The organism is Sedimentibacter acidaminivorans (genome assembly GCF_017873955.1).
Lineage (GTDB): Bacteria > Bacillota > Clostridia > Tissierellales > Sedimentibacteraceae > Sedimentibacter > Sedimentibacter acidaminivorans.
The window spans coordinates 173,014-230,684 of record NZ_JAGGKS010000007.1 but is presented as its reverse complement, the minus strand read 5'-3'; the positions used below and the strand labels follow the sequence as shown (position 1 = coordinate 230,684).

The window sequence follows — 57,671 nt, the reverse complement described above, 5'->3', positions numbered from 1 at the left end:
AATGCCTTTGAAGCGTATGCTGCTCTTGTTTTTTTATATTTTTGTAAAAATGAATTCCTTATTTCTCTACATTTTTCTACTATTGCTGTTTCAGACATAACATACAGTGGCGTACCATATTTTTCTGCTAATTCCAAAGTATTGCATCCGTCAAAATACAATATACCATCTTTAACTTGTTTAATCATTATCTTACCTCACATCTAGAAATTTTATTTTATTATTGTCAATTTAAAACTATTAAAGTTATTATAAATTCTTAATAACATGCTTAGCAAATTCTATGCCAATATCCAAATTTTCAATTTTTTCGAATAATTTATTATTTAGAAGATTCCTTGACTTATTTTTCAAAAAGAATTACCATTATAACAATTATAATTGGAAAGGGTGAGTTCCATAAAGAAAAAAATTGCTGTAGTTACATTAGATTGTGCGGCTTCAAAATTTTACGCAAATCAGATTAAGGAACTCTTTGGCGAGCTAGTTATAACTAGCTCTTACAGTGTACTAGATGGTTCTGTTAAAAATATGGATGAACAAGACTTATTTGTAGTTACAACTGATGCTTTTGAAAACATCACTGATCTTAAAGAATTTATTCCTATAGATGTTCCTAAAGTAGAAATCGAAGTAGCGTTTACTAATAGTTCAATTGAAACTTTAATGAGCATTCCAAAGGGAAGCAAAGCTTTATTTGTCAATTTAAGCGAAATAATGGTTCGTGAAGCTATAACTTATCTCAGTCAATTAGGCATAAATCACATAAGCTTTACTCCATATTATCCTGGTGCTATGCCAGTTAACGGCTTTGATTTAGCTGTGACAGTGGGCGAAGCCCGCTACGTGCCAAATGATGTAAAAACCATTATCGACCTTGGTCAACGTGTGTTAGATACCACAACTGTAGTTGAAATTGCACTTAGACTAAAATTTGATTACTTGTTAGAAAGAGAAAAGTTTAAAGAATATTTCCGTTCTTTAGCCGTTAACAATTATAGCTTTGACCAACTTTTCGGAAGGGCACTCAGAATGGAAAGTCAATTTGAAATTTTAATGGAAATTATGGATGAAGGAATTATTGGAGTGAATGAAAATGATATTATTTTTGCTTGTAATTCAAAAGCGGTAGAAATTACTGGTATTACTAAAGAGCAAGCAATTGATCATCCTGCTGATTCAATATTTTCATTTTTGCCTTTTGAAGAGTGTAGAAAAACTCAAAAAAAGATAAATAATCTATTAATTAAAGTAGGTGGTGTGGATATTAATGTGACCGTTACTCCTGTAATACGTGGTAATGAATACATCGGTTCTTTTGCAACAATACAAAGATTTACTGAAGAAGAATATAAGCAACATAAATTGCGTATTCAATTGCTTAATAAAGGCCATAAAGCAAAATATACTTTTAATGATATTATAGGAGATAGTGAAGCAATTAAAAGATCCTGTGCCATTGCTAAAAAGATGGCAAAAACTAATTCTACCGTTCTAATTACTGGTGAAAGTGGTACAGGGAAGGAACTTTTTGCACATGCTATACATAATGAATCAAAACGTAGAGATTATCCTTTCATTGCAATAAATTGTGCTGCAATGCCAGATAATTTGCTAGAAAGTGAATTGTTTGGTCATGATGAAGGATCTTTCACCGGCGCAAAAAAAGGTGGAAAGTTGGGACTTTTTGAATATGCTCACAAAGGAACAATGTTTTTAGATGAAGTGGAAGGAATGAGCACAGCTCTACAAGTAAAATTGCTTCGTGTTATCCAGGAAAGGGAGATTATGCGTGTGGGAGGAAATAAAATCATTAGTATTGATGTACGAATCATTGCCGCATCCAATGAAAGTCTTGAAGAGCTAGTGTATAATGGAAGTTTTCGAAAAGACCTATATTTTCGCTTAAACACCTTACCTATACAGATACCGCCATTAAGGGATAGAGGTAGTGATATTATGCTCTTATTTAATTACTTTAAATCTAAATTAAATGGGAACTTTACTCTGTCACCAGAGGTAACTCGTGCATTACTTTCTCATAATTGGAGTGGAAATATTCGTGAATTGCACAACTACGTCGAATACCTCACATATATAGAGAAGGACATGATTTATTATGATGATTTGCCGCCTGGTTTTTATAACGAAGCTATGTCAACATCAAAATGCAATTCCGATACAAAAACTAATCTAGAGGCAAAACTTTTAGAGCAATTAGCAGGAAATAGATTAGATGATTACTTATTTGTTCTAAACACATTACATATAGGATTTATTCATAAAATATCTAAAGGTAGGCTCTCCATTTCAGATGACGCAGAAGCTGCCGGTCGTTTCCTTACTCAACAGGAAATTCGCGGAATTTTAATGGATTTAAATAATCTATGTTTAATTAAAATGTCAAGAGGTAGAGGTGGTAGTAAAATAAATGATAGAGGTATAAAAGTTCTTAATGAATTCAGATCTCACATATTTTAAAAGAATTTTTATAATTAAATGGTTGAAGTCATACAACTTCAACCATTTAATTATATGAAATAAAAGATATCTTATATAACTCACTATAAAATGCGATTGTACTTCTTCTGAAAAATTGGCATGATTTTTGCCTTGATATAACATATCAAAATATTATTCATATAAATAAAATAGGAAGGTAAAACATGAAATATAATTTTAATGAAATAGTTGACCGCAGTAATAACTTTGCTGCTAAATTTGATGAAAGAGAAAAGAAATTTGGAACTTCTGATGTAATACCATTGTGGATAGCAGATATGGATTTCAAAGTAGCAAAGCCTATTAAAGATGCCATTATGAAAAGAGCTGAACAAGAAATCTTTGGTTACACTTCTCGTCCAAATTCTTATTATGAAGCTTTTTGTGATTGGCAAAAAACTCGCAATAATTGGATAGTTAATAAAGATTTAATTAGTTTTAGCCTCGGAGTTGTTCCATCTTTATCGGTTATTATTAGAGAATTTTCAGACGAAAACGATAAAATACTTATACAAACCCCAGTATACCCTGAGTTTTATGATGTAATAGAATCATGGGATAGAGTTGTAATTGAAAATCAACTATCCGAAAGTGATGGTATATATTCTATAGATTTTCAAGATTTTGAAGAAAAATTAAAACAACATCCAAAATTATTTATTTTCTGTAGCCCTCACAATCCCGTAGGTAGAGTGTGGAATCAAAAAGAACTCCAACGTATTACTGATCTATGCTTACAGTACAATGTTATGATTATTTCAGACGAGATACATTCAGATTTAGTATTGTGGAATAATAAGCATATTCCTACTGCAAGCATATCAAAAGAGGCTTCCCAGAAAACTATAACTTGTACATCTTGTACAAAAACATTCAACTTGGCAGGACTTCAGGCTTCTTTTGTAATATTCCCTAATGATGAAGTCAAAGAGGTTTTCGATACTTTTTGGAAGAGCTTGGATATTCATCGCAATAATTGTTTTAGTCTCGTTGCTGTTGAAGCAGCATACAGACAAGGTCAAGAATGGTTGGAACAATTAATTTCATACATCGAAGATAATATTGATTTTATAGGTACTTACTGTCGTAAATATATACCAAAAATTAAGCCTAGTAGACCCGAAAGCACATATCTTGTTTGGTTGGACTGTCGGGAGTTAGAATTAGAAAATGATGAATTAAGCAAATTTATGATTAAGCAAGCAGGTCTAGGTCTTAATTCTGGAAATGACTTCTGTCGTAGCCTTTCTGGCTTTATGCGCTTAAATGTTGCGTGCCCACGCACAATTCTAGAAAAATCCATGATTCAACTAGAAAAAGCTGTAAATTCTTTAAAGCTATAATAATAATATTTCTTGCATTATTTTTATAAATATGTTAAATTAATATCAAATCTAAGCTTAAGGATTTTTCTAAGGGCAAGGAAGGAGAGTATTCTAATATGTTCTAAAATTACATTCCTTGTTTGCATTTGCTTACAAGGATTTTTATTTGCCATAATAGTAAGGAGGTTAAAATGGATAAAAGAATCGGTGTCATCGGCATAGTAATTGAAGATGTATCCCATATTAATGAAGTTAATGATATTTTACATCAATATGGTAATATTATCATTGGTAGAATGGGAGTTCCTTATAAGGAAAAAGGAATAAATGTAATCTCAATAATTGTTGATGGAACTAATGATGAAATTGGTGCTCTTACTGGAAAGCTCGGTAAAATTCATGGGTTAAGTGTAAAAAGTGCTTTATCAAAAAAAAATTATTAAATGGAGGGTAAAAAATTGAAAAAAATTAGTTTATTATTAGTAATTGTATTAATATTAAGTGTACTTGTTGGTTGTACTCAAACAGAAGAAAAAGCTCCTGAAGAAAATACACCAACTGAAACTGTTCAACCAGAAGAACCAACACAACCTAATGAACCAATCAATGTTACTATTGCAGGATTGAATGGTCCTACATCAATAGGAATGATAAAAATGATTGATGAAAAAGCATTAAATAGTGATGAATATAAGGTAGAATATATAGCAGAAAGTGCTCCTGATGCATTGACAGGGAAAATAATAAGTGGAGAAATTCAAATTTCTTCTGTACCTATTAATCTTGCTTCTGTTTTATACAACAAAACAGGTGGCGCTGTTCAAATAATGGCACTAAATACTGTAGGCAATATATTCATAGTAGGTACTGATGAAGTTTCTTCTATGAAAGACCTTGAAGGTAAAACTCTTGGTATGAGTGCAAAAGGTTCGACTCCTGATTTTATAATGAATTATTTGTTAAAACAAAATGAACTTGATGGAAAAGTTGAACTTGATTATTCATTAGACCACCCTACTTTAGCTCAAAGTGTAATAGCTACTGACACAAAAATTGCCCTTTTACCACAACCTTTCGTTACACAAGTTATGATGAAAAATGCTGATGTCAATATGTTAATTGATTTAAATAAAGAATGGGAAGATGCTACAAATGGAGAAAGTGAAATTTATACTGGTTGTATAATAGTTAACAAAGAATTTGCAGCAAATAACAAAGAATTCGTAGCAGAGTTTTTAAAGCAATATGAAACTTCAGTGAACTGGGTAAATGAAAATCCATCCGATGCATCAGTTTTAGTTGAAAAAAATGAAATCATGCCAAGTGCAGCCCTTGTTGAAAAGGCAATACCTTATTGTGGCATAACTTATAAATTTGCAAATGATGCAAAAGAAAGCATAAACAGTTTTTATAAAATATTATTTGATTCAAATCCAGCTTCTGTGGGAGGTAATTTACCGGATGAGGGTTTCTACTATTCAGAGTAAATTAAAAAAAATCTTTATAATACTATTTTGGATTTCAATTTGGGGGATAATTTCGCTTATTATTAATAGGGAAATTTATCTCCCTTCTCCCTATTCAACCTTAAAGGCCCTTTACAAGTTATTATTCTTACAGGAAACTTATACAACTATATTATTTAGCTCCTATAGAACTGTTTTCGGGTTTATTCTATCATGTTTTTTAGGTATTTTATTTGGATATTTTTGCGGAATAAGCCGATTTCTATATGATTTATTTAACCCTTTAATAAATATTATGAGAACTGTTCCTGTAATGTCTATAATTATTATCGCTTTAATGTGGTTTAAAGATACAAATGTTCCTATTTTTGTAGCATTTTTAATGTGTTTCCCTATAGTATGGACTAATACTGTCATGGGAATTAAAAATGCTGATACAAAACTTCTTGAGATGTGTAAATTGTATAATATTAATAAATTTAGAATTATAAAATCTGTTTACTTTTATTCAGCTCTTCCTTATATTAAAGCAGGTATGATTTCAGCTCTAGGAATAGGTTGGAAAGTTACTTCTGCTGCTGAAGTACTTAGTTTACCTAAATATTCTATTGGAAGATTTCTATATGACTCTAAAGTATATTTAGAAATACCTGATTTATTTGCATGGACTATAATAATAGTTATGTTAAGTTTTATGTTTGAAAAATTTTTAAAAACAATTTTTAAATTGGGTGGTTATGATGATTGAGTTAAAAAACATATCAAAAAATTTTGATGATTTGCAATTATTAAAGGATTTTAATATAGGTTTTAAAAAAAATGAGATATCATGTTTATTTGGTCCTTCAGGTGTAGGCAAAACTACAATTGCAAACATTGTTGCAAAATTAGTATCTGTAGAATCAGGAAGTATATCAGGTATAGAAAATTCTTTATACTCTTATGTATTTCAAGAACCTAGACTTCTGGAATGGTATAGTGTGTATGATAATATTGACTTTGTTTTAAAAGATTTATATGATTTAAAAGAAAGAAAAAAGATTATTAGCAGTTATATTGACATGGTAGAACTTAGAGAATATAAAGATTATAAACCTAAAACGCTTAGTGGTGGTATGGCTCAAAGAGTTTCCCTTGCAAGAGCATTTGCATATCCATCTGATATTTTAATAATGGATGAACCCTTTAAAGGCCTTGACATGAAGTTAAAGCAGGAAATGATACTATCTTTCCAAAAATTGTGGCAGGAAAGCAATCGTACTGTTATTTTTATAACTCATGATATTGATGAAGCCATATTATTGTCTGACACCATATTTATTATAAAAAACCGTCCTGCCGAAATTATTAAAACAATAAATAAACAAACTTATTCAAATTTTGATGATATTAAAAAAATCCTATTAACATATTAATATGAAAACTTTAATAATTAAAATGTTATTGACTGAAGCTTCTTTTTATTTTTCAAAATGATGCTTCCTCTTTCTGTTTTTACATAACCTTCATTTTGAAAATATTTGAGCATTCGGCTAACAACCTCTCTAGCACTACCCATATGTTTTGCTATATCTTCATGTGTCATATATATAGTATCCGATTTCTCTATTGATGATTGATCTAGCAAAAACATAGCTAATCTTTTATCAAAACTCATAAATAATATTTGCTCCATAATCCACATGACATCAGAAAATCTTGTTAGTGTTACCTTATTGGTGAATTTTTGCACCTCAATATTATTCTTACTAATTTCAGAATAAATATCTGTTGGTATAAGTATGATTTCGCTATCCTTTTCTGCTTCTATATATAAATCAAAATTCATATTATTTAAAGCACATGACGCAGACATTATACATATTTCATCATGAAACAACCTATATAACGTAACCTCCTTACCATTATCTGATAAAATATAAGTTCTCAACTGTCCATTTTTTACAATTATTAGTCCTCTGCAATCATCTAGGCCATCATATACACTTTTTCCTTTAGTATAAGAAATTAATTGAGACTTACTGATTATTTGTTTTTTTTCTGTAATAGTCAAACTATTCCAAAATTCTAATTTATTACTAATAAAATCTATATCCTTATTATTAATCATGTAGTCCTCCATAAAAAAATGTTTATTATAAACATATGTTATGATATCATATATAATTATAACATAAAACTATATTTTTTTAAAAATACAAAATATTATTTTGGTGACAATGTCACTGAATGGTATGTATTTATTTTATATAATAAGCCTACAATAATAAGAGAAAAAAAGGAGGAAAGAAAAATGAATTTCAATTTAACTGAACTAGCAAAAGAGAAATTAATGGAATACAAAGAAAAAAATATGCCTATAAAACTAAAGATAACTGGTTATTCATGATGTGGTGCCACTCTTGGTATTGTTTCGGAGAAACAAAATGAAAATGAAAAAATTTACAATGTAGAAGGTATGGACATAATTGTTTCAGAAGATTTAGAAGGTGCTATAAAAGGTGCTAAAATAGATTATTCTAATAGTTTCTTTAAAAAAGGATTTGAAGTTGTACCAGCTTTTTCATAGAGATTAATGGAGATTAGGGGACGGTTCTTTTTGTTTGAGATTTATCTCAAACAAAAAGAACCGTCCCCTAATCTCTGAAAAATAATTATTGACTTTTATGCCTTATTTGATTATTATAGATGATAATTATATATTGAGGCAATGAAAGAGAGTATTTATATATACCTTGTAGAGAGCAAAATTATCGCTGAAATATTTTGCTTTTGAGCTTTTGACTTGAAGTTGTAGTAGAGTTAAACGGATAAACCGTTATTTATTAAGAGCCTATATGGAATTAAGGTGGTACCGCGGGTATTCTCGTTTTTTGTAACGAGAACATCTGCTTTTTTTTATTTAATTATATTTTATACGAAAGAGAGGTTTTTATATGAGAATAAAAGCAGCAGAAGCAATTATTAAATGCTTAGAAGCAGAAAATACAAATGTGATATTTGGGTACCCTGGTGGAGCCGTCCTTCCTCTATATGAAGCCCTCCGCAGTTCAAATATCAAGCATGTGTTAGTTAGGCAAGAGCAGTCGGCCGCACATATGGCAAGTGGATATGGTAGAGCTTTGAACAACGTAGGTGTTTGCTTAGCTACTTCCGGTCCAGGTTCAACGAACTTAATAACCGGTATAGCAACAGCATATATGGATTCCATTCCACTTATAGCAATAACAGGACAGGTTGATTCAACAAGCATAGGTAGAGATATGTTTCAAGAAGCTGATATAATTGGGGCCACTGAATCATTTACTAAAAATAGCTATTTGGTAAAAAATGCAAAAGAAATTCCTCGAATTTTTAAGGAAGCTTTTTATATTGCTTCAACCGGAAGAAAAGGTCCTGTTTTAATTGATATACCTAGAGATATACAGGATACATACATAGATTTTGAATACCCTTCCGAAATCAACATAAGAGGTTATAAACCTACATTAAGCGGAAACACCAGACAAGTGAAAAGAGCTGTTGATTTAATAAACAAATCACAAAGACCAGTTATATGTGCTGGCGGTGGAATAAGAGCTGCAGAAGCTAATGATGCTCTAATAAAGTTTGTAGAAAAATCTAAAATTCCCGTTGTATGTTCATTGATGGGTGTAGATGCATTTCCAAATGACAATCCTTATTTTGCAGGCTTACTTGGTTCCCATGGATATAACTTTGTTAACAAGTCTATGAATGAATCAGATTTATTAATAGTTATCGGTGCTAGATTTGCTGATAGGTCAACTTCAATGATACACAAAAGCAGTCTAACTAGAAATGTAATACATATAGATATTGACCCTGCTGAAATTGGAAAAAATATTGAAACTAAAATTCCTATAGTAGGCAATGCCAAGGATATCTTAAACGATTTGTTAGATTATGACTATGAACTAAATACAAAATCGTGGTTATCAGAATTACAGCAAAAAAGAAAAAACTATATGGAAAAATTATTTGCTCATGATACACCTCTTAATCCAAAGAAATTAATAAATAAAATATCTCAGTTTATGGGTAATGATGGAATATGGGTTAGTGATGTAGGGATAAATCAAATATGGGCAGCTCATAGTTTCACTGTAAGTGGTAGTAAAAGATTTTTCACTTCTGGAGGCCTTGGAACAATGGGTTATAGCTTACCAGCCTCTATAGGTGCTAAAATAGCACTTCCCAACACTAAAGTTGTAGCATCAATGGGTGATGGTGGATTCCAAATGCTAATGAGTGATTTAGCTATTGCAAGAGAACAAAATGCAGGAGTTAAATTTATAATCTTTAATAATGGTTATTTAGGAATGGTTAGAGAATTACAAAAAAATACTTATAATGAAAATTCCTATTTTGGAATAACACTTGGTTTCAGCCCTGATTTTATGAAACTTGCAGATGCATATAATATAAAGGGAATTAAAATATCAACTGATGAAGAGGTAGATGATGCTATAACTGAAATGTTTAAGGATAATGAACCTTTTATTCTTGAATGTATAATTGACCCAGAAATATCATCAGTTCCTCGTTTAGGAGGTAGAAAACATGAGTAAAGATAAAAAGTTAATATTATCCATACTAGTAGAAAACTATTCAGGTACACTAAGCAAGGTATCAGGGTTATTCACTAGACGTGGTTACAATATTGATAGTCTAAATGTTGCAGAAACCCAAGACCCAAATATATCCAGAATAACAGTTGCTGTAACAGGAGACAGTTATATTATAGAACAAATAACAAAACAACTTCACAAATTAATAAATGTAATAAAAATAAATATTTTAACAGAAAATACTTCTGTACAATTTGAACTTATGATGATCAAGGTAAATTCTGTAGGTGCAAAAAGATCTGAAATTATACAAATAGTTGATATATTTGATGCAAATATAGTTGATGTCAGTTCAAAAAATATGATTATTGTAGTTACAGGATCTGAAGATAAAAACAATAGTTTCTTGCATCTTCTTACTCCATATGGTATTGTTGAAATGACACGCACTGGTCCTACTGCATTAGAAAGAGGATAATAAAAGGAGAAATAAATGTATAAACTTTGGGCTAAAAAAATAAAACATAACAAAATAATTTCATCTATAACAGTAAAAAACAATGAGGATATTTCTTTTTCCGAAAAAAGAGACAAATGCTTAAAAGAAATCTGCCAAAAGTTTGACTTAAGTGTTCCTCTATGGCTTGAAAAACATCGTATTGAATTTTCAGAATTTAAATATGTTACATTCTATGAAGATGATTTCATAGATGATATTGACTTTGACAAATTGGAAATAGAATTAATCGACAATGAAAAAAACAAAAAATAAAAAACAGAGATAGCTGATATTTTATGTCAACTATCTCTGTTTTTCATTACTATAAATAATACTGGTACAATACTACTAATAGTAGGAAGAACCAAAGCAATGTATCCATTTCTATGCCAATATCACATTGACATACAATACAAACTAAAATTAAAAAGAAAAATAGTAGTGAAGAATCTATTCCACCTATTCCTGCCACATCCCCACAACCATGACGCCTACATTGCGATTTAACTGCTCCCTTAGTAGATTGTTCATTTATTTCATTTTTTACATCAACCATTTCAGATTCAATAGGTTGACAATTACAATTGTTATCCATAATTACCTCCTCTAATAATAATAAAGCATTTTTTATTCATTATATTCAAATTAACTATATATGTTAATGAGAAATGATTTAATTTAACATTAATCCAACCGCAAAGATTGACCATAAACAAGGGCGACGATTAATTCAAGCTATTTAATAAATTTTTTTTTAATAAATGTATACTATAACAAATTAATGAAATAATAAGATTGTACTTAAATTTAAGGAGGATAATTAATTATGGATAAATTTGCTTTAGTATTGGTTATTATAGGAGCCTTAAACTGGGGTTTAATCGCATTATTTCAGTTTGACTTAGTTGCTTCTATATTCGGAGGTCAAACTGCAATTTTCAGTCGAATAGTTTATGGACTTGTTGGTTTAGCAGGTTTATACTGCATAACTTTATTGTTTAACGAACATGAAAGAGTAGACTAGTAGACTGATACTATAATAATTAATTGTAAAAAAAAGATAATCTCTATGTGGATTATCTTTTTTTATATTATTTAATATTATTCTCCCGATATAGAAAGCTTTTTAATTTTAAGTGATGGTGAACCTATATATGCATCCCCTGGGAGACCGAATTTCAAGTCAGTTCCCACTTCTTCTATATCTTTAATCATATCAAAATAATTTCCTGCTACAGTTATTTGTTCAACAGGTCTTTTAATTTTACCATTTTCTATTTCAAATCCAAGGGCAGCTAAAGAAAAATCTCCTGAAATAGTGTTCAATCCAGAGTGTAACCCTTGAAGTTCTGTAATTAATATTCCCCTGTCTATTGACGAAATAATTTCATCAAATGATTTATTACCTTTATCTATATAAAAGTTCGTAGGTGATATATCTATAGGAGATTTGTAAGAAGATTTACTTGCATTACCTGTTGTTTCAACTCCATCTTTTTTAGCTGTTTTCAAATTATGAAGATAAGTTTTCAATGTACCTTTGTCAATAACTTTTTTAAATTTACATGCGACACCTTCGCCATCAAATGATTTAGAAGAAAGTCCTCCCTCCATAAAAGGATCATCAATTAAAGTAAATTTATCACTACCTATTTTTTCATTTAACTTTCCTTTTAATAATGATAAATCTTTTTGAACATTTTCTGCAGAAAATATACCTGCAAATGATTCTAACATATCAGCTGATGCATTGTTTCTAAGTACTATAGAATAATCTCCAGATTTTATAGAAGATGCTCCAAGATGTGACAATGCTTCTTTTACTGCCTCTTCTGCTATTTCTTTTGCATTAAATTTACTGAAATCATTTCCAGTTCTATAAGAAAATCCTGTTTTTATATGTTCTGACTCTTTTGCAATAACTACGACATATGTATATGCTATATTGCTTTTTTCCTGTAGATATAGTCCCTTTGTATTAGACATTACTGTTTCACCGTATCCATCCCCATATACACAGGTTTCAACAGAAACAATTCTTTTATCTATTTTTAAACATTCAGACTCTAATTCCTTTACAAATTTTATTTTATCTTCTTCTTTGACATCTTTCAAAGCTTCATTAAAATTGTTAACTTCATTATATTCCTTAGAGCCTTCATATATTAATTCTTCATCATCAGAATCAATTACCTTTGCATTTTCTATAGCCCCTTTAACTAACAGCTCGATTGAAGTTTCGTCTACCTTTTCAGTATATGAGTACCCCATTTTTCCGTTATATATTCCCCTAAATGACAAACCTTCTACTTCAGACAAGCTATAACCATCAAGCTCTTTTTCAAATACTTTTAAAGTTAAGCTATTTCCACCGCCATAGTAAACTTCCATCTCTTCCATCCCATGCTTTTTACCCTCTGCAAATAGCTTATCTACCATACTTTTCATATCCACTACTTCTCACCTTCCCTTCCACCTACTGTTATTTCAGAAACTCTAATCATAGGCTGACCTACATTAGTTGGTATACTACCACTTACAGAACCACACATCCCCTGTCCATATGATAAATTATTTCCAACCATATCTATTTTATTTAATACATCCATTCCCTTACCAATTAAAGTTCCACCTCTTACTGGCTCTTTAATTTTACCATTTTCCACTATATATCCTTCCATTACAGCAAAGTTAAATTCACCTGTGCTTGGATTAACAGAACCTCCACCCATATATTTAGCATAAAGTCCTTTTTCCGTATTTGCTATAATTTCTTCAGGAGTGGACATACCCTTATCAATAAATGTATTTGTCATACGAGAAGTTGGAGCATATCTATATGACTGTCTTCTTCCTGAGCCAGTTATATCCATTTTCATTCTTCTAGAATTTAATTTATCTATCATATACCCTTTTAGAATACCATTCTCAATTAATACATTTCTTTGAGATTTTGTTCCCTCATCATCTATGTTTATAGTTCCCCATTCATTAGGAATAGTTCCATCATCAATCGCAGTTACAAGTTTTGATGCAACTTGATGACCAATTTTACCTGAATAAACTGATAATCCTTTTGCTACAGATGTTGCTTCTAATCCGTGACCACATGCTTCATGGAATATTACACCACCAAAACCATTGTCTATAATAACAGGCATTTTCCCACTAGGGCTATATTTTGCATTAACCATAGTTACAGCAATACGAGATGCTTCTTTAGCATATTTATCTATATCTAAATTTTCAAAGAACTCATATCCCATACTAGCACCTGGACCAAAAAATCCAGATTGCATTTCTCCATCTTTTGATGCAATAGATGAAATTCCTAGACGAGAACGTACACGTCTGTCTTGTTTCCATAATCCCTCTGAATTAGCTACCATTATATCTTGAACATAATCTGTATAATTTACTGTAACTTGAGTTATTAATTTATCATAGTTTGATGCTGTGTTATAGGCTTGACGCATCAATAGAACCTTTCTTGTTTTTTCTACTGAATTAGGATCAATTTGTACTGAACTTATATTTCTTACGTCAGATTTCGTCAGATTTATTGAAATATCACCATTATTCCCTTCTACAGCAGCAGCTGCTCTCCTTGCTGTAGAAATTAATGTTTCCCTATCTGATTTATTTGTATAAGCATAAATACTGTTAAAACCTTTAAATATTCTTATACCAACACCATAATCCCTACCTGACATAGTGCTCTCAACTTTGCCACCAATCATTACAATACCATTATTTGTTCTGTCTTCAACATATATCTCAGCAAAATCACCACCAGTAGACAAAGCAGCGGTAAGTGTATCTTCTATTAATTGCTTGTTTAACATTTAATCACACTCCTTTATTTGTTATATATATTTTACCATAAATTTCTTAAAGTATTAACAATTTTTTATTTATTTTAAAAATTGTATTTATAATATTACAAAACTTTCTAATTAACATCTTCATAAAACCAGAGATGCAAAAAGACAGCCAAATTAATTGACTGTCCATAAATAAATTATACTAATTTAACTCTATGATAAACCTTCTTACCTTTTTTAATCATTAATTTATTATCCGTAAAATCTTTTTCTAATACTATCGCACCAATATCACTTACAATACTATCATTAACACTTACCCCTGATTGCTCTATAAGCCTTCTACCTTCACTTTTAGACTTTATTAATTTAGCTTTAACCATTAAATCAATAACTGTCATTCCTTCACCTAGCTCTTCTTTTGTGAGTTCTGAGGTAGGAATATTTTCAGAATCTGCTCCACCACTGAACAACGCTCTTGCCGCATTTTGCGCATTTATAGCATCTTCTTCTGAATGAATTAGCTTTGTAACTTCAAATGCAAGTATTTCTTTGGCTTTATTTATTTCAGAGCCTTCTAATGCTCCTAATCGTCTAACTTCGTCCATTGGAATAAAGGTTAGAAGTGCTAAGCATTTTTCCACATCTGCATCATCAATATTTCTCCAATACTGATAAAAGTCATATGGTGTTGTTTTGTTTCTATCAAGCCACAAAGCACCCTTTTCAGTTTTTCCCATTTTCTTTCCCTCACTATTAGTAAGCAATGAAAATGTCATTCCATACACTTGTTCACCATCTTTTCTTCTTGTTAATTCAATTCCGCCTATTATATTTGACCATTGGTCATTGCCACCAAACTGCATCTTACAACCATATTTTTGATGTAAAACATAAAAATCGTAAGATTGCATAAGCATGTATCCAAATTCAAAAAATGTAAGTCCTTTTTCCATTCTATTTTTATAGCAATCTGCAGTAAGCATTTTATTTACTGAAAAATGAACTCCAACATCTCTCATGAAATCTAAAAAATTAAGAGGCAAGAGCCAGTCTGCATTGTTTGCCATAATAGCCTTGTCATCTGAAAAATCCAAGAATTTTTGAAATACCTTTTTAAAGTTTTCTCCATTTTGTGAAATAATTTCTTGTGTCATAATAGAACGCATACCTGTTCTATCACTTGGATCACCTATCATAGTTGTTCCGCCACCTATGAGTGCTATAGGTCTATGCCCATACTGTTGCATAATAGACATAACCATTATTTGTATATAATGTCCTATATGAAGGCTATCTGCAGTAGGATCAAAACCTATATAGAATGTTACCGATTCCTTCCCTAATAGCTCACGTACTTCATCATCATGAGTACATTGCTGTAAATATCCTCTTTCTTTTAATACATCATAAACATTTTCTTTTTCCATTATAATTCGCTCCTTTAGTTCTAATACATAATAAACAAAAAAAGGCTATCTCTCCTAAAAGGACGAGAAAACCCGTGGTACCACCTCAATTTACACCTTAAAAGTGCCTCTATCTGATTTAACGTTCAGACATACCGCTATGGTTTCCCATAGTAACTCCAGAATCGTATTTCACATTGCCTGTTCTATAAGTCTTGCACCTACCGACTCACTCTCTATATTGTAACCAGGTATGCTACTAGTTTCTTTCTCTGTTAGCTAATTATATACAATTATTACATTTATTAATGGAATGATAATACATATTTCAATAGTTGTCAAGGATTTATTAAATAAAACCCTCAAATATTAACCTGTTGTATATAAATTTTTAAGTTAATGTTAAGAATATTGTAAACCGTTTATTTTTTTACAATAATATGTAATATTATTGACACATTTGTCATTTTAAGAAGTAATTGATGGTTTCTCTAGGGGTATGTTAGTGCTATAATACCTTATGACGAAAAAACTCAATAACAAGTTCAATAATTTTAATGGTATTTTAAGGAAATAATACCTCTAAAACTACAAACTATATAGGAGTGATTTTATGAAAAAGAAAGCAATGGCATTAGCATTATCAGCAGTACTAGCCTTATCATCTACATCAGCATTTGCTTCGGAACAAGCAAATACAACAAAAGCATGTTTTGATTTCAATAGTATGGCTAAAAATTACTACAGCAATTTCTACACTAATAGCGATAGTACAAAAGTATTAAGCAAATTAAAGGTAAATGGAAAGTCAATAGACTTAAATTCAATAAACTTAAAGTCATTAGACTGCAATACAAAAAACTGGAAGTCTGTAAACTGGAAATCGATATTACAAAAAAATAAAGATACAGTTACAACAGCACCTGAAGTTAAAGAACCAAAAGTTACAAAACCGGAAGTTACTAAGCCAGAAGTAACTAAACCAGAGGTAACTACACCAGTTAAAAATGAAAATACAAATACCACAACAGAAAAAGATACAACAAGCAATACAACAGTTTCTTCGTCAAATTTAAACTATGAGCAAAAAGTTGTTGAACTTGTTAATATTGAAAGACAAAAAGCTGGTTTATCCGCTCTTACACTAGATACATCAATTTCTAATGTAGCTAGAACAAAATCACAGGATATGGCTGATAATAATTATTTTGCACACCAATCCCCTACATATGGTAGTGCAGGAGACATGCTTAAACAATTTGGAATTAAATGGTCAGCATGGGGAGAAAATATAGCATCAGGTCAAAGATCTCCCGAATCAGTAGTAACTGCTTGGATGAATTCAGAAGGACATAGAGCAAATATTCTTTCATCTAATTTTTCTAAAATTGGAGTAGGATATGCTGTTAATTCAAAAGGAACACCTTACTGGACACAAATGTTTACAAAATAATATGTATTTAAAAAACAGATTGCTTATTTTATTAAGCAGTCTGTTTTTTAATATTTTATCATTTCAATTTTATCTAGTTAAATTTATAATACTATTTTTTTACTTCTAAAATAGCACCTCTGTTACCTGATGTAACCATAGCTGCATATCTAGCCAAATACCCTGTTGTAATTTTAGGCTGTCTTGGTTTCCAGTTTTCTCTTCTTTTGTTTAATTCTTCATCAGATACAACAAAATCTATTTTATTTGCCATAATATCTATTTTGATTATATCGCCTTCTTCTACTAAAGCAATATTTCCACCAACTGCTGCTTCTGGTGAAACATGTCCTATAGATGCACCTCTTGTAGCACCTGAAAATCTTCCGTCTGTTATAAGAGCAACGCTGTTACCAAGACCCATACCCATTATAGCTGATGTTGGATTTAACATTTCTCTCATTCCCGGTCCGCCTTTTGGTCCTTCATATCTTATAACTACAACATCTCCAGAAACTATTTTACCAGAATTTATTGCATTAATAGCATCTTCTTCACAATCAAACACTCTTGCTGGTCCTTCATGTATCATCATTTCAGGTGAAACCGCTGAACGTTTAACTACGCATGAATCAGGTGCAAGATTTCCTTTTAATACTGCTATACCACCTGTTTGACTATACGGATTTTCAATTGGTCTTATTACTTCTGCATCCTTATTTACACATCCACTGATATTTTCTCCAACTGTAAGCCCTGTACATGTAATTAAGTCTGTTTTAATTAAACCTTTTTTGTTTAATTCACTCATAACTGCATATACACCACCTGCATCATCTAAATCTTCCATAAATGTGTTTCCTGCGGGCGCAAGATGACATAAATTTGGTGTTTTTGCACTAATATCATTTGCTATATCTAAATTCAAATCAACTCCGGATTCATATGCTATTGCTGGTAAGTGAAGCATGCTATTTGTACTGCAGCCTAATGCCATGTCTATTGCCAAAGCATTCATAAATGCATCTTCTGTCATTATATCTCTTGGTTTAATATCTTTTTCTAATAATTCCATTATTTTCATTCCTGCATGCTTTGCAAGTTTTATTCTTTCTGAATATACTGCCGGGATTGTACCATTTCCTTTCAACCCCATTCCAAGTGCTTCCGTTAGGCAATTCATGCTATTTGCTGTATACATTCCTGAACAAGAACCACAGGTTGGGCACGCTTTATTCTCATATTCTTCAACTTCATCTATAGATATTTTACCTGCATTATAAGCTCCTACTGCTTCAAACATATCTGATAAACAAGTTCTTTTACCTTTCATTTTTCCCGCTAACATCGGACCACCACTAACAAATATCGTAGGAATATTTATTCTAGCAGCTGCCATTAGTAGCCCTGGTACATTTTTATCGCAGTTAGGAACCATTACAAGTGCATCAAAACAATGTGCCATTGCCATCGCTTCTGTGGAATCTGCTATTAAATCTCTGGTAACAAGAGAATATTTCATCCCTTGATGTCCCATAGCTATACCATCACATACAGCTATTGCCGGAAACACAACAGGTGTTCCTCCTGCCATAGCAACTCCCATTTTTACAGCATCAACGATTTTATCCAAATTCATATGTCCTGGTACTATTTCGTTTTGAGAGCTAACTATTCCTATTAATGGTTTGTTCAATTCTTCCTTCGTATATCCCAAAGCATTAAATAGTGAGCGGTGCGGTGCTTGCTGTACCCCTTTTGTTACTGAATTACTTCTCATATAATTCTCCTCCTATTATATAAATATACCTCCTAAAAAACAAGAGCATATAAATGTTCATAAATAACAAATTGCTATGACATCATATTACTACATTTGTTGTATTATGTCAATTGATAATTGCTTTAATATCATACAAAATGTATTTATAAAGAGTCAGTTTCATTTCGCTCAATATAAAAAACTATATCTTTTATCTCTGCAAAAAATAAATAAAACTTGTATTATAATATTTAAAAGGTTATTATTATTGTAATCAAAATTTACCGTTTTTTTAGGAGGATGATTTGCATTGCAAAAGAAAAGACTATCTGAACAAACAGCTGAAGATATATTGGATATGATAACTATAGAAAAGAGATATTTACCTGGGGATAAATTGCCTAACGAAAACGATTTGTCATCTGAATTAAACGTTAGCAGAACTACATTAAGAGAAGCAATAAGGATATTAATAACTCATAAGGTGCTTGAAATTAAAAGAGGAAAAGGTACATATGTAACTTATAATAATGATATAAATGAAAATTTCAATCTTGATCAAATTATAAATGCAAAAGTCGATTTAAAAGATTTAATGGAAATAAGACTTATTTTCGAACCAGAAATAGCGTATTATGCAGCAAAACGTGCCACCGACAAGGAAATAGAAAAAATATTACATTATGGTGAACTGAATGAATCTAGAATTATTAACTATGAAGACCGTGTAGAAGAAGAGCAAATATTTCATAATTCTATATCAAAAGCAACACATAATGAATTCATCAACAGACTAATGCCAATAATAAACCAAGCTATTTATAAAGGTGTCATATTATCAAAGGAGAAATCTAAAATTAATGATAATACTTTAGTTGACCATAGATCTATAATGGATTATTTAAGAGCTAGAGACGCTGAAGGTGCCAGAACTGCAATGAAACTACATATACTACACGCTATGGAGGACTTTGGAATAACAAGGAACGACTAAAATGTTAAATAAAAAAACACCGCTAGGGTGTTTTTTTTATAAGCTTCGTCACTTCTATATTATTAAAAACGGAAATAAAAGTGGCAAATATACATATAACAAGAATATTATTATTAATCCTAACAAATACGGTAACACAGACTTAGCAATTTTCTCTATTGGCAAACCCGTAATGCTTGATCCAACAAATAAATTAATGGCTACTGGTGGGGTAATCATACCTATGGATATTCCAATAACAAATATTATCCCAAAATGTACAAGGTCAATACCTAAGGATTTAATAAGTGGTAAAAAAACTGGCGTTAATAAAATAACTGCTGACGATGTTTCCATAAATACACCAGCTATTAATATTATTGTACTAATCAAAAGCATAAGTATATATTTATTAGTAGAGATTGTCAAAATTCCCTGTGCTATTTGTTCAGGTATTTTCCAGTTTGCGAGAACCCATCCAAATATACCACTACATGCAATTATAATCATTATAACTGCAGATGTCTTTGCACTTCCTAGCAATATATTAGTAAATTCCTTTAATGTCAAATCTTTGTAAATTATTGTTGATACTATTATAGCATATACAACCGCAACGGCTGCTGCTTCTGATGGAGTAAAGTATCCAGAAAATATCCCGCCAAGTATTATTAGTGGCATTAGCAATCCCCAAATTGATTGTTTAAATGTTTTCCAAACATTCTTTAGTACAAATTTGGAACCTGTAGGATAATTATATTTTAAGGCTTGGACTAGTGCAATTATAATCAATATAACACCCATAAAGAAACCAGGCATAAACCCATTAGTAAATAACTGTGTAACACTTTGACCTGCTATAACAGCATATAAAACCATTGGGACTGATGGAGGTATAACAACTCCTATACATCCAGCGGCTGCAATAAGCGCTATAGATGAGCTTTCATTATAGCCACGCTTTCTAAGTTCAGGTACCATTGTAGCTCCAACTGCAGCTGTAGTAGCTGCACCAGAGCCTGAAATAGCTGCAAAGAACATTCCTGCTACCACGGAAACAATTGATAATCCGCCTCTTATCATACCTAACATTGATTCAGCAAATGTAACTAATTTTTGTGAAATTTGACCTCTTGCTAACAAATCTCCTGCTAGAATAAAAAAAGGAACTGCTACAAGAGCAAAACTATCAGTAGATGCAAACATTCTTTGTACTACAATGAGTAAATTTACATCTCCTTTTATCAAAACTGATACCCCTGCAACTGCAACTGAAAAAGCAATAGGTACCCCTAACAATAAGCAACCTAAAAATACAAGAAATAATAAAGCCGTCATTAATTTTCATCCCCCTTTCCAAAACATATGTTAATAACATTATCAACAGAGTGTAATATCATAATCGAAAACCCTATTGGTATTGACATATATACATATTTCATTGGTATACGAAGGGCGGCAGACAACTGACTACCCTGTAATCCCATGTACTTCATTCCATACATAGTAGCAATGCTAAAAAATGCACCACATAATATAATAACAAATATTGAAGCGAATTTTTGGAGTTTAGGAGATAATAGCTGCTGCATAACAAGTACAGATATATGCCCATTTCTTTTATAAACACTACTTGCACCAAAAAATGTTAAATAAACCAATAGATATCTCGTTAGTTCTTCACTCCATGATAGTGCACTAAAAAAAACACGACACACTATTTGTAACGAAGTTGTTAAAACCATCATTGCAAGTATAGTAATAATTAATTTGCAACATATTTTATCTACAAAATCACTTGCCTTATGAACTAAATTTGCTAAAAGCATAATACTATCTCCTCTCCTATTGCAAAACAATTCTAATATTTTATTTTAATGCTTCCGTTATTCTATTAATATAATCTGTGTATTGTGGATACTCACTATAAACAACTTGAACAGCATCTTTAAAGCTACCTAAATCTGGATCAGTTACAATTTCCATTCCATTATTAATTAACTCATCCATTTGATTTTCTTCGTTATCAGCAACCCATTGTCTTTCAAATTCTGCTGCCTCTTGTGCTGATTCTTTAAATACTTTTTGTACATCTTCTGGTAACTTATTAAACTTATCTAAACTCATTGTAATTATTGCTGAGGCATAAGCATGTCTAGTCATAGTTACATATTTTTGAGATTCCCAAAGCTTAAATGAGTAAATTACATTTACTGGATTTTCTTGTCCATCTATTGTTCCTTGTTGTAATGCTGTTAAAGCCTCTGACCACGCCATAGGAACAGCATTAACTCCTAACGAGTTAAATGTTTTAGTGTAAACTTCATTTTCCATTACACGTATTTTTAAATCTTTTGTATCTTCTGCGCTTTTTATTTCTTTTTTGCTATTAGTTAAATTACGAAATCCTCTTTCAGCATAAGCTAAACCTTTTAAATTAGCACTTTCTAATTTACCTAAAAGTTCTTGTCCAACTTCACCATCTAAAACTTTATATACATCTGCGTTGCTAGAAAATAAAAACGGCATATCTAAAACACCCATATCTGGAACAAAATTAGAGAATGGTCCACTAGTGATAATACCCATATCCAATGTACCCATTTGCATACTTTCAAGCATTGTTCTTTCATCTCCCAATGATCCATTAGGATAAATTTCAATCGTATATGCTCCATTTGTACGTTCTTTTACTAAGTCTGCAAATTTTTCAGCAGCAATTTGAAAACTATCCTGTTCATTTACAGTTGTTCCTAACTTAATCACCACTGCTTCCTTTGGAGTTTCACTCGTTACTTCACTTTTTGGTCCTTCATCTGTAGCTTTAGGAGCTGAATTATCAGAGCAAGCAGCTAAGCTAACTACCATTATCAACACCAAAACTATGCTGGCAATTTTATTAAATTTCATCATTTTATTTCTCCCCTTATTGATTTTTATATTATACATTATACCTAGGTATAATATAATATATTTAACTATAGCTTTTGTGTAAACGTTGAACCGTTGTTGTATGATGTTATTATATTATGTACGATGTCCTTTGTCAATTCTATTTTTATATCTATTTTATATCTAATTTAATCTTAAAAACCTATTGCCTTAGTATATCTTTTAAGTTATAATACAGATGTCAAAATTAAATATTAATGCATCAATATAATATGGAAGATAAGGTTCCAAAGTTTCTACCAAACAACCGTAAATTGTTTGACTATTGAAGTTGTTTTTTGTTTTTATTATATATGATGCGAATGGTTTTTAACTATTCGCTTTTTTAGTATTTTATAAATTTAAATATGTAATTGAATATTATATATATATTATAGAAATGATAGACATTAATAGTTAATATTTGTTATGAGCATATTTAATTTTTTTACACAGGAGGAATCAATGGAAAAGTTTTTTAAATTAAAAGAAAGTGGAACTAATGTTTCTACAGAAATTATGGCTGGTTTTACTACATTTTTTGCCATGTCATACATTATTTTTGTTAACCCCGCAATATTAGCAGCAACTGGAATGCCTTCACAGGCTGTCTTTCTAGCAACAATATTTGCAGCAGTAATAGGAACTTTAATAATGGGATTATTTGCAAATGTACCATATGCCCAAGCACCAGGTATGGGACTTAATGCTTTTTTTACTTACACTGTATGTTTTGCCCTTGGTTTTACTTGGCAACAAGCACTAGCATTAGTATTTATTTGTGGTTTAGTAAACATTACAATAACCGTTACTAAAATACGTAAAAGTATAATTAAAGCAATCCCTATAAGTATACAAAATGCTATCGGTGGGGGAATAGGAATTTTCATAGCATATATAGGAGTAAAAGGTGCAAATTTCATAGAATTTACTTCCGAAGGCGCAAACATTCTTTCAGTTAATGGTCAAGCATTTACTCCTGATGGAACATTTAGTGGAGTTTTTTCTGTAGTAACAAACGGTGGAATTATTCCTGCAATAGTTGATTTTACAAACCCTGCAACTCAACTAGCACTAATTGGTCTCGTTATTACAATTATTTTATTAATTTTAAACACAAAAGGGGCAATACTAATTAGTATTATTGCAACAACCTTAGTTGGCATCCCTATGGGAGTTGTTGATTTTTCATCTGCAAGCATTAATTCAGTGAGTATGAGTTCTGCATTTTCAGAACTAGGAGTTACTTTTGGGGCAGCTTTTGGAAAAGAAGGTTTAATGTCATTATTTTCAGATGCTTCACGTATACCACTTGTTATTATGACTATATTTGCTTTTAGTTTATCAGATACTTTTGATACTATTGGAACATTTATAGGTACAGGTCGAAGAAGTGGAATATTTAGTGAAGAAGATCAAAAATCACTTGAAACAAGTACAGGTTTCAAATCTAAAATGGATAAAGCTTTGTTTGCTGATGCAATTGCAACATCAGTTGGTGCTATCCTTGGTACTTCAAATACTACTACATATGTAGAAAGCGCAGCTGGTATAGGAGCTGGTGGTAGAACTGGATTAACTAGTGTAGTTACAGCATTATTGTTTTTAGCATGTATTTTGCTAGCCCCTATAGCTGGCTTGATACCATCTGCTGCAACATCTCCAGTATTAATAGTTGTTGGTATCATGATGATGTCTTCATTTAAAAACATTGATTGGGATAATCTAGAAGAAGCAATACCAGCATTCTTTGCAGCAGTATTCATGGCTTTTTGTTACAGCATATCATATGGTATAGCTGCTGGTTTCATATTTTATTGCATAGTTAAAATATGCAAAGGTAAATTTAATGAAATTCACCCTATACTACTTATATCAACTATTTTGTTTTTAGTAAATTTTATTGTACTTGCTATTATATAATAAATTACGTCACTTAATAATATCATAAAATAGAAAGAATTATTATTTAAAGTATTTTCAATCCTCATTCTAAATACTACAATGTAATACTAATAAATAGAAGGAATTATCAAATATAGAATTACTTTTTCTGATAACCCTTCTATTTTTTTTATATTAAATTGTCTTCAATATATTTAATTGATTCATTTGTACAAAAACTTGCATTTATAATATTTTTATATTTAGATGCATATTCAGTGCGTTGTAGTTTTATGAATATGTTTAATCTTTTGTTGCATTTTATCGTAATTTATATAATTATTTCAATATTTTTTTATTATTTTTGCATTTTTCTATTTACAACTTGCATTTTATGTTGTATAATCATATCATAATATAAAAAACGGAGGTAACGATATGGGTATGATAGTGAAAGATATCAAGGATGTAGTTGCAAAAATGAATTTTAGAAGATGTGGTACTATTACATGTATTTACAACGTTGACAACAAATGCAGCCAAAAAGAATGCGAACTTCACGAAAGAGGATTAAAACAAGAGGAAGATTAAAAAATGAAAAATAGAATTTAAAAGGAAGGTATCTGTATTGACTACCTTCCTTTTTTATTAAATAAATCTACTTAGGCAATTGAATCTTTTATTTCTGAATCTTCTAATGATTTTATAGCTCGTACTGCATCCCAGTAAAAACTATCTTCTCCTAATTTATCAGTTAGACCTACTCTATTGAACATTGTTTTTACGTTATCCTGCACTCCACAAAAAAGAACCTTAACATTATCACTTGAATATTTAGAAACTATTTTTTCAAATTCACAAACGACAGATTCATCAATGCTTGTAACTGCCCTCATTGAAAAGATAATATTCTTTGCATCGTTTAGTTGCCCAACAGCTTGAATTAGCTTATCTTTTGTCACAAAAAACAAAGGTCCTGTCAAGTAAACCATTTTAGTATATGTATGATCTGTAGATATATCATGTCCACTCATTCTATTTAAATCAACGTCACTCACATCTATTTTTAATTCACAATTTCTAATAACAAATAAAACTATTGCTATAAAAACTCCTATCAATATAGCAATTGTAAGATCAAACATAACAGTTGCAACCATTGTTACACTAAATTCTATAATAGAAATTCCAAATTTTTTATTAAATATATATTTAATTTCATTCCACTCATTCATTCTCCAAGCGGTCATTATAAGAACACCCGCAAGTGCAGATAAAGGAATCATAGACATTACCGAACCCAATAAAAACATCGAACCTAATAATCCAACTGAGTGAAATATGCTAACTAGCCTCGTTTGTCCTCCAGATTTAATCGCCACACTAGTTCTAGCTATAGCTGCTGTAGCTGGAACACCTCCAAAAAACGGTATGATTATATTTCCTATGCCTTGAGCTACTAATTCTCTATCCGCATTTAATTTTTCATTTTTCATTTTACCAGCAGAAGCTCCACACAGTAAACTTTCTATCATACCTAACATTGCAATACTTAATGCTGGCCCCATAAAAGTTTGCAACTGAGCAAATGAAATCGCTTCAAAACTAAGTCTACTTTGTGGAAATAAAGTTTTTGGAATTTCACCTACTACATTTACTGGCAAATCAAATATCCAGTTAATTAATAGTGCTACAATAATACCTGCTAATGACGACGGAAATTTTGAATTCCACTTTTTAGGCCATAAAACCATAATTATAATTACTAAAAAACTAAAAAAAACAGCATATATGTTTGGCGAAAACCCTAGTTCTCCATAAGAAAAAATCTTATTTATAGCATTTTCTCCATATGAAACTGTACCAAAAAAATTATCAACTTGTCCAAGTGCAATTATAATTGCTATACCTGAAGTAAAACCCGTGATAACTGACGACGGAATAAATGATACTAACCGTCCAAAATGAAATGTTGCAGCTAAAAGTAATATTATTCCTGATATAAGTCCTGCAATAAATACTCCATCTATACCATGCTTTATAGAAAGAGTAAGTAAAATAGCTGTCATCGCACCTGTTGGTCCTGAAATTTGATATGATGCTCCTGAAAGGCCTCCTATTAAAATTCCAGCAATAATTGCTGTTATAAGTCCTGCAGCAGCATCAGCACCTGAGCTAACACCAAAAGCAAGTGCAAGCGGCAGTGCAACAGCAGTAACTGTAAGCCCTGCCATTACGTCCTGCAAAAGCCTTTTTTTATTGTAACCATTAAACTCAAGCTTTAAATCTTGAAAAAATTGTGCTACCATTTGTCTCTCCCATTTTATGAATTGTTATTCTGTTTTATTAACAGCATACAAAGATGAGTTTAGCACACTAATCAAGAATAAACAACAAATAATCGTTGCTAATCAGCGATTATTTGTGCAAACATTTACTTTTATTCATACTCCTTAATAGATTCTAATTAAAAATCAATTAAGTTCAATTTCTAAATCTCCAACTGTAATTTTATCTATTTGTGTTACATCTACAGGTTTTGTAAATATCAAATTTAATGTCGCAGTAAGTGGATTAGTACTAGTTCCACTGCTTCCTATTTCAACTTCAGTTCCATCTTTCATTGTAACTGTTAAAATATCATGCAATTTGTGTACAGGGTTTTCTATATTATCTACTAAATTGTTCCTCATTTGTACATTTAATGATATTGGAGAAATTTTTATATTTTTAATCGTATATCTTTTACCTTCAATTTGAACATCTTTATTTACCTTAATCGTGTGCGTTATATTTTTGTAATCTGCTTTAAAAGAAACCTTCCAATCACCTTTTGTAACATTTATTTTATCTGTTGTACTGCATGTCAAATTATAGTTTTTAAGTTCTTCCATATTTTGAATATCGAATATATAGTACTCATATTTTATTCCATTTGCTTCTTGCGAGAACATGAAATTACTATATAATCTGTCATCGGAATTGCTTTTGTCTGTAAAATATATTTCACTTATATCCCTTTTTTCTGAATCTTTTAAGGCAAATCGAATACAAAGTTTTCCCTCAGCAAAACCAACATTATCAACGTATAAATTATTCAAATTATCTCCCAACAAAATACTTAAATTATTTATAGGTAATATTTCATCAGGTGTAATATCATTCATTTCATTTATTTTTTTTCTTTCATCTTCAGACATGTTATCTTCAACATCATTTACAGGAGATTTCTTATCATTCTTTATTAAATATTGTTTTACATATTCTTGGTTAGCCATTAAGAAATCATATGGCTCAAAACTTGTTTTTTGTTTGTTTATACTATATTCCGTTATCTCAGATAAAAGTAATGTTAACTTATCTCCAGCCGTTTTTTTCTCTGTGTTACCTACTAAAATAAATGTTGCTTTACTATCATTAGGATTATCATCTTTTATTTCATTCCATGAGTATCCACCAGAACCTTTCATTTCTAATCTAAGATGTTCAATATATATATAGTCTGATTTACCAAAACTCTCACCATTTTCTTTTATTAATTCAAATACTATATAAAATGAATTCTCATCTCCTACCATACTTGCAACATTAAGTGTTATGCCATTCGACGAATAGCTTTCATCTATAATTGTTCCCATATCATTAACATATTTGATGTTTTCTCCAAATATTTTGTTGTAAATGTTTGATAATCCTCCTTGTGCGAATACTACAGCAAAAGAAAGAATTATAGTCATAACAGCTGCTAAAGGTATAATATATTTTTTCTTCGTTCCATACTTATAACTAAAACCTGTTTTAAGCATCGTGGTTTCCTTTATTCTATTGACTTCTTCTTTAGACATTTCTATTTCATTTATATTTAATTTTTCGTTCTTAATATCATAATCATCTAATAATTCATCTATTTTTCCCATTAATATCACCTTTCATATTATTCATATAATTATTCCTTTACTGATAAGTGCTGTCTTTAGTTTATCTTTGCCCCTATATAATTTGTTTTCAACCATCTTGGTACTTATATTTAAAGATTGAGATATTTCTTTTATAGATTCAAACAAATAATACCTCCTGATAAATATATCTTTGTCTGGTTGCTGTAAATCATTTAAAGTTTCATTAATAATACCTTTATTTATACTCTTAGAAACTTCATTGTCTATATCAAAATCAATCTCCATATCATTTTCTTCCAATGGTAGAACTTCATGCTTCACGACCTTTCGCCTGTATGTATTTATACTGACGTTACGTGCTATAGATATAATATAGTTTTTTAATATCCCCTTATCTCTATTATAATTATCTATTGATTTCCACAATTCTACAAAAACATCTGATACACATTCTTCAACATCACTCTGGTTTTCATAGCCAATTATTCGAATAGCTATAGTTTTAACCAACCCACCATATATATCAATTGCAGTTGACAAACCTTTTGATGGTTTATGTTTCAATAGCCGTACTAACTTTTCATCATTCAAAATCATTTCCTCCTACTATCTAAGAAGCTTCTCATATATATATTCACACAAAATATCTATTTTCACTCAAAATAATTTAAAAAAATAAGCGAAAAATTTTCGCCCATTTAATTATATGTATAAATATATTAAATTACAATACTGGATACACCCTTTAATTACAAAAGAATATATTTTTATATCACCAAATTTATCAACTACTTCTCCATAACCATTTATTAAATCCTTAATATATTATTACCTCCTTGTTTTATATATATTGCAAACTGCTAATGTAACAGGTATGTCTTTATCAATAAATTTACAATTCATGATATGTTCTGACACTGCACTTTCATAAGACGAAATAACTATTTCACTATTATAAAACACTCCACCTTTTAAACCAATCACGACCTTACTATCCCCTCCAAATTTTCTAGATGCAATAATTGTTGAATCCGCCAAATACTTCCCTGCATTTTGTAGAAGCTTTATTGCAATTTCATCTCCAATTTTTGACAGCTCAACTATTTTTGGAAATAATGCCCCAATTTTATTTTTTTGATTATTATATATGAATTTTTTGACATCTGAAGCATTTTTAGCCCCTATTGCTTTTAATAGTTCAATACTCAAATTATCAAAATTATTATTATTATCAATCTGGTCTGTAATTCTTATAAAAGCTTCTATAACTGTATGGTAACCGCTTCCTTTATCCCCTAAAATATGTCCCCAGCCACCAATAACTTCTCCAAGATTATCCTTTTGCACATAAACCGAAGCTCCTGTTCCTGCGATCGAAACAATTCCATCTCCATTACCAAGATAAGCCTTTGCAGCCATTTCAGCATCATTAAGGATTACATTATCTATAGAATAGGTGTTATTAATGTAGCTTTCAACTACATTTTTATAATTACCTGTTCCAACACCTGCAATTCCAGCTGCTATAAATATACACTTGTTATCTCCATGTTCCTGAAGACACTTGTCTATTAATACACTGATATTTTTTATTGCAGTGTCTAGATCTATAGAAGGATTGCCAAATCCTCCTACATTAAAATAAATCGGATTAAACTCTAGATCGTAAGCTATCAGCTCAGATTTTGTTCCTCCAGCATCTATTCCAATTAAATATTCCATATTTCTTATTACTTCCTTTCATCATTTAATCGAAGTGAAAGCTATATTATGTATGTTTCTTCTCAATTCAACAATTTTATTGTTATTTCGATTAGGATGAACCCTGTTTGTCAGAAGAACAAATCCTTTTTTATTAAATAAATCAACAATTATAGATGTTCCGTAAATCCAATATCAGAGCACCCTCCAATGATATACCTTATTTAAAAAAACTTATGGCATCAACTGTATTTTCGAGATATTTTATTGTAGTATCATATCTTGAAGTTGCAAAGCACATAAACAACACATCAATAATATATAACTGTGACATACGAGATGATGTTGCAGCACTTCTGAACGGTGTTTCTATACTTGATGGATTACAAAGGTTAATTTTAGAAGCTTTCCCTAATGTACTTTTACCATATTTAGTGATACCAATGGTATTTATATTTTTTGAATTTGCTAATTCTATAAGCTTAACAGCTTCTATAGTTTCACCAGAAGCTGAAATTCCAACTACTAAATCATTACACTTTAAATTTGCTATTGTTGTTGCTGTTAAATGAGTATCTTCGAAAGCATAAGAAGTTTTATTTATTCTTAAAAATTTTTGTTGAGCATCTTTTGCTGCAATAAACGATGCTCCCATACCATAAAAAACTATTGAATTAGCTTTATCAATAAGTTCTACGCACTCCTTAATTACTTGCTCATCTAAAATAAGCATAGTTTCATCAATAGATTTAACGGCATTATTTCTTATACTTTGGATTAATGACTTAATAGTATCATTTTTTTTAATATCTGTATATGATGTATCATTTAAAGAATTCATATCTCCAATAACTCTCATTTTAAGATCCTGATACCCCCTCAATCCAAGAGATTTACACAATCTAACAACTGCAGAACTGCTAGTTTTACTTAATTCCCCTAATTCAGATACAGTCAGTGATACAAACTTATGTGGGTTACTTAATATAAACTTTGCAATTTTTCTTTCTGAATTAGGTAAATCATCTATAACATTTTTTATCATCATCAGCCCACCTGATTTTAACTCCATAAAAATTGCCTCCACAATAATATATTATCTTATTTTTGAACAGCTTCAAATGCCTTTCTTATATAACCTTTATTTTCATCTAATATTTTTTTTGCATCAATCATATCTAATTTTGAAATGATTATAAATATTGCCAATTTACAATTATAGTTTGTTGTTATCAATATTTTTTCAGCCTCCTCTATAGAAACACCTGTAGCTTCAATAACAATACTTTTGCATCTATCTCTAAGCTTATCATTAGATGCTTTTACATCCACCATTAAATTTTGATATACCTTGCCATATTTTATCATAACACCAGTTGAAATCATATTCAAAACTAATTTTTGTGCTGTTCCCGCTTTCATCCTTGTTGAACCTGTTAAAGCTTCTGGTCCTGTTACAGGGCAAATTGATACCTTACAAACACTACTAAGTTCAGAATCAGGATTATTATTTATTCCAATGGTTATCGCCCCTATCTTATTAGCATATTCTACTGCTCCTAGTACATATGGGGTTCTGCCACTTGCTGTAATACCAATTAAAACATCTTTTTCATTAAAATCAATTGATTTTAAATCTTCTTTACCCAACTGGAAATTATCTTCTGCTCCTTCTATAGCTGTGAGTATAGCTTTTTCGCCTCCTGCTATAAGTGCCTGTACAACTTCCGGATCCGTTCCATAAGTGGGTGGACATTCTGAAGCATCCAATATTCCAATTCTACCACTTGTACCAGCACCTATATATATTAATCTTCCATCTATATGAATCTTTTCTACTATTAAATCTACAGCTTCAGCTATTTTAACTATTTCTTTTTCTACTGCTAATGCAACCTTTTTATCTTCTTCATTTATCATCTTAAGCATCTCAATTGTTGAAACACTGTCAATATTAAATGTATTTTTACACCTATTTTCTGTAATTAATTTTTTTATGTCTATCGTCCTCACTCCTTATATAAATGACATGCTACATGATGATTGTTTCCCATATCTGCCAACTCTGGTCTTATTTCTTTACAAATACTCATTGCGCTTTCACATCTTGAATTTAAGGGACAGCCATTTGGAGGATTAACGGGACTCGGAACGTCTCCTTTTAATATTATCCTCTTCTTTTTTTGTAAAGGATCTTTAGATGGTACTGCTGATAATAAAGCTTTTGTATAAGGATGCATAGCACTAGTATATATTTGTTCTGTATCACCAGTTTCAACTATTCGTCCTAAATACATAACGGCAACAGAATTACTAATATGCCGTACCACATTTAAATCATGAGAAATAAAAATATAGGTCAACTTTAAATCTTTCTGCAACTCTATAAGCAAATTTAAAATTTGCGATTGTATAGATACATCTAATGCTGAAACAGGTTCATCAGCAACAACAAAACTTGGTTTACTAATTATTGCACGTGCTATGCTTATTCTTTGTCTTTGTCCTCCACTGAATTGATGTGGATATCTATCAAGTTGCTCTTTAGTCAGTCCTACCTTATCAATAACCCATAATATTTGTTCTTCGATTTCTTTTTGAGACATACTAAAATGAGTCCTTAAAGGTTCAGAAAGAAGTTTGTTCACTGTCATCCTTGGATTAAGAGAACTGTATGGATTTTGAAAAATCAGTTGCATGTCCTTTCTCTTTTTCCTCATTTCTTCTTTAGAAAGTCTTATAACATCCTCATTACGAAATGTAATTTTGCCTGATGTAGGCTCTATAACTCTTAATAAACTTCTACCTGTAGTAGATTTACCGCAGCCTGATTCTCCTACTAGAGCAAAGGTCTCTTGTTTATTAACCTTAAAACTTATATCATCAACTGCATGCACATATCCTGTTGTTTTTTTTAAAACTCCACCTTTAACTGGAAAATATGTTTTCAAATTTTCAACTTCTAATAATACATTATTCATTAGTTATCACCACTTTCAGCATAAAGCCAGCATCTGCATTTATGTCCATCCGCAATTTCTATTAATTCTGGAGATTTATCTTTACAAATTTTCATTTTTTTATTACATCTTTCTTCAAATCTACATCCCTTAGGCATATGTCCGCCAGCAGGTACCATACCCGGTATAGTAAATAAATTTTTGCTTTTATCACCAAGTGATGTTACAGCTTTTAACAATCCGCTTGTATATGGATGTGCTGTGTTATGAAAAAGTGTTACTACATCTGTCTCTTCAACTATTTGACCTGCATAAAAAACAGCAACTTTTTCACAAGTTTCCGCTATAACTCCTAAATCATGTGTAATCATTATTATTGATGTATCAAATGATGTTTTTAGTTCATTCATCAAGTCAAGTATCTGCGCTTGTATAGTAACATCTAATGCTGTTGTAGGTTCATCTGCAATCAAGAGCTTAGGTTTACATATAAGTGCAATAGCTATCATAATCCTCTGCAACATGCCACCTGACAACTGATGAGGATATTCCTTTAATATTTCTTCTGCTCTAGGTATTCCAACTTTTTTTAACATTTGTAAGGCCATATCACTCATATCTTTTTTGTTTAAATCTGTATGAAATTTTAATGCTTCTATAATTTGTCTCTCTATAGTAAAGATTGGATCCAATGCTGTCATTGGCTCTTGAAATATCATAGATATTTCTTTCCCTCTTATTTTTCTGATTTCATTCTTTTTTAACGATAAAATATTTACGCTTTCTTTTTCACTATGGAAATTTATCTCTCCACCACTTGTTTTAAGCGGAAATGATAAAAGCTGCATTACTGCTAATGCCGTAATGCTTTTTCCACATCCTGATTCCCCAACTATACCATAACTTTGTTTTTTCCCTACATTAAAACTTACATTATCAATTAGTTTTTTATTGCCCTTTTCTGTAATTAAATCAATATTTAAATTCTTTACTTCTAAAATATTTTCCATATAGAAACTCCTCATTCAGATTTACAACTTTAATTTAGGGTCTAAAACATCTCTTAAACTGTCCCCTAGTATGTTAAAAGAAAGAATAGTACATATTATAAATACCGCTGGAGCTATAGCAAGCCAAGGTGCTCTTTCCATATATTTTCTACTTTCACTTAACATAGAACCCCATGATGGGTCTGGTGGCTGAATTCCTAATCCTAAAAAGCTTAACGATGCTTCTGTTAATATGGCACCTGACAATGCCAATGTAGCTTGTACAGTAAATGGTGCTAAAATATTAGGAGTTATATGTTTCAATATTATATTAATAGGCTTTAAGCCTATACTTTTTGCACTCGTTATATATTCCATGGATTTTACTGAAATTACTGATGCTCTTACTGTTCTTGTAAATACAGGGGTATTCACTATACCTATTGCAATCATTGTATTCCCTAAACTAGGCCCAAGTACAGATACTATAAATAATGCAAGCAATATAGACGGAAAGGCAAACAACACATCCATAAAACGCATTATTATGCTATCTACTACTCCTTCAAAATAACCTGCAACAATTCCAAATATATACCCAAATGTTGCAGAGATACCAACAGATATTATACCAACCTGAAGTGATACTTTAGCCCCATAAATTATTCTGCTAAAAACATCCCTTCCAAAATTATCTGTTCCAAATATAAACTCGCCATTTGGAGAAACAAGTTTACTTTTTGTAAACATTTCAGTTATGTCATATGGTGCTATTTTAGGAGCAAAAATACTTAATAAAACAATTATAAAAACTCCTATAAATCCTATTCTTCCAATTGGATCTTTTAATAGTTGCTTAATAATATTAATAATTCCTTTTAAAATTTCAATTATATTTTTCATAAAATCACCTGCTTATTTATAGGTTATACGAGGATCTACATAAGTATAAAGTATGTCAACTATTAAATTTACCATAACATAAATAAATGCTATAAATAGTATACATCCTTGTACTACTGGGTAATCCCTTTGATTTATTGCAGTAAGTACCATTTGCCCTAATCCTGGTATAGAAAAAATTTGCTCTGTAATTACTGTACCACCAAGCAATCCGCCAATTTGCATACCTATTAATGTAATAATAGGAATAAGTCCATTTCTAAGCGCATGAACAAATATTACAACCCTCTCTGATGCTCCTTTTGCTCTTATAGTTTTTATAAAGTCCTGCCTTAGTACTTCGAGGACAGATGAACGTGTCATTCTCATTACAGAACCTGACATAATTGTTCCAAGCACTATTGCAGGTAGAATCATAATTTGCAGATTTACTTTTGCATTTTCAAAAAATCCTACATATCCAACAGGTGGATAATACTGAAATTTTAATGATAAAAATAATATAAGTAGTGTAGCAAATGCAAAATTAGGAACAGATACTCCTAACAGTGCTATAAATCTTACTACTGCATCTACCCAAGTATTTCTTTTCAATGCTGATATAATACCTAATGGTATTGCTATAATCCAAGATATCATAGCTGCCATAATAGTCAATTGAAAAGTTATTTTAAACCTACTCATCATTTCTGGAAATATTTCTTTATCAGTTCTAAATGAAGTTCCAAAGTCTCCTTTTAAAACATTTGTAATCCAATCTATATACCTTTTAGGTAATGGTTGATCTAAGCCAAACTTAATAACATATTGTGCTCTTAGTTCAGGATTTTCTTCTATACCTAAAAGTCCTGATATGACATCTCCAGGTATTAACTGCATAATTAAAAAAATACATAAACTTATTCCTATTAAAACAGGAATTAACATAAGTATTCTTCTAATAATATATGAACGCATCTTTTCACTCCCTCTACATATGAAACATTCAATAATAAGGAAGGGCTTACACCCTCCCATATTTTATTAATTATTCTATAGTTACTTGATTAAAGTTCTCAATATTAAATGTTGTTGGTTTATAATTTTTCATTTCGGTTCTAACAAAATAATAGTCCATTGGAGAAGCCATCCATATATTTGGACAATCATTTAATACTAACTTTTGTGCTTCTTTATAAACTTTTTCTCTTTCATCTTCATTTACAGTAACTTTACCTTTATCGCATAATGCATCAACATCAGGGTTTGAGTATCCCCAAACATTTGCTGAGCCTTTAGTTGAATAGAAGAATGCTACAGATCTATTAGGGTCGGTTCCAGCACCATTTCTTCCTGCCATCATTTCATGAGTTCTGTTTTTCCATGCATCTATATATTGTCCTGATTCAAGATTTTGTATAGTTGCATTAATTCCAATTTGTTCTAATTGTTTTTGAAGTATTTCTCCTGCTCCCCTTATATCATCTAACAAACCAACTGCTATAGTTGTTTCAAATCCATCTGGATAACCTGCATCTGACATTAATTGTTTTGCTTTTTCTATATTTTGTTGATATAAATCTTCATTTGCAAAATCCATAGACCATCTACCCATTGCAGGAGGCACAAATCCAGCTATAGTTGCTTCTCCATCATAAACAAGGTCAATAATTTCTTGTCTATTAACTGCATAACTAATTGCTTGTCTAACTCTTACATCTTTAAACTTATCCAGGTCCAAATTAAATCCAAGGAATAAATAATCATTTGATTGGTAATCCATTATTGTTATATCATCATTTCCTTCAACTAATGATATACTAGATGCAGGAAGTTTTATTAAATGAACATTTCCTGTACGAAGAGCTGCTATTCTCGATGATTCATCAGTCATAACATAATATTCTATTGAATCTAACTTAGGTTCAGTTTCAACAAAATAATCAGGATTCTTAGTTAAAATAACTTTATTATCAGGAACCCACTCTTTTAGTATAAATGGTCCTGTACCACATGCAACTTGCATTAAATTTGTATTTTCTTCAACAACTTCTTTTGGAACAATAGCTCCGTATAAACTTGTTAAGTTAGTCATAAATGGTGCAAATGGCTCTTTTAATACAAATTTGACCGTATAATCATCAACTACCTCTATAGTTGATACACTATCATAATATGATTTACCTAATGCTGCTGTTTCAGGATTTAAAATTCTTTCAAAGCTGTATTTTACATCATCTGCTTTCATTTCCCTTCCATTATGGAATTTAACTCCTTGTCTTAACTTAAATATGTAAGTTAAATCATCAGGTTGCTCCCATGACTCTGCAAGCTCAGGTATAAAATTCATATTATCGTCTACATCAATTAATGTATTGTAGATTTGTCTGAAAATTCTTACAGATGCAACGGCAGAAATTGTGTGTGGATCTAATCCGACTGGTTCAGCATCAGTTCCATACTTTAACACTTGAGGTGGCGCTTCTTTAGGTTTTTCTTGACTATCTGGTGCAGTTTGTTCTTGACCGCTTACTGGAGTTTGCTCAGAATTATTATTTCCTCCACAAGCTGTAAAAACCATCATCACTAGAACAATTAGTAAAGCAATAGACAATATTCTTTTATTCATTTTTTAGTCTCCCTTTTTAATATATTTTTAAAAAATATCTAAAATGCATTTATGCATTTTTTTTCTAAAATTATTTAAATTTTTTGTTTCACTTTTAGTATGTAATCTATTTGTAAAAATAACTGCACCAATATCTTTTTCATTACAAATCCAAATAGACGTACCCGTAAATCCAGAATGTCCGCATCCCATTGGAAAAGTTTCTGAAATTTGCCAACCAAAACCTCTTCCGCCTCCATGGTCTCTCATAGATGACTTCAAAAGCTCATTATCAGTTTTCATATAAAACTTGCATAATTTAACATATGATTCAACATCTGCGAAAATTCCAGCATGTCCTGCAATTCCTTTAAAGAAATAGTATGAGTTTCCATCATTCACTTCTCCTAACAAAACCTTTTCTCGGTTTCTCCATCCTCTAAATTCAATATTTCTTTCTTTACACATCTCTTCCTCTATAATATTTCCATAAGAGGTAGGTGCTATATTCTTTTTATTTAATGGACAATATGTAATATTTGCAATACTTAAATGTTTTTTTATATATTTTTCAAGAACTTCATCTAATTCTAAATTCGATACACTTTTAATTATTTCACCTAATAACATGAAATTCAAATCACTATACATAGTACCATCAACTTTAGGATATCTACTAATAACCCATTTTAAAATTTCTATAAAATTCCCTTCTTTTGCATAAAATGGATACCAATCAATAATACCTGAATTATGCGTCAACAACTGTTCTATAGTCACATCTGAAAGTCTCTCTTTCAAAACATCAAACTGATTAATAAATGGTAAATATGAACTAACTTTACCTTTCAAATGTACTTTACCTTCATTTATAAGCATTAATATTTCTGTAGAAGTAATTATTTTACTTAAAGACGCAACATCAAACACAGTATCTACATTTACATTTCCATATCCAAAGGCTTTACTATAAAGAGTCTTTTCACTATTAAAAATACTGCACACTGCCGATGGAAAATATCCTTGCTCTATATGTTTTTTTACAATATGCTCTATATGTTCTATTGATTTCTCCAAATCGTAACCTCCTTAGTTTATTATCAATATGCTTTTTCCTACAATAAATTAAATCCCATAATTTGTTTTATTTTTATAATAGTCATACTGATGGTAAAACTAATTTTCCCATAATAACCTTCCTATTTGCACCTGTTGCTGTAGGAATATTATTTGCATTGCCGTGCAAAAACTCATTACCAAGAACAGCAAATGCTATAGATTCTTTTGCATCCCCAATAAAATCAAGTTTATCTATACAGCTAACCTCTGCATCAATATACTCTGATAAAAGCTTCATAATCATTTGATTATGTGCCCCACCACCGCTCACATATATTTCATCAACTTTATGATTTTCTAAAACAAATTTCTCAAGTTGATTTTGTATAGTTTTAGCAGTAAACGCAGTTATTGTTGAAATTATATCAAAACTACTCAACCCTTTTACCTTGCCCTCATCGTAAAGCTTCTTTGCAAATTCAGTTGTATAATATTCTCTGCCTGTGCTTTTCGGGGGATTTTTACAAAGATAACTATCTTGTGTTATCATTTCTTCAAGCCATTGTTCATTTATATTCCCCATTGATGCCATTTTACCATCAGCATCAAATGTCATTTTACCATCTGTAATGATTCTTGCAACTTCGTCTATAAGAACATTAGCAGGACCTGTATCAAATGCATATACATCCTCTTCTTCTCCACCTGACTTAAGAACAGTTATATTTCCAATACCGCCTAAATTAAGCAACACACGTCCCTTTTTTTCACTTGAAAAAAGCAGGTAATCTATATATGGTACTAATGGTGCTCCCTGACCTCCATATGCCATATCCGATGGTCTAAAATCACCAACAGTCAAGCAACCTGTTACAGAAGCAATATTTGCAAGTTCTCCTATTTGTAAAGTACTATGCAAGTTAGGCATGTGGTAAATCGTTTGTCCATGTGAACTTATAAAATCAATATCCTTAATATTTATATTTGCTTCTTTACACACTTTAAGAGCTGCTTCACCCATTTTATTACCTAGATAATTATTCATATAGCATATTTCATCAACAGTTGAAGTATTTATATTGCATAGTTTTAGTATTCTCTCTTTTTCACTTTTTGTATATTCTAGTGTGATAAAATCCATAAAGTTTATTTCTGTGTTTTTACCACTGCCTTTAATTTCAACAACACAAGCATCAATTCCATCTAATGATGTACCAGACATCAGCCCAATTGCAAGCTTTATCGGTTTTTCAACAACCTTTTTTATTGTATCAATCATTATAAAAAACCCCTTACTTATTCGACATTTTATTTCAATATTATGTTATAATATATGAAACAAAATGTCAATACAAAATGTTTTTATAATTTATCATAATTGCTCATCAATTGTAATAAAAATAAATAAAAAAACAAGCGGTAACTATTTCTACCGCTCATTCTCTATTCTATAAATTATTTATTCTTTAATGATTCTAATCTTTCAACTACTTTTTCCATCATTGATTGATATTTTAATAATTTTTCTTTTTCTTCATTAACTACATTTTCTGGTGCTTTGCCAATAAATTTTTCATTATTAAGCTTTCCATTAACTCTGTCAAGTTCACCTTGTAATTTAGTTTTTTCTTTTTCCAGTCTTTCAATTTCTTTCTCAAAATCTATTAAATCAGATAATGGAAGATATATTTCTGTACCATCTATTACTGATGATGATGTATCTTCAATAATCTCTGATTTATCATGAATAATTTGTACTTCTGTTATATTTGCTAATGTTGCAAAGTAAGAAGAACCTGTTTCTATATAATTTTTACAGTTTTCCTTTGAAGGTATAAATATAGCCCTTGCTTTTCTTGAAGGCGCAACATTCATTTCGGCTCTCGTATTTCTAATACTTCTAATTGCCTCCATAATGAATTCCATATTTGCTTCTGCTTCTTCAAAATTTTCTTCCTCTGAGTATATAGGCCACTGTGAACGTACTAACCTTGTATCAGTATTAGGCAAATATGACCATATTTCTTCTGTTATAAATGGCATAAATGGATGTAATAGTTTCAACATGTCTTTTAACACTTTTATAAGAACAAACCTAGCAGTATCTTTATCAACACCATCTTCACCATACAACCTTGTTTTTACGATTTCTATATACCAGTCACAATATTCATTCCATATGAAATCATAAACTCTTTGTGCAGCCATACCAAGTTCAAATTTATCTAAATTATCTGTAATTTCTTTTGTAGCTTTATTTACTCTTGAAATAATCCATTTATCTTCTATCTTATAATTTTCTCTCGCAGTTTCTTCATTTATTAAATCTCCATCAACATTCATAAGAACAAATCTTGATGCATTCCACAATTTATTAGCAAAGTTTCTACAAGACTCAAGTTTATCAATTTTAAATCTTGTATCATTACCTGGAGAAATTCCTGTCATAAGCATGAATCTTAAAGCATCCGCTCCAAATTGGTCTATTATTTCTAATGGGTCAACACCATTGCCTAATGACTTGCTCATTTTTCTTCCTTCTGCATCTCTAACTAATCCATGAACAAATACATATTTAAATGGAACTTCATCCATTATTTCAAGTCCTGAAAATACCATTCTAACTATCCAGAAAAATATAATATCATATCCCGAAACTAACACATCAGTTGGATAAAAATATTTTAGATCTTCTGTTTCATTAGGCCATCCTAATGTTGAAAATGGCCATAGTGCTGATGAAAACCAAGTATCAAGAACATCCTCATCTTGTTTAATGTTAGTGCTACCACATTTAGAACATTTGGTAGGATCATCTTTCTGAACCATTATTTCACCACATTCTTGACAATAATATGCAGGTATTCTATGTCCCCACCACAGTTGTCTAGATATGCACCAATCTCTAATGTTTTCTAACCAATGAGTATAAATTTTTGTAAATCTTTCAGGTACGAACTCAACATCTTTATTTAAACCAGCTTTAATTGCAGGCTCTGCTAAAGGTTTCATATCTACAAACCACTGGTCTGATATACGAGGCTCAACTATGTTGTGACATCTATAACATGTTCCTACACTGTGGTCTGTGTCTTCCATCTTTAAAATATACCCATTTTCCTCTAATTCTTTTACAAAAGCTTTTCTACACTCAAATCGATCCATGCCATCGTATTTTCCTGCTACTTCGTTCATAGTACCATCTTCATTCATACAGCTGATTTGTTCTAAATCATGTCGAAGTCCAATTTCAAAGTCATTAGGATCATGGGCAGGAGTTATCTTTAATGCCCCTGTTGCCTTAGTCATATCTGGATATTCATCAGCTATAATAGGTATTTCTCTTCCTACCAGTGGAACTATAACCTTCCTACCTATTAAATGTTTATATCTTTCATCATCATGATGCGCTGCTATTGCAACATCTCCAAATATTGTTTCAGGTCTCGTTGTAGCTACAACAAAATATTCATCAGGATTATCAACGTATGGATACTTTACATAATAATATTTACCTGGTGTATCTTCATGTTCAACTTCTGCATCTGACAATGTTGTGTGGCAATCTGGACACCAGTTAATTATTCTATTTCCCCTGTATATAAGCTTCTTATTATACAATCTAATAAATACTTCTTTAACTGCTTCATTGCAGCCTTCATCCATTGTAAATCTTTCTCTTGACCAATCGCATGAATTTCCAAGTTTTTTGACTTGTTCAACTATTCTGCCACCAAATTCTTCTTTCCACTTCCACGCTCTGTTAAGAAATTCTTCTCTGCCAATTTCTTCTTTTGTTTTGCCTTCTTCTTTTTTTAATCTTTCAACAACTTTAACTTCTGTTGCTATACTTGCATGGTCAGAACCGGGAACCCACAAAGCTTCAAACCCTTGCATTCTTTTCCATCTAATTAATACATCTTGCAACGTCTGATCTAATGCATGACCCATATGAAGCTGTCCTGTAATGTTTGGCGGTGGCATGACGATTGTAAATGGCTTTTTATCCTTATTTGGATTTGCACCAAAACAATTTTCTTCCATCCACGCACTGTATATCTTATCTTCAAATTCTTTTGGATTATACTTACTTGGTATATTCGTTGTCATATTTTCATTCCCTCTCTTATATTTGAACTATATTATTAATAAAATTGTTTCTATAACTATATTAGGGCCTTACGCAGGGTTAGGGCCTTACGCAGTTTCGTTCACCAATATATTTGCTTCCTTCGGTCGCATATATTGGGAGGCGCAGGTTCGTTCACAAATTTGCTTATTTGCTTTCGCTCATGCAAATTTGGAACTCATTGCGTTTGAATTACCTGCAATTTATTTCTCCCTTACGGTCAAATAAATTGGGTAAATCATAATCATTGCGGTTGACCTACCAACCATTTTTCAGAAAAAAGACTCTGAAAAATGGGGTTAGGGCATACAAAAAGCGAGCTTTCTCCCTTAAAAGGACGAGAAAACCCGCGGTACCACCTAATTTCCATTACGGCTCTTATTTATATAACGGTATAAACCGTTTAACCCTACTGTTATTTCGGATTAAATGCTCAAAAGCTACCTTCAATACAATTTGACTCATGAAATCTCTCAGCCTACGAATTTCATTCTCTAAAAAGTTCTTGTATTTACTCCTCTTTTTCATCACATAAAAATTATTTCGTTAATTGTTAATTATACATTATAATAATAAAATTCTACAACTTTGTCAATATATTTTTGCAATTAAATAAAACCTAAAAATTATCTTAGGGGTAATTTGGATAACTTCTTGGTATCATTAGTATTATGTGGTATAATTGAAATGTTATAGTTAATTAAAAAATTTAAATAACTTATTGAAGGAGATATGATGACAATTAGAAATTTAATCTACAAATTGTTGAGTACGATTAAACAAAACAATAATTTTAAAAGTCAAGACCCAGATGAAACCACACCAAAAAAGCACAGGAATTTTAAAGTAGCATTATTATTCCCAGTTATTATTATTGCTGCATACATTGCAATGTCTTGTCAGTATACAGTAGAAGAAACGGAACAAGCAGTAGTAACAACGCTTGGTAAAGTATCTAGTGTAGAACCTGCAGGGTTGCATTTCAAACTACCTTACCCTATACAAAATGTAACAAAAGTTGCTGTAAACAAAACACAAAAATTACAAATAGGATATGCAAGCTCTAATGAAAACGAAAGTTATAAAGAATCAAAATCAGTAGCAGATGAAGCAAAGATGATTACAGGTGACTTTAACATCGTAAATATTGACTTCTTTATTGAATGGAAAATATCTGATCCTGTAAAATTCTTATATAATTCCGATGAGCCATCTCAAATTCTTAAAATGATATCACAATCATCAGCAAGAAGTATAATTGGTTCTAAAAATGTAGATGGAGTATTAACAACAGAAAAATCTATAATTCAAGCTGAAATAAAGGAAAAAATAGTAACTAAACTAGAAAATTATGATTTAGGTGTACAATTATTAGATGTGAAAATTCAGGACAGCGAACCTCCTACAGCTGAAGTTATAGCAGCATTTAAAAATGTTGAGACAGCAAAACAGGAAAAGGAAACGAGAATAAATGAAGCATTAGCCTACAAAAATAAAACTCTTCCAGCAGCAGAAAGTCAAGCAGACAAATTGGTAAGAGAAGCTGAATCGTTTAGAGAATCAAGAATAAATGCAGCTAAGGGTGAAGTAGCAAAGTTTAATGCTATGTATACAGAATATGCAAAAAATAAAAATATAACTCAAACAAGAATGTATTTAGAAACAATCGAAGAAATTTTACCAGGTGTAACTGTATATATTGATTCAACAGAAGGCGGAGTAGAAAAAATGCTTCCATTAAAGAGCTTTACTGAACCTTCAATAAACAACGGAGGTGAAAATTAACATGGAAAAAGTTCAAAAATCAGGTGTTGTGGGAAGTTTTCTTAAAATATTAATATTAATTTTGTTAGTAGTTACCTTATCGAATACAGCATACTTAGTAAATGAAAATGAATATGCTTATGTTACAAGGTTTTCAAAATTTGTTAAAATTCAAAATACGGCAGGTTTACATTTCAAATTGCCTATCCTGGATAAAGTTGAAAAAATACCTCGTTACAGAATGATGTACGACATACCTCCATCAGAAGTGCTAACAGGAGATAAGAAAACTTTAGTGGTAGATAACTTTGCAGTGTGGAGAATTGATGATCCTTATACATTCATGAAAACTGTAAGCAGAATTTCAGAAATGGAAAACAGAATAGATGCAGTAGTATACAACACTGTAAAAAACACACTAGGAACAATGGATCAAACCGATATAATTAATTCAGATAACGGTTCAATAGATGACATAAATATAAAAATAACAGAGATAGTTAATGCACAGTTAAAAAATTATGGAATATCTACATTAGCCGTTGAAATTAAAAGATTGGACTTGCCTACTGATAATGAATCTGCCGTATTTAGCAGAATGATATCAGAAAGAACTCAAATGGCGGAAAGCTATAGAGCAGACGGTAATTTAGAAGCAAGCAAAGTTGTGAACGAAACTGATAAAGAAGTTGGAATACTCCTTTCAAAAGCAGAAGCAACAGCAGAAGAGTTAAAAGGGCAAGGCGAAAGCGAATATATGAAAATAATAGCAGATGCTTATTCCACTGAAGATAGAGAAAATTACTATGAATTTATAAGAAGTTTAGAAGCTTTAAAAGTAACTATGCAAGGTGAAAAGACTATATTTCTGCCAGCAGATAGCTTTATAGTTAAAGTATTGAACAGAAATTAGAAACTCTAATTTCATATTTTATGGACAGTCACAATTTTATGGACTGTCCTTTTTTGATGCAATTACTAAATTTGTAAAATAGTTAAATTTTATATCACTACTGCTATAAATAACAAAAATGCGTTGAAACCAACGCATTTTATTTTGAAAATATTTATATTGCTAGAATATTATCATTCCTACAATTGCTGCTAATATTATTGATAATATAGTTCTTTCAACCCAGATAATAACTAATTCCTTAATTGATACAGGTATTTCTGTTGATAATATACAAGGAATTGATGCTGAGAAAAATAGTATCGATGATACTGAACATACTCCTACTACATACTTTGAAAGTATTGGAGCATTTGCTATAATTCCCGCTGGCAAGAACATTTCTGCTATTCCTACTGCTAAGGCTTTTGCTGTAAGCATTGCCTCTGGTAATTGCATAAGAGCTGTAAATGGATAGAATATATATCCTATAATATCGAATATTGGTGTATAAGTAGCTAGCAACAAACCTAATAAACCAATAGACATTATAGTAGGTAATATGTTGCTTACCATGTTGATACCGTCTTTCAAGTTAATCCATATATTATTCATAATACTTCCTGAATTACGAGATACCCTCATGGCTTCATTCCAAGCAACATTTAAACGATTTTCTTTTACTATTACTTCTGGATCTCCACTTTCTGTAACATATTCGTCACTTTTTTTGCTAATTGGATATATACGCACTGTAATAGCAGTAACTATAAATGTAATAATTAATGTTGACCAGAAATATAAATTCCAATTTTCCATAAGTCCTAATGTTTTAGCAACTATTATCATAAATGTAGCAGATACTGTTGAAAATCCTGTTGCTATAATCATTGCTTCCTTTTTAGTATATTTGCCTTCCAAATATACTCTATTTGTTATTAATAACCCTAATGAGTAACTTCCTACAAACGATGCAACTGCATCTATTGCAGATCTACCTGGTGTTTTCCAAATAGGTCTCATTACAGGCTGCATAAGAACTCCTGTAAATTCCATTAATCCATAACCAATTAGAAAAGAAAGGAACACTGCACCTACGGGTATTAACAGTCCCAATGGTATAACTAATTTATTAAATAAAAACGGAAATAAATCTGGTGCGTATAGAAATTCTGGACCGAGATTGAATACAAACATAAATCCTGTTATAATACCTAAAACTTTAAATACTGAAAATACGATTTCCACTGTATTTTTGTTCCAAGTTTTTTTAACGAAAGGTTTAACACCACCATAAACGATTATTGCTAAAGCAATATAAGCTGTTAATCCTCCTAGAGATTGTTTTAATACTGTTACAATATGGTCTAAAGGTATAGACTTTTTACCATCAAATGTAACTGTTATAAAAAACATAAATATTCCTATTGCACTACATAATAAAAACTTCAACTTGTCCCTTGTACTAATTATTTGTTTTTCTGAATTCATTTTTACCTCCTACAATCTATTTTTTATATCTAAACATATAATAACACACTCATATTGAAAACGTTGTTTTTACATGATATTTATGATTAATATTCACCATTTGTTTATAAATATATATGAAATATACATAAAACTTTTTTAATTTTTTCTTTCCTTTATGATATAATAAATACACAAATGAACAAAGACAGTTGCCTTTGTCTGATATAATTAAAATATATGGGGTTAAATATGAAACTAAAAAATAAGATTACCTTATCCATTTGTATTATTGTAATCATATCATTAATTATAATGTGTGCTTCTATTTATTCAAAATCAGCATCCATACTAAATAATGAATCTACAAAATTTACAGAAGTTCAAATATTAAGAGCTCAAGAAAAAATAGACCTAATGGTAAAAAAAGTTCAAGTTGAAACTTTGGCATTTTCAAGAGATGAACATGTTCATAAGTTTTTTAATAAAACAGAAGATACTGATGAAACCAATAGATACTTAATAGACACTATGGAAAAAATGAATTTAGATAATAACTATTATAAAGATTTATTTATCGTTGATCTTGATGGAATAATAGTTGCTTCCACCATGCCAAACGCTATGTATGTAGATTTGTCAAGCAGAAAATACATTCAAGATGGGTTTAATTATAAAAAAACTGCAACTAGCGATATATTGCTTGCACTATCTGACAGAACTAATATTGTAAATACTGTTCATCCTATATATGGTAAAGATGGTATAATTTTAGGATTATTTGGAATAGCTATAAAAGCTGAAAATTTTGTATATTTCGTAAATGACTATGAAATTGGTGAATCGGGATATTTTGTTATTATTGATTCAAACGGTTACATACTATCTCACAAAGACCCAAGCATGATACAAAAATTAGCTTCTGAAACTTTAACAGGATTTAAAAATACAGAATACAAAAAAGATGATGTCTATAGGTACTATGATGCAGGATTTTTATATTCATATAAAAAGATGAATAGTAACAACTGGATACTTCTTACAATTATGCCCAAGGATGAATTAATGGCAAAATCTATTAGTTTATTAGGATATGTAGTGTTTTATGGCATAATTATATCTGGTTGTGCAATTTTTATTAGTATTTTTATGTCAAACAAAATATCCTCTCCTATAATCCACATTAACAATTATATAAATAGCGCAAAAAACAGCAATGATATTTTCGAAAATGCTATTGATAAAACAATTGTAAACGTAAAGGGAATTTCAAATTTAGATACTTATGATAATTACAATAATTTTGATTCATTTATTAATACTGTAAAAGGTAAAGTTGATAAAGATTTAAATTTTTTTGAAAAAGATGCAGAAGTGCTTATTAAAAAATCAGAATTTCTTAAAAACTCTTTAGAAATGAAAACTTATTTAACTTCTAAATTTCTATCAACATTATCCCATGATATAAGAACTTCGCTAACTCTCATTAAAGGATATTCAAAGGGATTATTGTCTGGATTAGTAGTTGAAGAAGATGCAAAAACAAGATTTTTGCAAGAAATATACAACAGTGCAGAAACTTTGGAACAAATTTCATATGATGTTTTAGATTCTACATACGAAGCTCAATATATTCAGCAATTAAAGTTAGAAAAAATTTCAGCTAATGATTTTTCAAAATATTTATATGATTTTGCAAAAGATTATATAGAAAATTCTGATAGAATTTTCATCGGTGAATATAGCTGTGATGATTACTTTATAGATGTAGATAAAGTTAAGATTATACGAGTATGGCAAAATCTTGTAAACAATGCAGTTAAATACAGTGATAAGTATACAACTATAAAAATTTCAATTATAAGTGAAAATAACAAAATTTTATTTAAAATTAAGGATAATGGCGTTGGAATAAAAGAAAATGATAAAGAATATATTTTTGATATGTTTTATAAATCAAATTTATCTGAGCCAAACAGTTATGGACTAGGACTCTATGTATCTAAACTAATATTAGAATCTCATGAATCTACTTTGCAATTCGAATCTACTTTAAACAAAGGAAGTACCTTTTGGTTTTATATAAGCAAATCTATGGTATAAATAAAGCTAGGCTTTGCCTAGCTTTATTTATACTTGAATTCAGCTTCAAATATATAACCCACTCCACGAATTGACTTTATATATTTTTCACCATTACCCACATCTTCAAGTTTCATCCTTATCCTTTTTACATAAGTATTAACTATATTTTCATCGTATAAATCACTTTGCCACACATCATTTAATATTTTTTGTCTTGATATTGCAATAAATGCATTATCAATGAAATATACAAGCAACCTAAATTCTGTATTTGAAAAATTTATCTCTTTTTCACCTTTTGTAACCTTATATGCATTGCGAAAAATTCTTATATCATCAAATTCTATTGGCATTTCAATAGTCTTGGATGCATTAAAACGTTCAACTCTGCTTATATGTGCCTTAATCCTTGCTAATAACTCTAATGGGTCGAAGGGTTTAACTACATAATCATCAGCTCCAACGCCTAAAGCCTTTATTTTATCAAAAGATGTTGCATTTGCACTTAACATAATTATCGGTACATTAGCGTTTTCCCGAATTCTTTTGCAAACCTCTATACCGTCCATGTCATCCATGTTTATATCCAATACGACCAAATCCACAGATTCATCAAAAAAAGCTAGTGCATCTCTTCCATTATAAGCACAAACAGTTTTAAATTCATACAATTTCATATATTCAACGAGCATTTTTACAACTCTCTTGTCATCATCAACAATAAGTATTTTTTTTGAAACATTCAATATATCACCCCATTATTTAGATTCCTCAAACATCTAATTAACATTATAATTTAAGTAGCTACTATTTGCAAATAAAATTGTGATATAATGGTGTCTACTAAACACAATATATTATATTTTCACACCATAAAATTACATTGACAGCATCTTAAAGGTGTAATATACTTATATTAAATTAACATCTTCGATATTGGTGCACACGAAAAAAACAAAGTGTGATAATAGGGAATTAGGTTGAAATCCTAAACAGTCCTGCTGCCGTGAAGAGAGAGCAGTTTTTAACGCATAAGCAAACCACTGGATAATATCTGGGAAGGTTATAAAACTAGCAAAGACCTCTAAGTCGGAAAACCTGCCAATGTTATTTGCGTAAAAACCGCAAATGCTATGCTTTACAGCGATAAAAGCGATAGTTTATATATTATTCTTTGGTAATCGTTTAATAAAATATATTCCAAAGTATTGTGGTTATTTACGTTTCGGCTATATCGAGACGTTTTTTTATTTCAAAATTACATATCACAATTGGAGGAATACTATGAAAAAAATAACATCAATTTCTATAGCATTATCAATAATAATATCTTTGTTAACTAGTTGTACATCACAACCTAAAGAAATAGAACCAACAACGGACCCTATAGAAGCTACTGTAACATTGCCATTAAAAGACCGTGCTAGAAATGAAATTACAGTTCCAAAGGAAATTAATTCTATAATATCAATGTCCCCTTCTATTACGGAAGTATTAGTAGACTTAGGATTTGGGGATAAAATTATTGCAGTTGATACATATTCTGAGGATATACCAGGTTTACCAAATGGTATTCCAAGTTTTGATATGATGGCACCTGATTCTGAAAAGCTTGTAGCATTAAATCCTGACATTGTTTTTGCAACAGGTATGAGTATGAGTAAAGGTAATGATCCATTTAAACCAATTAGAGATATGGGAATTTGCTTGGCATATATACCATCAAGTGACAGCATTCAAGGTATTTATGATGATATAATGTTTATTTCAGATACAATGCAAGTTTCACAAAAAGGTCAAGAAATTGTAGATAATATGAAAACTAAAATTGCAGAAATAAAGAAAGTTTCTGATACAATTACTGAAAAGAAGACTATATACTTTGAAATTAGCGCACAACCGAGTTTATATAGTTTCGGTAAAGGTGTATTTTTAAATGAAATGATTGATATAATTGGTGCTACCAATATATTAGCAGATCAAGAACAATGGATTGCAGTATCTGATGAAGCCATTGTTGCTGCAAACCCAGATGTAATAATTACAAATGTTGATTACATTGAAAATGCCGTAGATGAAATTAAATCCCGTACTGGATGGGAAAATGTAACTGCAATTAAAAATGGTTATGTTTATTATGTAGATAAGAATGCAAGTTCTTTATCTAATCATAATATTGTTAAAGCATTAGAGCAGATGGCAAAATATATCTATCCAGATAATTTTTAATAATTATGAAGTTACGAGCAAAAGCAATTATTTCCATATGTATGTGTATAATAGTGTTGCTCTTTGGTATCGGCATTGGGAGCATTTATGTACCACCATTGGATATACTTAACATAATATTAAATAAAATATTCTCTACACCATTGCCTAGTCATATTCCCAGTACATCTGTATCAATATTGTGGAATTTGAGATTTCCCAGAGCTCTTTTAGCTTTTCTTGTAGGAGGAGCATTAGCTGTAAGTGGAACTGTAATGCAATCTGTATTAAAGAATCCATTGGCTTCTTCATATACACTTGGTGTGTCTTCAGGTGCTTCTGTAGGAGCTGGAATTGTAATAATAACAGGATTTAACATACCATTGCTAGGGATGTTTACTCTACCTTTAGTAGGATTGACATGTGGATTGCTCACTGTATTTCTTGCAGTTAGTTTTACATCACGTGTTGATAAAAATATGGAAAACAATACAATTATATTGGTAGGTATGGTCTTTTCTTTATTTATCAATGCCGTTTTAACACTTATGACAGCTATGTCAAAGGAACATCTTGAGCAGATAGCACTTTGGCAGATGGGTAGTTTTGCATTAAAGGAATGGGCAAATGTGTTTGTATTATTGCCAATTGTTTTATTAGGATTATTACTTTTAATGCGTTATTCTAAAGAATTGGATATAATGACTTTTGGTGAAGAACAAGCGCGTTCTATTGGTGTAGATATTCAAAAAATCAAGTGGCTCTTACTTGGGTTGTCAGCAGCTTTAACTGGTAGTGCCATTTCATTTGTTGGAGTTATTGGATTTATCGATTTGATTGCACCACATGTAGTGAGGAAAATATTTGGCTCATCTCACAAAATTGTAATACCTATGTCCATGCTTTTTGGTGGTGCTTTTATGATTATAGCGGATCTTGTAGCCCGTACTATCGTGTCTCCATCAGAGCTCCCAGTTGGATCAATCACTGCTTTAATTGGAGCACCATTCTTTGTATACGTATATTTTTCAAGAAGGAAGGCTGTGTAATATGCTAACATTAAACAATGTATCTGCCGGCTATGGTGGAGTTGATGTATTAACAAACATTTCTCTTTCTGTTAAAGAAGGAGAAAACTTATGCATACTCGGTCCTAATGGCTGCGGCAAAACTACTCTTGTTAAAGCTATAGCAGGGTTGATACCAAGCAAAGGAACAATTCAAATAGATGGTAAAAATATTTCCAAAATGAAAAGGCATGAAATTGCTAGTAAAATTGCAGTAATGAGTCAAATATCTTCCGTTTATTTCTCATATACTGTTTTTGAAACAGTTTTACTTGGAAGATATCTTCATATGAAAGGTAATGCATTAAAAGAACCTTCTTTTAATGACAAATTATATACTGCTGAATGTTTAAAAGCTGTAGGAATGTATGAACTTCGTGACAGGCAAATCACTACATTATCAGGTGGACAGCTTCAAAGAGTTTATCTTGCTAGAACATTAGCTCAAGAACCAAGTATCATATTATTAGATGAACCAACAAATCATTTAGATTTAAAAAACCAGGCAGAACTAATTGATTATCTCAAGGAATGGTCAAAAATAGATGGGCATACGGTAATTGGTGTTCTTCATGATATTAATCTGGCAATGAGGTTAGCAGACAATGTATTAGTTTTAGACAATGGCAGAACTGCTGCTTTAGGAAAAGCCGATGAAGTGATTACATCAAATTTATTAAACAAAGTTTACGACATGGATGTTGTTGGATTCATGACTGACTCATTAAAAAGATGGGAAAGCTTCCAATCCCAACCTTATAGTCAAGTAACTAAATTGCGTAAAATTAAGTAAAATGCAATGGGGACTGTCCCCATTGCATTTGTTTTATTTAATCAACTCATTAATAATATCACTTGTATTTTTTGTAATCTCTTTATACCTCTTGATTGTAGCATTAAATGCTTCGTCGAATACAGCAGGTAATTTTTCATTATACACTTTTACGCCTTCATATGTTATACCACCTTTTGTAGATACTCTATTTATAGTATCTTCAAAACTCAAATTTCTTTCAAGAAGCAGCCTAGGCGCTCCTGCAAGTGAAACTAACAGCATGTATTCAAGTTCTTCATCACAAATATGTTTAGTATGTTTTGAAGCTGCTTTTACAAATTCGGACATTATTTCAGCAAAGAATCCTGGGAAACTAGCGGTTAGATTTTGAGTTAAATTAATGTCTTCTTCCTCTAATACTTTAACTTCGCTCATACTTCCCATCAAATATTCAAAAAATTTGCTATCTTCTTCTGTGATAAACTCATTATGGTAAGCAAGTGTAACCCCACCATTAACCATGGAGATTAATGTTGGCATAAAAATAGTTATTTTTCCGTTGTGTATTTTATTCAAATCATTATGAGAAATCATTGATGTTGACACTAAAATATAACTTTCTTCATTTAGAAATGGCTTCATATCTAATATTACAGCTGGAATATTAACTGGTTCAGCACATACAAAAATCTTATTGCACTTCTTTGCTATTTCAGCATTGTCCTCACAAATGTTTAATGCTGGATATTCCTTAATAAAATTATTTAATTTTTCCTTTGAACGATTTGCAATATATACATCTTCTTCTCTTAATAAATTTAATTTTAAAAATTGGTTTAACAACATGGACCCAACGTTTCCAAGTCCAATAATTCCTACATTATTATTCATTTTTTCTCCTCTTTAATCTAAATTCGCAGTTTCGTTCACCAATTTATTTTCGCTATCGCTCACATAAATTCGGAACTAATTGCGGTTGAAATACCTCCGTTTTTCTCTACCTTACGGTTGAAAAGGCGAGGTTAGGGCAAACAAAAAACCACCTCTATAAAGAGGCGGATATCCGCGGTACCACTCTAATTACTGTACTAAAAAAATACAGTATCTCATTAAAATAACGGTTTTTGCCGTTTAGGTTGCAACCCCTAAATGCTCCAAGGTGGGTTCAATCTACATTGGGCCGAAAGCTTCTCACCAATTGCCTTCTCTCTTGAGACCGTATAAATTTACTAATCCTCTTCTTAACAAATATATATTAAACGTAATAATATACCATCAAAAAGTATTTGTCAACTATAAATAATGCTAATTTTAGCAAATTTTATAATTATTTAATTTTGCGAATAAATTTCTTTAACAACAATAAAACCCATACCGTTGAAACGACAATAAATACAACAAAATCAAAAAATTTATTTTCTATAATAAATTTAGAAATCCAGAAAGAGGGAAATAAGAAAAAAATTATTTGAAATTTTTCCGAAACTAAGAATGGTGCAATAATACCAATGGTTAAAATATTTGATAACTTCATAACTGCCAGCCCTTCAACTTTATTAGTTGACATAGAAACTACAATCATCGACATAATAAAACCAAATATAGACGCCATTATAGAAATTATTACTATCATGCTAACGGAAGGTCTGGTTAAGGAAAATACAATTAAAACGACTATTGACATAAACAATGATGAAATCAAAGGAAACACTAATCTGGAAACTAAATATCCACTTTTTCCAATAGGCGTAATTGCTAAATAACTTGTAATTCCATCATCAATTTCACCAAGTATAACCATAGCTGATGCAAAACTAAACATTGCAGCTGTAATGACAGCTAGGAATAAATCAAATATCAAATAATAGGGTAACAGTATTACTTTATCAAAGTGTTCAGTCAATAAATTTTCTACAAATGGTATACCAAATCGAATTAACAATCCACATAATAAAGGTGAAATGCATACAAAAAATAACATAGCATCCTTAGAAATTTGATGTATAAGATGCCTAAATGAAATAAATAACTTCTTAACAGTTATAAGAGTCATCATAATTTAATACCTCCCACACTTTGAAACATTTTTTTTATGTATTTTTGCGTAATCAAGTATAGTAAAACAATCCATGCAGATAAAATAATTACTAGTATTAACATATACTGACTGTTTCCACTAATAAATCTAATTATTATACATCCAGGATGTATTAGCATAAATGTTTTGTCATATCCAAACAGATACCACAAAGGGGGAAGAAAGCAAATTATTTCTATTGGAATAGTTGCTACAAAAAACTGATTTAAGCTAGATATATTTGAAGCTACAACCAATCCCAAAAGGGTGAAAAATATAGATCCTAAAATCGTCCCAAAAACTAAGGTTAGTAAATTAGTCTCATTTGCAGATAAGGCAATTATTACACCTACGATTGATGAAATTAAAGCTAATGAAATAACTTTTGAAAAAATATATTCCTGAACTTTCACAGGTGAAACCGCAATAGAATTCAATACCCTTTCACTCTTCTCCAGCAGTACAATTGCTCCCATAAAAAACAGCCCCATAGCTGCTGGATCAGAAAATATCATAATAGCCACTGCTTTTTCCCTCCAAGATTGGGGTAAAACAAAAACTAATGAAACATAAAAAACTGTTAAAATCATATATACAAAATAAAATCCATATTTAATTTGAAATTTAATATCTCCAAGGATTAAATTATTAATTCTCATTCAAGCACTCTCCCCGTAATATCCATAAAAATATCATTTAATGTTGGTTCACTGCTGTGAATTGATATGATTTTATTTTTACTTAAAAGTTCTTGTAATTTTTTGTCTTCGTTTGTCTTGCTTAAAATGCATTCTCTCGTTTGTTCAACTCCTTCAATATAGGTATATTTAATTTTAGATGCTCCCTTTGACATAATTAACTTATGTGGTGTATCTAACGCTTTAAGCTTACCATCAACTATAAATGCCACTCTATCGCATAATTCTGTTGCATCTACCATATTGTGAGTTGTTAAAATAATAGTCTTTCCTTTTGCTTTTTCTTCAAGAATAATATTTTTCATATCTTTACTATTGTTTGGATCTAATCCACTTGTAGGTTCATCTAAAAATAAAATATCTGGATTATGTTGCAATGCTTTAATAAAATTTAGTCTTGATTTCATACCTTTAGAATAATCAGATACTCTTTTATTTCCATCATTTTGGAGCCCCACCATTTCTAACAATTCTTCAATATCACGTAAGTTTTTAGAATATAAAGAGCCAAAAAATTGAAGATTCTGCTTACCAGTTAATTTCTCATATAAACTTGGAAATTCAAAATCAACTCCAATATTCTCATAAAAATTATTACTATAATTTTTACTTTCTATACCATTAACAATTGAATTTCCTTTATATGTCTTTATTAACCCCGTTAGAATTTTTTGCAAAGTACTCTTGCCTGCTCCTGATGGCCCTAAGAACCCAAAAATTTCTCCTTTAGAAACTTCAAAATTTATATTCTCAAGAAATTTACTTTTCGAATAACTAAATGATAAATTATCAACCTGTATCATATTATTCCTCCATTAATTTCATTACTAAACCACTTATTAATAATCCTTAATACTAGCCAGAATATAGATAAAATAAAGTTGCTCTATTGTAGCAAGTTTGTTAATTATTGTCAATAAAAAATATATTTGCATTTTTTTTCAACTGTTTCTATTAATATTATCTTTATCAAAATTGGGTATAATATTATAGATAAAGTATAAAAAGGAGCTTAAAATGAAAAAATTAACTATTATATTTATGATTATGATTATGTTTCTAACATCCTGTGACAATTCTAAAAATAACGAACCTAATTTACCACCAGATGAAGGTCCAGACGATGAAATTATAGAGTCGACTGAGCTTTCAATTGAAGATTATTTTCCATTTATAGAAAATACAAAATATGAATATACTGGTGAAGGAAATGAATATGCTACATATACAGTATTCACTGATTATATAAAAGGTGACCGAATCCAAACAAGATCAAATAATGGTGGAACGGAAATAGTTAGGGTTTTAGAAAATAAAAGTGGTCAACTGAAAGTACTGCTAGACAGGGCTGAAACATATTTCAGAGAAGATTTCACTAATGTTAAAAACAATAATGGAGAAATATTATTAAAAGAACCTATAAAGGTTGGAACAAGTTGGAACAATGATGAAAATACAAAAATATCTATCACTAATATTGATGTAGACACTACGATTCCCTTGGGAACATTTAAAGCTTTGGAAGTTACAACAGAAGGGAAAGATTATACAATAATTGATTATTACGCAAAAGATATTGGATTAATTAAAACAGTAAATGCTGGCAATGGTTATGAAGTTTCATCTACATTAAGTAAAATAGAAAATGATGTACCTTTAATTCAAAATATAAATCTCTACTATCCTAATATGGAAGAAAGTGTTCTTAACTCAGCTAAGATTGATATATCATTTAAAACAAATGATGATGTAAAAGATATTATAGAAAATGCTATTAAAAACATTTCAACTCAAAATGAGGTTTTAACATCT

General features: G+C 30.5%; 51 protein-coding genes, 2 riboswitches and 3 other annotated features (2 of these 56 only partly in view). Of the genes, 21 read left to right on the top strand and 30 right to left on the bottom strand.

The genetic code is table 11. From position 1 onward, the window contains the following. On the bottom strand, positions 1–188 hold the start of the coding sequence (lysA, locus tag J2Z76_RS12460) for a diaminopimelate decarboxylase (RefSeq protein ID WP_209512386.1). Its footprint begins 1,096 nt before the window's first position; 188 of the gene's 1,284 nt are visible here — the first part of the coding sequence; the start codon lies at positions 186–188; the stop codon falls past the left edge of the window. 211 nt (positions 189–399) lie between these two features. Here lysA and J2Z76_RS12455 point away from each other — a divergent pair, with 211 nt between their 5' ends. The 6 genes from J2Z76_RS12455 to J2Z76_RS12430 all read left to right on the top strand — a co-directional run bounded on the left by J2Z76_RS12455 (position 400) and on the right by J2Z76_RS12430 (position 6,708). Beyond that, positions 400–2,481, top strand: a complete 2,082-nt coding sequence (locus tag J2Z76_RS12455; protein ID WP_209512415.1) for a sigma-54 interaction domain-containing protein — start codon at positions 400–402, stop codon at positions 2,479–2,481. A 185-nt stretch (positions 2,482–2,666) separates the two neighbouring features. Then, positions 2,667–3,845 carry a MalY/PatB family protein gene (locus J2Z76_RS12450; protein ID WP_209512385.1) on the top strand — a complete coding sequence of 393 codons (1,179 nt, stop codon included), beginning with the start codon at positions 2,667–2,669 and terminating at the stop codon, positions 3,843–3,845. Between the two features lie 173 nt (positions 3,846–4,018). After that, the gene (locus tag J2Z76_RS12445) at positions 4,019–4,270 is read left to right on the top strand and encodes a TM1266 family iron-only hydrogenase system putative regulator (RefSeq protein WP_209512384.1); all 252 of its coding nucleotides are present in this window, start codon (positions 4,019–4,021) and stop codon (positions 4,268–4,270) included. Positions 4,271–4,285: 15 nt separating this feature from the next. Next, the gene (locus tag J2Z76_RS12440) at positions 4,286–5,314 is read left to right on the top strand and encodes an ABC transporter substrate-binding protein (RefSeq protein WP_209512383.1); all 1,029 of its coding nucleotides are present in this window, start codon (positions 4,286–4,288) and stop codon (positions 5,312–5,314) included. Continuing rightward, positions 5,289–6,041 carry an ABC transporter permease gene (locus J2Z76_RS12435; RefSeq protein WP_209512382.1) on the top strand — a complete coding sequence of 251 codons (753 nt, stop codon included), beginning with the start codon at positions 5,289–5,291 and terminating at the stop codon, positions 6,039–6,041. The genes J2Z76_RS12440 and J2Z76_RS12435 overlap by 26 nt, the downstream gene beginning before the upstream one ends. Continuing rightward, positions 6,034–6,708 carry an ABC transporter ATP-binding protein gene (locus J2Z76_RS12430; RefSeq protein ID WP_209512381.1) on the top strand — a complete coding sequence of 225 codons (675 nt, stop codon included), beginning with the start codon at positions 6,034–6,036 and terminating at the stop codon, positions 6,706–6,708. The genes J2Z76_RS12435 and J2Z76_RS12430 overlap by 8 nt, the downstream gene beginning before the upstream one ends. Before the next feature lie 17 nt (positions 6,709–6,725). Here the strand turns inward: J2Z76_RS12430 and J2Z76_RS12425 are convergent, their stop codons facing one another. Beyond that, positions 6,726–7,403, bottom strand: coding sequence for a Crp/Fnr family transcriptional regulator (locus J2Z76_RS12425; protein WP_209512380.1), 678 nt, complete (start codon positions 7,401–7,403; stop codon positions 6,726–6,728). Positions 7,404–8,229: 826 nt separating this feature from the next. Here J2Z76_RS12425 and ilvB point away from each other — a divergent pair. The 3 genes from ilvB to J2Z76_RS12410 are packed head-to-tail and all read left to right on the top strand — an operon-like array spanning position 8,230 to position 10,654. After that, positions 8,230–9,882 (top strand): biosynthetic-type acetolactate synthase large subunit, encoded by a 1,653-nt coding sequence (gene ilvB / locus J2Z76_RS12420; protein WP_209512379.1) that lies wholly within the window; start codon positions 8,230–8,232, stop codon positions 9,880–9,882. Then, positions 9,875–10,360: an acetolactate synthase small subunit gene (gene ilvN, locus J2Z76_RS12415; protein WP_209512378.1), complete on the top strand. Its 486-nt coding sequence runs from the start codon at positions 9,875–9,877 to the stop codon at positions 10,358–10,360. Before ilvB ends, ilvN begins: the two co-directional genes overlap by 8 nt. Positions 10,361–10,375: 15 nt before the next feature. Then, positions 10,376–10,654, top strand: a complete 279-nt coding sequence (locus J2Z76_RS12410) for a hypothetical protein (RefSeq protein ID WP_209512377.1) — start codon at positions 10,376–10,378, stop codon at positions 10,652–10,654. A 49-nt stretch (positions 10,655–10,703) separates the two neighbouring features. Here J2Z76_RS12410 and J2Z76_RS12405 read toward each other — a convergent pair whose 3' ends face one another. Beyond that, positions 10,704–10,976, bottom strand: a complete 273-nt coding sequence (locus J2Z76_RS12405; protein WP_209512417.1) for a hypothetical protein — start codon at positions 10,974–10,976, stop codon at positions 10,704–10,706. Positions 10,977–11,207: 231 nt separating this feature from the next. Between J2Z76_RS12405 and J2Z76_RS12400 the strand changes: the two genes are divergently transcribed. Then, the gene (locus tag J2Z76_RS12400; protein ID WP_209512376.1) at positions 11,208–11,405 is read left to right on the top strand and encodes a DUF378 domain-containing protein; all 198 of its coding nucleotides are present in this window, start codon (positions 11,208–11,210) and stop codon (positions 11,403–11,405) included. Positions 11,406–11,482: 77 nt separating this feature from the next. On the opposite strand, the gene J2Z76_RS12395 is transcribed toward J2Z76_RS12400, so the two are convergent. The 3 genes from J2Z76_RS12395 to tyrS all read right to left on the bottom strand — a co-directional run bounded on the left by J2Z76_RS12395 (position 11,483) and on the right by tyrS (position 15,635). Then, positions 11,483–12,829, bottom strand: coding sequence for a TldD/PmbA family protein (locus J2Z76_RS12395; protein WP_245210452.1), 1,347 nt, complete (start codon positions 12,827–12,829; stop codon positions 11,483–11,485). A 5-nt stretch (positions 12,830–12,834) separates the two neighbouring features. After that, positions 12,835–14,226, bottom strand: coding sequence for a TldD/PmbA family protein (locus tag J2Z76_RS12390; protein ID WP_209512374.1), 1,392 nt, complete (start codon positions 14,224–14,226; stop codon positions 12,835–12,837). Positions 14,227–14,402: 176 nt separating this feature from the next. After that, complete coding sequence (tyrS, locus tag J2Z76_RS12385; protein WP_209512373.1) at positions 14,403–15,635, bottom strand: tyrosine--tRNA ligase; 1,233 nt, start codon at positions 15,633–15,635, stop codon at positions 14,403–14,405. Positions 15,636–15,690: 55 nt separating this feature from the next. Continuing rightward, positions 15,691–15,896 (bottom strand) — a binding site (T-box leader). A gap of 331 nt (positions 15,897–16,227) precedes the next feature. Here tyrS and J2Z76_RS12380 point away from each other — a divergent pair. Beyond that, a complete protein-coding gene (locus J2Z76_RS12380) occupies positions 16,228–17,067 on the top strand; it encodes a CAP domain-containing protein (RefSeq protein WP_209512372.1) in 840 nt (279 codons plus the stop codon). Positions 17,068–17,158: 91 nt separating this feature from the next. Here J2Z76_RS12380 and ilvD read toward each other — a convergent pair whose 3' ends face one another. Continuing rightward, positions 17,159–18,826 carry a dihydroxy-acid dehydratase gene (gene ilvD, locus J2Z76_RS12375; protein ID WP_209512371.1) on the bottom strand — a complete coding sequence of 556 codons (1,668 nt, stop codon included), beginning with the start codon at positions 18,824–18,826 and terminating at the stop codon, positions 17,159–17,161. Between the two features lie 292 nt (positions 18,827–19,118). On the opposite strand from ilvD, the gene J2Z76_RS12370 reads away from it, so the two are divergent. Continuing rightward, a complete protein-coding gene (locus J2Z76_RS12370) occupies positions 19,119–19,802 on the top strand; it encodes a FadR/GntR family transcriptional regulator (RefSeq protein ID WP_209512370.1) in 684 nt (227 codons plus the stop codon). 54 nt (positions 19,803–19,856) lie between these two features. On the opposite strand, the gene J2Z76_RS12365 is transcribed toward J2Z76_RS12370, so the two are convergent. Genes J2Z76_RS12365 through J2Z76_RS12355 form a run of 3 tightly spaced genes read right to left on the bottom strand, consistent with a single transcriptional unit; the run spans position 19,857 to position 22,694 of the window. Further along, positions 19,857–21,119: a TRAP transporter large permease gene (locus J2Z76_RS12365; RefSeq protein WP_209512369.1), complete on the bottom strand. Its 1,263-nt coding sequence runs from the start codon at positions 21,117–21,119 to the stop codon at positions 19,857–19,859. Next, entirely contained in the window at positions 21,119–21,610 is a 492-nt protein-coding gene (locus tag J2Z76_RS12360) for a TRAP transporter small permease (RefSeq protein WP_209512368.1), read from the bottom strand. The genes J2Z76_RS12365 and J2Z76_RS12360 overlap by 1 nt, the downstream gene beginning before the upstream one ends. 40 nt (positions 21,611–21,650) lie before the next feature. Continuing rightward, entirely contained in the window at positions 21,651–22,694 is a 1,044-nt protein-coding gene (locus J2Z76_RS12355) for a TRAP transporter substrate-binding protein (RefSeq protein ID WP_209512367.1), read from the bottom strand. A gap of 222 nt (positions 22,695–22,916) precedes the next feature. Beyond that, a riboswitch (purine riboswitch) is annotated at positions 22,917–23,018 on the top strand. 159 nt (positions 23,019–23,177) lie between these two features. Between J2Z76_RS12355 and J2Z76_RS12350 the strand changes: the two genes are divergently transcribed. Together J2Z76_RS12350 and J2Z76_RS12345 are read left to right on the top strand one after the other, a co-directional pair. Then, a complete protein-coding gene (locus tag J2Z76_RS12350; RefSeq protein ID WP_209512366.1) occupies positions 23,178–24,635 on the top strand; it encodes an NCS2 family permease in 1,458 nt (485 codons plus the stop codon). 399 nt (positions 24,636–25,034) lie between these two features. Next, on the top strand, positions 25,035–25,187 hold the full coding sequence (locus J2Z76_RS12345; protein WP_209512365.1) for a hypothetical protein: 153 nt from the start codon (positions 25,035–25,037) through the stop codon (positions 25,185–25,187). Positions 25,188–25,258: 71 nt separating this feature from the next. On the opposite strand, the gene J2Z76_RS12340 is transcribed toward J2Z76_RS12345, so the two are convergent. The 14 genes from J2Z76_RS12340 to J2Z76_RS12275 all read right to left on the bottom strand — a co-directional run bounded on the left by J2Z76_RS12340 (position 25,259) and on the right by J2Z76_RS12275 (position 42,804). After that, on the bottom strand, positions 25,259–26,905 hold the full coding sequence (locus J2Z76_RS12340; protein ID WP_209512364.1) for a SulP family inorganic anion transporter: 1,647 nt from the start codon (positions 26,903–26,905) through the stop codon (positions 25,259–25,261). Between the two features lie 165 nt (positions 26,906–27,070). Further along, the gene (locus J2Z76_RS12335) at positions 27,071–28,513 is read right to left on the bottom strand and encodes a DUF4179 domain-containing protein (protein ID WP_209512363.1); all 1,443 of its coding nucleotides are present in this window, start codon (positions 28,511–28,513) and stop codon (positions 27,071–27,073) included. A 21-nt stretch (positions 28,514–28,534) separates the two neighbouring features. Beyond that, entirely contained in the window at positions 28,535–29,086 is a 552-nt protein-coding gene (locus tag J2Z76_RS12330; RefSeq protein ID WP_209512362.1) for a sigma-70 family RNA polymerase sigma factor, read from the bottom strand. A gap of 237 nt (positions 29,087–29,323) precedes the next feature. Beyond that, on the bottom strand, positions 29,324–30,217 hold the full coding sequence (locus J2Z76_RS12325) for a BadF/BadG/BcrA/BcrD ATPase family protein (protein ID WP_209512361.1): 894 nt from the start codon (positions 30,215–30,217) through the stop codon (positions 29,324–29,326). A gap of 199 nt (positions 30,218–30,416) precedes the next feature. Beyond that, entirely contained in the window at positions 30,417–31,268 is an 852-nt protein-coding gene (locus tag J2Z76_RS12320; protein ID WP_209512360.1) for a MurR/RpiR family transcriptional regulator, read from the bottom strand. 29 nt (positions 31,269–31,297) lie between these two features. After that, positions 31,298–32,209 (bottom strand): N-acetylmuramic acid 6-phosphate etherase, encoded by a 912-nt coding sequence (murQ, locus tag J2Z76_RS12315; RefSeq protein ID WP_209512359.1) that lies wholly within the window; start codon positions 32,207–32,209, stop codon positions 31,298–31,300. Beyond that, positions 32,206–33,177 carry an ABC transporter ATP-binding protein gene (locus J2Z76_RS12310; RefSeq protein WP_209512358.1) on the bottom strand — a complete coding sequence of 324 codons (972 nt, stop codon included), beginning with the start codon at positions 33,175–33,177 and terminating at the stop codon, positions 32,206–32,208. The genes murQ and J2Z76_RS12310 overlap by 4 nt, the downstream gene beginning before the upstream one ends. Further along, entirely contained in the window at positions 33,177–34,166 is a 990-nt protein-coding gene (locus tag J2Z76_RS12305) for an ABC transporter ATP-binding protein (protein ID WP_209512357.1), read from the bottom strand. Before J2Z76_RS12305 ends, J2Z76_RS12310 begins: the two co-directional genes overlap by 1 nt. Before the next feature lie 21 nt (positions 34,167–34,187). Next, entirely contained in the window at positions 34,188–35,048 is an 861-nt protein-coding gene (locus J2Z76_RS12300) for an ABC transporter permease (protein WP_245210445.1), read from the bottom strand. Between the two features lie 12 nt (positions 35,049–35,060). After that, positions 35,061–36,005: an ABC transporter permease gene (locus tag J2Z76_RS12295; protein ID WP_209512356.1), complete on the bottom strand. Its 945-nt coding sequence runs from the start codon at positions 36,003–36,005 to the stop codon at positions 35,061–35,063. A gap of 70 nt (positions 36,006–36,075) precedes the next feature. Continuing rightward, entirely contained in the window at positions 36,076–37,656 is a 1,581-nt protein-coding gene (locus tag J2Z76_RS12290; RefSeq protein ID WP_209512355.1) for an ABC transporter substrate-binding protein, read from the bottom strand. A gap of 27 nt (positions 37,657–37,683) precedes the next feature. Further along, positions 37,684–38,712, bottom strand: a complete 1,029-nt coding sequence (locus tag J2Z76_RS12285) for a serine hydrolase domain-containing protein (RefSeq protein ID WP_209512354.1) — start codon at positions 38,710–38,712, stop codon at positions 37,684–37,686. Between the two features lie 82 nt (positions 38,713–38,794). Continuing rightward, positions 38,795–39,973, bottom strand: coding sequence for an anhydro-N-acetylmuramic acid kinase (locus tag J2Z76_RS12280; protein WP_209512353.1), 1,179 nt, complete (start codon positions 39,971–39,973; stop codon positions 38,795–38,797). A gap of 176 nt (positions 39,974–40,149) precedes the next feature. Further along, positions 40,150–42,804 carry a valine--tRNA ligase gene (locus J2Z76_RS12275; protein ID WP_209512352.1) on the bottom strand — a complete coding sequence of 885 codons (2,655 nt, stop codon included), beginning with the start codon at positions 42,802–42,804 and terminating at the stop codon, positions 40,150–40,152. 349 nt (positions 42,805–43,153) lie between these two features. Further along, positions 43,154–43,360, bottom strand: a binding site (T-box leader). A gap of 198 nt (positions 43,361–43,558) precedes the next feature. Here J2Z76_RS12275 and hflK point away from each other — a divergent pair. Both hflK and hflC read left to right on the top strand, forming a co-directional pair. Continuing rightward, a complete protein-coding gene (hflK, locus tag J2Z76_RS12270) occupies positions 43,559–44,608 on the top strand; it encodes an FtsH protease activity modulator HflK (RefSeq protein ID WP_209512351.1) in 1,050 nt (349 codons plus the stop codon). Position 44,609: 1 nt separating this feature from the next. Continuing rightward, complete coding sequence (gene hflC, locus J2Z76_RS12265) at positions 44,610–45,500, top strand: protease modulator HflC (RefSeq protein ID WP_209512350.1); 891 nt, start codon at positions 44,610–44,612, stop codon at positions 45,498–45,500. A 162-nt stretch (positions 45,501–45,662) separates the two neighbouring features. Here hflC and J2Z76_RS12260 read toward each other — a convergent pair whose 3' ends face one another. Beyond that, a complete protein-coding gene (locus tag J2Z76_RS12260) occupies positions 45,663–46,970 on the bottom strand; it encodes a YjiH family protein (RefSeq protein ID WP_209512349.1) in 1,308 nt (435 codons plus the stop codon). 231 nt (positions 46,971–47,201) lie between these two features. Between J2Z76_RS12260 and J2Z76_RS12255 the strand changes: the two genes are divergently transcribed. After that, positions 47,202–49,052, top strand: a complete 1,851-nt coding sequence (locus tag J2Z76_RS12255; protein WP_209512348.1) for a sensor histidine kinase — start codon at positions 47,202–47,204, stop codon at positions 49,050–49,052. Positions 49,053–49,075: 23 nt separating this feature from the next. On the opposite strand, the gene J2Z76_RS12250 is transcribed toward J2Z76_RS12255, so the two are convergent. Further along, entirely contained in the window at positions 49,076–49,780 is a 705-nt protein-coding gene (locus J2Z76_RS12250; protein WP_245210444.1) for a response regulator transcription factor, read from the bottom strand. A gap of 174 nt (positions 49,781–49,954) precedes the next feature. Continuing rightward, positions 49,955–50,154: riboswitch (cobalamin riboswitch) on the top strand. A 164-nt stretch (positions 50,155–50,318) separates the two neighbouring features. Between J2Z76_RS12250 and J2Z76_RS12245 the strand changes: the two genes are divergently transcribed. From J2Z76_RS12245 to J2Z76_RS12235, 3 genes are read left to right on the top strand one after another with little or no spacing between them, the layout of a single operon-like run. Next, positions 50,319–51,263, top strand: a complete 945-nt coding sequence (locus J2Z76_RS12245; RefSeq protein WP_209512347.1) for an ABC transporter substrate-binding protein — start codon at positions 50,319–50,321, stop codon at positions 51,261–51,263. A gap of 5 nt (positions 51,264–51,268) precedes the next feature. Beyond that, a complete protein-coding gene (locus J2Z76_RS12240) occupies positions 51,269–52,291 on the top strand; it encodes a FecCD family ABC transporter permease (protein WP_209512346.1) in 1,023 nt (340 codons plus the stop codon). A 1-nt stretch (position 52,292) separates the two neighbouring features. Next, positions 52,293–53,102 carry an ABC transporter ATP-binding protein gene (locus J2Z76_RS12235; protein ID WP_209512345.1) on the top strand — a complete coding sequence of 270 codons (810 nt, stop codon included), beginning with the start codon at positions 52,293–52,295 and terminating at the stop codon, positions 53,100–53,102. Between the two features lie 33 nt (positions 53,103–53,135). Here J2Z76_RS12235 and J2Z76_RS12230 read toward each other — a convergent pair whose 3' ends face one another. The 4 genes from J2Z76_RS12230 to J2Z76_RS12215 form a co-directional block, all read right to left on the bottom strand. After that, entirely contained in the window at positions 53,136–53,975 is an 840-nt protein-coding gene (locus J2Z76_RS12230) for an NAD(P)-binding domain-containing protein (RefSeq protein WP_209512344.1), read from the bottom strand. Positions 53,976–54,132: 157 nt separating this feature from the next. After that, positions 54,133–54,336, bottom strand: a binding site (T-box leader). Between the two features lie 75 nt (positions 54,337–54,411). Beyond that, positions 54,412–55,140 (bottom strand): ABC transporter permease, encoded by a 729-nt coding sequence (locus tag J2Z76_RS12225; protein WP_209512343.1) that lies wholly within the window; start codon positions 55,138–55,140, stop codon positions 54,412–54,414. Further along, entirely contained in the window at positions 55,137–55,820 is a 684-nt protein-coding gene (locus tag J2Z76_RS12220; protein WP_209512342.1) for a fluoroquinolone export ABC transporter permease subunit, read from the bottom strand. Before J2Z76_RS12220 ends, J2Z76_RS12225 begins: the two co-directional genes overlap by 4 nt. Further along, the gene (locus J2Z76_RS12215; protein WP_209512341.1) at positions 55,817–56,662 is read right to left on the bottom strand and encodes an ABC transporter ATP-binding protein; all 846 of its coding nucleotides are present in this window, start codon (positions 56,660–56,662) and stop codon (positions 55,817–55,819) included. The genes J2Z76_RS12220 and J2Z76_RS12215 overlap by 4 nt, the downstream gene beginning before the upstream one ends. Before the next feature lie 214 nt (positions 56,663–56,876). Between J2Z76_RS12215 and J2Z76_RS12210 the strand changes: the two genes are divergently transcribed. After that, on the top strand, positions 56,877–57,671 hold the 5' portion of the coding sequence (locus J2Z76_RS12210) for a GerMN domain-containing protein (protein ID WP_209512340.1). The gene runs 264 nt beyond the window's last position; 795 of the gene's 1,059 nt are visible here — the first part of the coding sequence; it begins with the start codon at positions 56,877–56,879; its stop codon lies off the right edge, out of view.

What these genes read in the sequence shown, in the direction of transcription:
- J2Z76_RS12450 (WP_209512385.1), top strand. Translation starts at nt 2,667, where the DNA reads ATGAAATATAATTTTAATGAAATAGTTGACCGCAGTAATAACTTTGCT.
- J2Z76_RS12445 (WP_209512384.1), top strand. Translation starts at nt 4,019, where the DNA reads ATGGATAAAAGAATCGGTGTCATCGGCATAGTAATTGAAGATGTATCC.
- J2Z76_RS12435 (WP_209512382.1), top strand. Translation starts at nt 5,289, where the DNA reads ATGAGGGTTTCTACTATTCAGAGTAAATTAAAAAAAATCTTTATAATA.
- J2Z76_RS12430 (WP_209512381.1), top strand. Translation starts at nt 6,034, where the DNA reads ATGATTGAGTTAAAAAACATATCAAAAAATTTTGATGATTTGCAATTA.
- J2Z76_RS12425 (WP_209512380.1), bottom strand. Translation starts at nt 7,403, where the DNA reads ATGATTAATAATAAGGATATAGATTTTATTAGTAATAAATTAGAATTT.
- ilvB (WP_209512379.1), top strand. Translation starts at nt 8,230, where the DNA reads ATGAGAATAAAAGCAGCAGAAGCAATTATTAAATGCTTAGAAGCAGAA.
- ilvN (WP_209512378.1), top strand. Translation starts at nt 9,875, where the DNA reads ATGAGTAAAGATAAAAAGTTAATATTATCCATACTAGTAGAAAACTAT.
- J2Z76_RS12410 (WP_209512377.1), top strand. Translation starts at nt 10,376, where the DNA reads ATGTATAAACTTTGGGCTAAAAAAATAAAACATAACAAAATAATTTCA.
- J2Z76_RS12405 (WP_209512417.1), bottom strand. Translation starts at nt 10,976, where the DNA reads ATGGATAACAATTGTAATTGTCAACCTATTGAATCTGAAATGGTTGAT.
- J2Z76_RS12400 (WP_209512376.1), top strand. Translation starts at nt 11,208, where the DNA reads ATGGATAAATTTGCTTTAGTATTGGTTATTATAGGAGCCTTAAACTGG.
- J2Z76_RS12395 (WP_245210452.1), bottom strand. Translation starts at nt 12,829, where the DNA reads ATGAAAAGTATGGTAGATAAGCTATTTGCAGAGGGTAAAAAGCATGGG.
- J2Z76_RS12390 (WP_209512374.1), bottom strand. Translation starts at nt 14,226, where the DNA reads ATGTTAAACAAGCAATTAATAGAAGATACACTTACCGCTGCTTTGTCT.
- tyrS (WP_209512373.1), bottom strand. Translation starts at nt 15,635, where the DNA reads ATGGAAAAAGAAAATGTTTATGATGTATTAAAAGAAAGAGGATATTTA.
- J2Z76_RS12380 (WP_209512372.1), top strand. Translation starts at nt 16,228, where the DNA reads ATGAAAAAGAAAGCAATGGCATTAGCATTATCAGCAGTACTAGCCTTA.
- ilvD (WP_209512371.1), bottom strand. Translation starts at nt 18,826, where the DNA reads ATGAGAAGTAATTCAGTAACAAAAGGGGTACAGCAAGCACCGCACCGC.
- J2Z76_RS12365 (WP_209512369.1), bottom strand. Translation starts at nt 21,119, where the DNA reads ATGACGGCTTTATTATTTCTTGTATTTTTAGGTTGCTTATTGTTAGGG.
- J2Z76_RS12360 (WP_209512368.1), bottom strand. Translation starts at nt 21,610, where the DNA reads ATGCTTTTAGCAAATTTAGTTCATAAGGCAAGTGATTTTGTAGATAAA.
- J2Z76_RS12355 (WP_209512367.1), bottom strand. Translation starts at nt 22,694, where the DNA reads ATGATGAAATTTAATAAAATTGCCAGCATAGTTTTGGTGTTGATAATG.
- J2Z76_RS12350 (WP_209512366.1), top strand. Translation starts at nt 23,178, where the DNA reads ATGGAAAAGTTTTTTAAATTAAAAGAAAGTGGAACTAATGTTTCTACA.
- J2Z76_RS12345 (WP_209512365.1), top strand. Translation starts at nt 25,035, where the DNA reads ATGGGTATGATAGTGAAAGATATCAAGGATGTAGTTGCAAAAATGAAT.
- J2Z76_RS12340 (WP_209512364.1), bottom strand. Translation starts at nt 26,905, where the DNA reads ATGGTAGCACAATTTTTTCAAGATTTAAAGCTTGAGTTTAATGGTTAC.
- J2Z76_RS12335 (WP_209512363.1), bottom strand. Translation starts at nt 28,513, where the DNA reads ATGGGAAAAATAGATGAATTATTAGATGATTATGATATTAAGAACGAA.
- J2Z76_RS12325 (WP_209512361.1), bottom strand. Translation starts at nt 30,217, where the DNA reads ATGGAATATTTAATTGGAATAGATGCTGGAGGAACAAAATCTGAGCTG.
- J2Z76_RS12320 (WP_209512360.1), bottom strand. Translation starts at nt 31,268, where the DNA reads ATGGAGTTAAAATCAGGTGGGCTGATGATGATAAAAAATGTTATAGAT.
- J2Z76_RS12310 (WP_209512358.1), bottom strand. Translation starts at nt 33,177, where the DNA reads ATGAATAATGTATTATTAGAAGTTGAAAATTTGAAAACATATTTTCCA.
- J2Z76_RS12305 (WP_209512357.1), bottom strand. Translation starts at nt 34,166, where the DNA reads ATGGAAAATATTTTAGAAGTAAAGAATTTAAATATTGATTTAATTACA.
- J2Z76_RS12300 (WP_245210445.1), bottom strand. Translation starts at nt 35,048, where the DNA reads ATGAAAAATATAATTGAAATTTTAAAAGGAATTATTAATATTATTAAG.
- J2Z76_RS12295 (WP_209512356.1), bottom strand. Translation starts at nt 36,005, where the DNA reads ATGCGTTCATATATTATTAGAAGAATACTTATGTTAATTCCTGTTTTA.
- J2Z76_RS12290 (WP_209512355.1), bottom strand. Translation starts at nt 37,656, where the DNA reads ATGAATAAAAGAATATTGTCTATTGCTTTACTAATTGTTCTAGTGATG.
- J2Z76_RS12280 (WP_209512353.1), bottom strand. Translation starts at nt 39,973, where the DNA reads ATGATTGATACAATAAAAAAGGTTGTTGAAAAACCGATAAAGCTTGCA.
- J2Z76_RS12275 (WP_209512352.1), bottom strand. Translation starts at nt 42,804, where the DNA reads ATGACAACGAATATACCAAGTAAGTATAATCCAAAAGAATTTGAAGAT.
- hflK (WP_209512351.1), top strand. Translation starts at nt 43,559, where the DNA reads ATGACAATTAGAAATTTAATCTACAAATTGTTGAGTACGATTAAACAA.
- hflC (WP_209512350.1), top strand. Translation starts at nt 44,610, where the DNA reads ATGGAAAAAGTTCAAAAATCAGGTGTTGTGGGAAGTTTTCTTAAAATA.
- J2Z76_RS12260 (WP_209512349.1), bottom strand. Translation starts at nt 46,970, where the DNA reads ATGAATTCAGAAAAACAAATAATTAGTACAAGGGACAAGTTGAAGTTT.
- J2Z76_RS12255 (WP_209512348.1), top strand. Translation starts at nt 47,202, where the DNA reads ATGAAACTAAAAAATAAGATTACCTTATCCATTTGTATTATTGTAATC.
- J2Z76_RS12245 (WP_209512347.1), top strand. Translation starts at nt 50,319, where the DNA reads ATGAAAAAAATAACATCAATTTCTATAGCATTATCAATAATAATATCT.
- J2Z76_RS12240 (WP_209512346.1), top strand. Translation starts at nt 51,269, where the DNA reads ATGAAGTTACGAGCAAAAGCAATTATTTCCATATGTATGTGTATAATA.
- J2Z76_RS12235 (WP_209512345.1), top strand. Translation starts at nt 52,293, where the DNA reads ATGCTAACATTAAACAATGTATCTGCCGGCTATGGTGGAGTTGATGTA.
- J2Z76_RS12230 (WP_209512344.1), bottom strand. Translation starts at nt 53,975, where the DNA reads ATGAATAATAATGTAGGAATTATTGGACTTGGAAACGTTGGGTCCATG.
- J2Z76_RS12225 (WP_209512343.1), bottom strand. Translation starts at nt 55,140, where the DNA reads ATGATGACTCTTATAACTGTTAAGAAGTTATTTATTTCATTTAGGCAT.
- J2Z76_RS12220 (WP_209512342.1), bottom strand. Translation starts at nt 55,820, where the DNA reads ATGAGAATTAATAATTTAATCCTTGGAGATATTAAATTTCAAATTAAA.
- J2Z76_RS12215 (WP_209512341.1), bottom strand. Translation starts at nt 56,662, where the DNA reads ATGATACAGGTTGATAATTTATCATTTAGTTATTCGAAAAGTAAATTT.